Here is a 57,671-nt window from a genome sequence, read left to right as displayed (position 1 = left end):
AACGACCACGGTGATCATCCACAGTCCTGACTCCACCAGGGTGATCTCGTAGGGATCGTAGTTGGACTCCTCTGACCGAGCATAAGGGTCCTCCAATGCCGTGACCTGCAGCGATTTCCAGCGCGCCGGGGAGTACATCAGCATGAACGGGCCTTCGTCCCGCTCGTCGAGTGAATAGCCGGCCTCGTCCCAAAAGGTCAGCATCTCCTCGTCCCGAGCGACGAGTATCTCGTCTCCGGGTTCGCTCCATGCCACCGTTGCGGGGGTCCACGGCGAAAACGCTCGAGCGCCCTCCTCGGAAGCGACCAACAGCTGCGGCCATCTCTCTGACCATCGGGCGAGAAAACGCTCGATTGCCGCCGGGACGGGGCCGGGCGCCACCAGCACAATGTCGTTTCCGGTGATCATGGTTCCCGTCCACATGGTGGGACCGACTCGCCCGGTCCTCGGTCCGGGCACAGTAACCCACCCAGGTGGCAAGTCGTCCCGGCAGCGTCCGGAGAATCCGGCCCGCAGCGGCGGTTCCGAAGGGCGCGGCCGTGAAGGCGGTGACTCCGACGTCACGGAACCGGGTGAGTGCCTGTGCAACTTCGATGTCGGTGCCGACGACGGCGACATCCTGTGGCCCGGCCACTCCTTCCCGGTCGAAGGTGGCGCGGTATTCGGTACCCGCCCGCCACTGCGGCGCCCTGTTCCTCCGCCGCCACGACCACCGATGGGGCGGTTCCCGACAGCCGGCCCGAACCCGGGCGTGATCCCGCGACTCGGGCCGTGACCGCCCGATATCCGGATCCTCCGACGGGTCAGGTCCGGGCACCGTGGACCGCCCGGGCAGAATATGCCCGGTGAGCGCAACATTGCAGGCCAACGGCCTCTCGGCCGGGCACGCCGAACGCACCCTGTTCGCCGACCTCGATCTCACCCTCGCCCCCAGCGATGTGATCGGTCTGGTGGGCGTCAACGGCGCGGGCAAGTCGACCCTGTTGCGCATGCTCGCCGGTGGCATCCCGGACGAGGGCACGATCACGCTGAGCCCGCCCGACGCCACCGTCGGCTACCTCGCCCAGGAACCCGAACGCGCCGACGGCGAGACCGTGCTCGGATTCCTCGCCCGCCGCACCGGCGTCGCGCACGCTCAGCAGGTCATGGACACGGCGGCCGAACGCCTCGGCGACGGCGGTGCCGACGACTACTCCCCCGCGCTCGAGCACTGGCTCGCCCTCGGTGGCGCCGATCTCGATCAGCGTGCCGAGGAGGTCGCCGCCGACCTCGGCCTCACCGATAACCTCGCCGGTGGCCTGGACACCCCGATGACCGGACTGTCGGGTGGGCAGGCCGCCCGCGCAGGTCTCGCGTCGGTGCTGCTGTCGCGCTTCGACATCCTGCTGCTCGACGAACCCACCAACGACCTCGACCTCGACGGACTCGAACGGCTCGAACGCTTCGTCACCGGCGTCCGGACGCCGCTGATGATCATCAGCCACGACCGGGAGTTCCTCACTCGCACCGTGAACGGCGTACTCGAACTGGACCTCGCCCAGCAGCAAGTAGGTTTCTACGACGGCGGCTACGACTCGTATCTCGCCGAACGCGAGATCGCGCGCCGGCACGCCCGCGAGGCCTACGACGAATACGCCGATACCAGAACCGGTTTGGAGACCCGGGCGCAGATGCAACGCAACTGGCTCGAGCACGGCGTCCGCAACGCGCGCCGCAAGAGCAAGAACGACTCCGACAAGGCCGGCCGTAAGATGCGCGCCGAGTCCACCGAAAAACAAGCCGCGAAGGCCCGTCAGACCCAGCGGCGTATAGAACGGCTGGACGTGGTCGAGGAACCGCGCAAGGAGTGGGAACTGCGGATGGCGATCGCGACGGCACCGCGCAGCGGTTCGGTGGTCGCGACCGCGGGCGACGCCACACTCACGCGCGGCGATTTCACTCTCGGCCCGGTAACCACCCAGATCGATTGGGCCGACCGCATCATCCTGGCCGGCCCGAACGGCTCCGGTAAATCCACCCTGCTCGCCCTGCTGCTCGGCAAGCTCACCCCCGATACCGGCACTGCCGCACTCGGTTCGGGCGTGCGGATCGGCGAAGTAGACCAGGCACGTGGGCTGTTCCGCGGTGAGGCGTCCCTCGCCGACACCTTCGGTGCGGCGCTGCCCGACTGGCCCGATGCCGAGGCCCGCACCCTGCTCGCCAAATTCGGTCTGCGCGGCCAGCACGTCAACCGTTCCTGCGACACCCTGTCCCCCGGCGAGCGCACTCGCGCCGCTCTGGCCCTGCTACAAGCCCGCGGCGTGAACCTGCTCGTCCTCGACGAGCCGACCAACCACCTCGACCTGCCCGCCATCGAGCAGTTGGAGCAGGCCGTCGACTCCTTCACCGGCACCCTGCTGCTGGTGACCCACGATCGTCGCATGCTGGATTCCGTGCGCGCGACCCGCCGCTGGCATATGGCCGGGGGCCGGCTCACCGAGGAATAACCGGCCCGGCTTTGCCGCTTCACCTTCGCGGTCCCGGGCGGGGTCCAGTTTCGCCTGGGACAGCAGGTCGTGTTGCAGTGACCCATAATGGGCCCACCGGCCAGGGTGGGTGGCGGGGTCGCGGACGGCGTCGCGCAGGGGCGTCGGCGAACCATCGATTTCGACGGCAAGTTCTATCAGCTGACGCGCAGCGGGACAGCGGAGCGTTCGGCGCGCCCTCACCCCCGGCCGAGGAGGGTGTCGCGCTGCTCCTCGAGCACGGACCGGATCGCGGCGACCACCGCGGCGACTTCCGGGCGGCGGACAGTCTCGGCGTGGGCCACCAGCCAGTAGCCGAGCCGGACGGCCACCGAATCCGCCAGGACACGAACCAGATCGGGGTGGCGGTCGGCCATGAAACACGGCAGCAGGCCGAGCCCGGCGGATGCGCGAGTCGCCTCGACGTGCACGAAAACATTTGTCGAGGTGACGGATTCGCGCATTCCGGGAACGAATCCGGAGGCCAGGTCGAGGTCGTCGACTCGGAGCATGGAATCGATAAAGTACACCAACGGGTACCGGGCCAGATCCTCGACGGTCGCGGGGGTGTCGTGTTCGCGCAGATATTCGCGTGACCCGTAGAGGCCGAGCCGGTAATCCGCCAGATGCGTGGCCGTGGCGCGGCGCACCTGCGGTTCGCCGACGACGATCTCCAGATCGAGCCCGGAGCGATGTTGCGAGGCCCGCCTGGTGATCGCCACGATCTCGACCGCGATATCGGGATGATCCCGCCGCACTCGCGCCGCCGCGGGCGCGGCGATATAGGCACTGAAGCCGTCGGTGGCCGAGATCCGGACCACGCCCTCCAGCAGCCGGTTCCCGGCCGCGTCCGCCGCGAGCGATGTCACCGCCGACTCCACCGCCTCGGCCGCGGCCAGCGCTTCCCGGCCGAGATCGGTCAGTTCCCAGCCGCCGGTCACTCGCGTGAGGACCCGGCCGCCGAGGGTTTGTTCCAGCCCGGCGATCCGCCGGGAGATGGTGGTGTGGTTCATGCCGAGTTCCTCGGCCGCGGTCACGAATCTGCCGGACCGGCCGACAGCCAGGAGCACCAGAAGGTCGTCCGCGCTGGGACGCCCCGGATTGACCGCGCTCATATCTGCATATTTGCACATGCATGCTGCAGAAGTGGCCATTGCGGCCCATATCTTCTGCACCAATACTCTAGGCAGCCGATTACTGTGGGCGCCGTCACATCGAGTCCGAAGTGCGGCCCCCGGCACGAAGGAGAAGTGCGATGAGGGAGCACAGCGCCGGATCCGGCCCGGCCGGGCCGAACGAGGCCGACCCCGGCGGGACCACCAGGGGCCTGCGGCGCGTGGTCACCGCATCGATGGCGGGCACGGTCGTGGAGTGGTATGAGTTCTTCCTCTACGGCACCGCCGCCACATTGGTGTTCAGCAAGGTCTTCTTCGCCGAGGGGACCAGCGATCTCGACGCCATCCTCGCCGCGTTCGTCACCTACGCGGTCGGTTTCGCGGCGCGCCCGCTGGGCGGCGTCGTCTTCGGCCACTACGGCGACAAGTACGGCCGCAAGAAGCTACTGCAATTGAGTCTCGTGCTGGTCGGCAGCGCCACGTTCCTGATGGGCTGCCTACCGACCTTCGGACAGATCGGCTACTGGGCCCCGGCCCTGCTGGTGGCCCTGCGCTTCATCCAAGGTTTCGCCGTGGGCGGCGAATGGGGCGGCGCCGTACTGCTCGTCGCCGAACACAGCCCGAGCCGCAGCCGCGGTTTCTGGGCGAGCTGGCCGCAGGCGGGCGTACCGGCGGGCAATCTGCTCGCCACCGTGGTGCTGCTGGTATTGACCTCGACATTGTCCGACGAGGCATTCCTCGGCTGGGGCTGGCGGGTCGCGTTCTGGCTGTCGGCGGTGGTGGTACTGGTCGGGTACTACATCCGCACCAAGATCACCGACGCACCCATCTTCGTCGCGGCACAGCAGGAAGCCGAGGAGATGAAGTCCACCTCGCTCAGCGTCGTGGAGGTGCTGCGCCGCTACCCGCGCGGCGTCCTCACCGCGATGGGGCTGCGGTTCGGCGAGAACATCATGTACTACCTGGTGGTCACCTTCACCATCACCTATCTGAAGGTGGAAGTGCACGCCGACACCACCGAGATCCTGTGGTGGCTGCTCGCCGCCCACGCGGTGCACTTCGTGGTGATCCCGCTGGTGGGCAACCTGTCCGACCGCTTCGGCCGGCGACCGATCTATCTGGTCGGCGCGCTGACCGCGGGCACCTGGGGCTTCTTCGCCTTCCCGATGATGGACAGCGGTAACAACCTGATCATTCTGTCCGCCATCGTCATCGGCCTGGTCTTCCACGCCTTCATGTATGCCGGGCAGCCCGCGATCATGGCCGAGATGTTCCCGACCCGGATGCGCTATTCCGGTGTGTCCCTGGGCTATCAGGTGACCTCGATCGTGGCCGGATCGCTCGCGCCCATCATCGCCGTCAAGCTGCTCGACACCTACGGGTCCGCGGTCCCGATCGCCTGGTACCTGGCCGGCCCGGCGGCGGTCAGCGCGGTCGCGGTACTCGCCGCCCGCGAAACGAAGGGGCTGGCGCTGGAGAGTATCGACCGCGCCGACGCCGAGAGCCTGGGTGCGCGGCCCGCCGAAGTGCTCGCACGATGAGCGATCTGATGGGGCGCAACGCCCTTGTCACCGGTGGCGCCGGCGGTATCGGTGCGGCCGGCGCCCGGGCGCTGGCGGCCCGGGGGGCCACGGTCACGGTGGCCGATGTGGACGGGACCGGCGCCGACGCGGTGGCCCGGGAGATCGGCGGCGACGCGTGGGCGGTGGACCTGCTCGACATCGCGGCGCTCGAGGATCTGGAACTCGGCACCGACATCCTGGTGAACAACGCCGGGGTGCAGCACATCGGCCCGATCGAGCAGTTCGCACCGCAGCGGTTCCGCGATCTGCAGACGCTGATGGTGGAGGCGCCGTTCCTGCTGGTGCGCGCGGCCCTGCCGCATATGTACCGGCAGGGCTGGGGACGGATCGTCAACATCTCCTCGGTGCACGGTCTGCGCGCCTCCGCGTACAAGGTGGCCTATGTGACGGCCAAGCACGGACTGGAGGGACTGTCGAAGGTGACCGCGCTCGAAGGGGGCCCGCACGGGGTGACGAGCAACTGCGTCAATCCCGGCTATGTACGCACCCCGCTGGTGGACGAGCAGATCGCGGATCAGGCGGCGGCGCACGGGGTGCCCGAGCAGGAGGTGCTGGAGCAGATCCTGCTCACCGAGAGCGCGATCAAACGCCTCGTCGAACCGGCTGAGGTCGCTTCCCTGGTGAGCTGGCTCGCGTCGCCCGAGGCCGCGATGGTGACCGGCGCGTCCTACACGATGGACGGCGGGTGGAGCGCGCGATGAGGGCGCGCTCCACTTCCGGGATGGCGGCGCACTACCCGCGACCGGCTCAGCATCCGGCCGATCTGCGATATCGACATCCCCGCACGGCTCGCCCTGATCTGGCGGCACACATCTGATCCGGCGGTACGCGAATTCCTCGCCCACAGTCGGCGCGCCTTCGGCGGGCCCGCCTCGACGCGACCGCCCACTCCCTCGGAACGTGTCAACGGATCGTGCCCGCCCCGGCGATCAGCGGCAGATCGAGCGCTGTCACCCAGCCGGGCGGCAGCTCATTGACGGCCGGGACAGCGTTGAGGGCGCGCATCCCGGTCGCCAGGCATCCAGCGATCGCCGGGGTGCGGCCGGAGTCGTCGGTGAAACGGAACGAGGTCTCCTGTGTGATCGACGGTGTTCCGAGAATCTCCACCCGGTAGACATCGTCGCGAGTGCCCGACGGCCAGTCCGGCGCCGCGTCGAGACCGATCCGGTTGACATGTTCGAGGGTGATCACTTCGCGGTCGCGGTGGATACCGTTGATGGTGAACCGGATCGCCGCGACGGTGCCTGCCCGGACGGTTCCCTTCGCGGACGGACGGTCCACCGGCGTGACCCACTTGTCCCAGGTGGTGGTGATGCGATCCAGGCCGATGCCGGCTGCCTCGGCGATCATGGGCACCGTCGGCCCCCACGCCATGACCAGCAGATCGGGATGTTCGAGAAGGGCGGTGTACTCCGGCGGCTTCCCGATTCCCATCTCGAGTTCGTAGTCGCCCTCGTAGTCGGTGTAGTCCAGCAGTTCCGAAGCGCGCACCGACCGAACTTCGCCGCACAGGCCCATCAGGGTCATCGGAAAGAGGTCGTTGGCGAAACCCGGGTCGATGCCCGTGGTGAAACAGGATGCTCCGCCGGCGCCGCACGCTTCGGTGATCGGGTCGCGCCAGACGCTGGGGATCTTGTCCATCGTCGGCCACACCCAAGGGGTCATGGCGGTGGAGCACACGTCGATCCCGGCGCGCAGAAACGCTTCGATGACCCGGATGTTCTCGTCGGCGAACTGAGCGGTGGGCCCGTAGTGCACCACCGCGTCGGGCCGCAGGGCGATCAGGTCGGTGACCGAATCGGTCGCCGATATACCGGTTTTCGGGGCGCCACAGAGGTCACCGGCGTCGGTTCCGACCTTCTCCGGATTACTCACCCCCACTCCGACCAGCTCGAACAGCGGATGACGCAGGATCTCGGCCAGCACCATCGATCCCACGGTGCCGGTGCCCCACAGCACGATTCGCTTCTTCAGGTCCGTCACGGTTGCTCCTTGCACGGTCAGCGGTGGAATTCGCCGCAGTCGACGGTCAGCATCTGCCCGGTGATCGCGGTGGCCAGATCGCTGGCGAGGAAGAGCGTCGCGCGGGCGACTTCTTCCGGTCCGGCGAGCCGTTGCAGATCCGTGGGTGCGGCCTTCTCCCGATAGATGTCGTCGTGGGTGACCCCGGACTGCGCGGCCAGCCAATCGAAGTACGCCTTGTTGATGCCCTCGTACACATACGAGGGTGCGACGCTGTTCACCCGGATACCACGCGGACCCAGTTCCGTTGCCAGGGACGAAGCCAGATGCGCCAGTGCCCCTTTCGACAGTTTGTAGCCGGAGTACTCGGGTTGCGAACTGTAGGAAACACACGAGTTGAGCATGATGATCGAGCCCTGCGACGCGGCGAGCGCATCGGCGAACAACGCCGAAAGGCGCAAGGGCGCGAAGACGTTCGTCTCGTTGGCCGCGCGCAACGCTGCGAGTTCGATTCCGGTGATCGGGTCCATGGGCGGTATGGCGAAGGCATTGTTGATCAGGCAGTCGACCCGGCCGTATTCGGCCAGCGCCCGCTCGACCAGTCCGGCGCGCTGCTCTTCGTCGGTGATATCGGCCGGTACCGGCAAGACCGTCCGGCCGGCGACGCGGATCTTCTCGGCCAGCCGCTCCAGCTTGCGTTCGGTACGACTCACCAGCACCAGGTCGGCGCCCATCCCGGCGGCCTCCACCGCGAGCGCCGTGCCCAGGCCGGGGCCTACCCCGGAGATCACGACGACCTTGTCCTGGAGCAGGGGCACCGGTCGATAGGTCCGATCGGATATGGCGACTGCGGGGTCAGCGGGCACGACTCCTCCTCCGAGCACCAGCAGTTACACGGTGTAACGGCTTTGTTGTGACAGACTGTAACGACTTCTGCTCATCCGGACAAGGACGGATTCGGTGACCGCACGCCATCGCCTGGGCCCGCACCGCGACCCCGCGGTTGACCGGGCGGTACTCGATGCCGCCCGTGACCTGCTGGTCGAACGGGGCTACGCCGCGACATCGATCGACGCGATCGCCACGCGCGCGGGCGTCAGCCGTCCCGCGATCTATCGGCGCTGGCCGTCCAAAGCACACCTGATCGCCAAGGCCGTATTCCCGGATGTGCGCACCGACGAGGTCGCACCCGATCTGGTCGCCGAGGTGCGCACGGTGATCCGCGGGACGATCCAACTCTTCGGTTCGGCCGAGGCCCGGGCGGCCATGCCCGGCCTGATGGCGGATATGCGCGCGGATTCGAGTCTCTACCAGAAGCTTTCCGCCCGGTTGGACTCGCCGACCCGCAAGGAACTGTCGGAGTACCTTTCCTCTGGTCGCACGTCCGCGGAGCCCGCGCTCGACTCGAACACGCTGCTGGACACCATCGCGGGCGCGGCGCTGTTCGCCATGTGCATCCGCGATATCGACGATCCGGACGGGTTCGCCGAATCACTCGAGGATCTGCTGCTGCACGGTATCGCCGGGAGAAACGGCGGTCCCGGCCGGCTCGGGAACGGCGACCCCGACGACGACCAGCCGACGGATTCATAGCCACTCGCCGTAAGGCACCTCATCCGGCGGACCGGCCGTCGCTGCCGCTACCGCCCGGCCGGGACACGGCGCTGACCCCGGCGACACCGGACGTATCGGCCATCGTCGAGGACGACTTCCCCATGGGGGCCATGACCGATCCGCACGCGTTCTACGGTAGCCGCGACGATGATCGGGAACTCGACCGGCGAGTCACCGAGTTGATGGTCAGTGTCGCCCGCTTCGGCGCGGGCACCGGCTTGGACCTGGTCGTGCTGGAGGTGATCTTGCTCGCCGGTCTCGCGAAAAGACTCGGCCGGCCGGCTCAGCGGCCGATGGAATCCGGCCGTTCCGGGTGGTCGAACGGGTAGCGTGACCGGAACTCGTCGGCGGCCTCGGTCATCGTGACGAACTCGACGCCGTCGAAAGCCGCCCAGCGGTCCAGCAGGCGTTCGAGCGCGAGCAGTACCTGCGGCCGTCCGGATACGTCCGGATGTAGGGTAACCGGCACCACCGCGTAGTCCAGTTCCCGGTACACCCAGTCGAATTGGTCGTTCCACATCTGCTCGATATCACGTGGATTGACGAATCCGTGCGAGTTGGGATGCGCCTTGATGAACATCATCGGCGGCAGATCGTCGACGTACCAGTTACCGCAGAACTCGACCAGATCGATCTCTCGTCCGTGCTCCAGCGGTTTCATCCACCGGGCGGCCGGCCCGGAGGTATCGATGGGTGTCCAGCTGTCGCCGACTCTGGCGTAGAAGGGGACGAAGTCGTTGTAGTTCTGCGAATGTCCGTAGGAGAACCCGTACTCGACGAGGATCGACGCGGTGTGCGCGCTCATCTCCCACCACGGTGCGACATAACCCCGGGGTGGTCGGCCGCACAACTCCTCGATGAGCGCCACACACTTCGACATGACATCGCGCTCCTGCTCAGGGGTGAGCGAGCGCGGGTTCTCGTGACTGTAGCCGTGCGCCCCGATCTCGTGTCCCGCCTCGACGCACATCCGCGCCTGCGCGGGAAAAGTTTCGAGGGAATGCCCCGGCCAGAACCAGCTGCTCCGGATGCCGCGCCGCTCGAGCAGCCGCAGCAACCGCGGCACGCCGACCTCACCGGCGAACACTCCGCGCTGCATATCGTTGGGCGAATCCTGGCCGCCGTAGGAGCCGAGCCACCCGGCACAGGAATCGACGTCGATCCCGAGTGCCACCTGGATCGTCTTGTTCGTCATGCACCACGTCCTCTTCTGGTCGGCGGTCGAGGAGAATAGAACGCAAGCCGGGTGTTCACACGGCAGACCCGGCCCGCGGCAGACCCGGCGGCCGTACGGCGATATCGCCACCGGTCCTTTCCGCGGTGAAGCATTCGAGCACTTACACGATAGGCGGCGTGCGGTGCACAGGCCGCGAACAGCACTCGATTCGCCGAATCCCGGAGAGTCGCGGGATCGGCGGGGAGAATCCGTGGCGAGGATCTGTCCGACCAGGGCTGTTCCCCTACCCCGTGTACCGCCCGATCAGGGTGGGCGGAGCGCGACCTCGCCGCTTCCGGCGCCCGGCGGTATCCGGTCGAGCAACCGGCGCAGCGCGGCCGGAGTGTGACCGAGGTGGTCGCGGACTGTACGGGTCAGATGTGCCTGATCGGCGAAACCGAGACGTACGGCGAGATCGGCGAGGCCGGTCTCACCGTCGGCGAGGCTGTCGACGGCCCGCCCCACGCGGACCCGGTTTCGGTAGCGGGTCAGTGACAGACCCATGTGCTGAGAGAACGACCGGCTCAACCGATACGGCGAAACCTCCAGCAGTGCGGCCAGCGAGCGCAACCCGGCCGCTTCGGGGGCATCGCTGATGATCGCTTCGCGGGCCGCCGCGACCAGCACCCCGTCGGCGGGCCGCGGCCGCGGACTCGGCCGTCCGGTGGCGAGGGCGACGAGCCGGAGCAGGTTCTCGGTCAGCGCGTAGTCGATATCGCCGGTACCGGCAGCGGCGAGCAGGCGGCGGTGGGCCAGTTGGATATGTGCGTCGACGTACAGTGCCCGCGGGTTCGCGGCACCTTCCAGGAGCTCGGGCGCGACGGTCACCGAGGTGCAGACATCGCCGCCCGCAGGGTGCGCGAACCGTTCCTCCTCGCCCGGTGCGCCCAGGTAGCCGACAGTCGAATCCAGGTCGGCACAGTTCGTGTCGGCTCGGCGCCGGAACCGGCCACGACGTACGAGCACCAGCCGGTGATCATCACGCGCCTCCGGCTCCGACCAGCGGGTGTGGTCGGAGCCGCAGGCCACCGTGATCACGGTGAACTCCGGCCGGGCGGCGAGGGTCGTGGTGGACAGCACCGGGGAACCGTACGCCTGGGGTACGACGGAAATCGCTCCGCAAGAATCTTCAAGACCCGCGGGCGGTCCGGAATGAATTCTGGGTCGGCACATCACCACAGCAGAAAGAGACAATCATGACCGTTCACGCGGACCTCGCCGCGATCACCATCGACTGCGCTTCGCCGCAGACCATGGCGGAGTTCTACCGCAATGTCACCGGATGGAAGATCACCCACCTCGACGACGATTCGGCCTACCTGGGCGAAGGCCCGATCCAGCTCGCTTTCCAGCGAGTAGAGGGGTACCGGGGGCCGGGCTGGCCGGATGCCGGTAAGCACGCCCATCTGGACTTCTCGGTCGCCGATCCGGCGGGCGCGATCGAACAACTGCTCGCGCTCGGTGCGACCGAACCCGAGTTCCAGCCGGGCGAAGGCCGGTGGACGGTTCTCGCCGATCCCGAAGGTCACCTGTTCTGCATCGCCGCGGCCTGATCCAGGAGAACTCCATGGCTTCCGTTCACAGAGAATTCGTCGTCGAGGCCGCACCCGAGGAGGTCTGGGATGTGTTGAGCGACTTCGGTGCCGTGCACGAACGCCTCGCACCAGGTTTCGTCGTGAGCACCCGGCTCGATGCCGATACCCGCACGGTCACCTTCGCCGACGGCACGATCGTCAGCGAGCGACTCGTCGCTCTCGATCCGGTGAGCAGACGGGTCGCCTACACCGTGGTCGGCGGGAGTCTGCACCCTTCCCATCATCACGCCACCATGCAGGCGTTACCGGAGGATGGCGGCCGGACACTGTTCGTCTGGCACACCGACGTCCTTCCCGACGTGCTCGCCGAAACGATGGCCGAGTTCGTCGAACTCGGATCGGCGGTCATCAGCCGGACCCTGAGAGCGAGCGGAACGCCGCTGCCGACCGGTTCGGGGCTCGACCAGGAGAACACATCCCGGCCGGGCGGACACCGGGAAGGCGACCGCCGAGCGGACGGCTGACCTTTCGCCGGGCGGCCCGCGTAGGCGGGCCGCCCGCTGGGCAGGCGGGTTCCCATACCAGCGCAAGCCGTCGCGGAGTCTCAGCGGCCCGCTCCGGCCCGTATCGGTCGGGCCGGCCGGCAGCGGCAAATCGCGCCGCTATTCGTCCACCGCTGTTCGATCCCCGTCCCCCGTCGGTGCAAACCTGTTCAGTACGAAGCGCCGAAACGCGCCGGACGCCGCGGTGATCCGCGGTTCGGTCGACCAGGTTTCAGTTGGTCTCGTTGCGGACCGAAGCCGACTTCTGGGTGGTGCAGTGGCTGCTGACCGGGACCTCGGCGACCGGGAAACCCGTCTGCGTCGACCTCGCGGATTTCGTCCTGGTCGAGAAGGGCGCGGTCGAGGAAAAGCATTCCTATGTCGACGGGGTGGCCATGCAGGCCGCGCTGGCCTGAACCCCGGTTCGAGCGGGGAGCTACGACCACCGATGAGCGGTCGGCGCGAAGACCAGGATTTCTTCGAAAGAACCGGCGAAACAGAGACCTGACCCGTGGGCTGCCGGTCCGTAGCATTGTGTCATGAGTACTTATGTGACGACGAACCCGACCACAGGTACTACTGAACACGAATTCCCGGGACTGACCGACGACCAGATCTCCGGGCTCGCCGGACGTGCCGCCGAAGGATTCGAGGCATGGCGGCTCACCACGGTGGCCGAACGCGCCGACGCGCTGGCCCGAACTGCGGATCTGTACGAGAAGCGAGCTGCGGAACTGGCCGCTGCCATCACCCGGGAAATGGGCAAACCCGCGAAAGAGGCGGCCGGGGAGGTGCAGCTCGCCGCGGATATCTATCGCTGGTACGCCGAGCACGGACCCGATCTGCTGAAGACCGAACGACTGGACCCTCAGGGCGCCGACGAATCGCTGGTCCAGAAATTACCGATAGGGCCCCTCCTCGGAGTGATGCCGTGGAATTATCCCTACTATCAGGTGGCTCGTTTCGCCGCGCCGAACCTATTGCTGGGCAATACGATAATTCTCAAGCACGCCTCGATCTGCGCGGCCTCGTCGAAACTCATGGCCGATGTGTTCCACGACGCGTCGGTCCCCGAGAACGCGTACATCAACATCTATGCGAGTTCCGGGCAGATCGCCGAACTCCTCGCACGTCCGGAGATTCGCGGTGTCTCACTGACCGGTAGCGAACGAGCGGGCGCCGCGGTCGCGGAGGAGGCCGCGAAGAATCTGAAGAAGTCGGTACTGGAACTCGGCGGTTCCGATCCGTTCATCCTGCTCGATACCGACGATATGGCGAAAACGGTTCAGGCCGCCGCGCGGGCGCGGCTGTCGAATGCGGGCCAGGCGTGTAATTCGCCGAAACGTTTCATCGTCCTCGACGATCTCTACGACGACTTCGTCCAGGGGCTGGTGGGCGAGTTCGATCGCGCTGTGGTCGGAGATCCGGCGGACCCCGGGACCGAGGTGGGGCCGCTGTCCTCGGTCGCCGCGCGCGATACCGTCGCAGAGCAGATCAGCACCGCCGTGGCGCAGGGAGCGACCCTGCACACGGGCGGCTCGCCGTTGGACGGCGGCGGGGCATTCCTCAGGCCCGCCGTCCTGACCGGCATCACCCCGGAGATGGACGCGTACTCCCAGGAGATCTTCGGGCCGGCCGCGATGGTCTACAAGGTCTCCTCGGCCGATGAAGCGGTGCGGCTCGCCAACGATGTCGACTTCGGCCTGAGCGGATCGGTGTGGAGCAGCGATACCGGGCGGGCCGCGGAGGTCGCCGATCGTCTCGACGTCGGAATGGCCTATGTCAACGAGCACGGGACCACGCTGCCCGGTCTGCCCTTCGGCGGGGTCAACCGGTCCGGCTACGGCCGTGAACTCGGGCGCTGGGGACTGGGCGAGTTCGTCAACAACAGGCTCCGGCGGACCTCGTCCCACTGATCGCCGCGCCGGGAGCCGGCCGATCGACCACCGGACAAACCCAGGAGGTAGCCATGACCCGGGCGGAGAAGGTCGATTTCGGTGCCGTGCGATGGGGTTCGGTGGAATGGACCAACCTCGTCACTCTGTATCTGCGCGCCTGCGACAGTCGCTCCCCGCAACCGATCCTGGGCGATAGCGCGGCAGCCGACGCGGTGGACCGGATCGACTACGACTGGGCCCGCGTGCACCGCTCGGTCCGGCCCGGACTGAACCAGTGGCTGGTCGCGCTGCGGGCCTCCCGCCTCGACGACTGGTCGGCGGACTTCCTGAGCCGTCACCCGGATGCCACCGTGCTCCACCTCGGGTGCGGAATGGATACCCGGGCGTTCCGGTTACGCCCGCCACCCGAGGTGCGGTGGTTCGACGTCGACCAGCCGGAAGTCATCGCCCTGCGGCGCAGGCTGTACGACAACAGCGACGGTTACCGGATGATCGGTTCCTCGGTAACCGATACCGCCTGGCTGACGGAGATCCCTGCCGATCGGCCCACAATGGTCATCGCCGAAGGCCTGCTCATGTATCTGCGCGAACCGCAGGTCCGTACCCTGCTCGAACGCCTCACGGTTCGATTCACCGGCGGGGAGCTCCTCTTCGACACCGTGTCACCGTTGGGCCCGCGCCTTTCGAAGATCTTCACCAAGGGCATCATCACCTGGGGAATCGCCGACGTACGGGAACTGGAGCGCTGGAATCCCCGGCTGCGCTTCCTCGAAGAAGCGTCCGCTCTGGCAGGTTCTGAACGGATTCCCACCGCCCCGCTGCGACTTCTGTACCGGCTGCTCTGCGCGACACCGGCCGGGAAGTACGACGTCTCGAACCGATTCGCGTTGGGAGCCGATGGGTCGTTGGGAGCCGATGGGTCGTTGGGAGCCGATGGGTCGTTGGGAGCCGATGGGTCGTTGGGAGCCGATGAGTAAGGACTGCCGAGCCCGGTAACCTACCGGTCCGGACCCGGTTCCGCGCCGCGAGCGGAGTCGCCGGTGAATGTTCCGTGTCGTCCGGCGCCTGCGGCGAACCGTCCGGCGCCGGGGACAGCGTCGTGTTCGAGCGCCCGGAGGCCGTGTCGCCATTCGTTGACGATCGCGTCGTCGAGCCCGTACGCGAACTGTTCATGGGCCGAGGCCCGGTCTTCGCGCAGGCATACCTGCGGGAACTCGGCCAGTGTGCGGGCGAGTTCCCGGGCTTCCATCAGGGCGCGGCCCGGCGCGCTCACTCGGTTGGCGAGACTGAGTCGCGCGGCTTCGGGCGCCTCGACCGGGCGGCCGGTGAGAATCATGTCCAAGGCCGCACTCAGCCCGATCAACCGCGGCAGCCGCACCGTGCCTCCGTCGATCAACGGCACACCCCACCGTCGGCAGAACACACCGAACACCGCGGCCGGATCGGCCACCCGCAGATCGCACCACAACGCCAGCTCCAGCCCCCCGGCCACGGCATATCCGTCGACGGCGGCGATGACCGGTTTGTTCAGCCGTAACCGCGTCGGGCCCATGCCGGGTGCGCCTTCGCCGGGCGGCAGTGCCCGCATAGTGCCCGCGGCCACCGCTTTCAGGTCCGCGCCCGCGCAGAAGTGTCCACCGGCGCCCCAGAGTACGGCCACCGCCGCGGTGGGGTCGGCGTCGAATTCCTCGAACGCTTCCAGCAGGGCCCGGGCATGCTCGGTGTCCACGGCGTTGCGGGCCTCCGGCCGGTCCAGGACGACCGTCCAGACGGCATCGTCCTTCTCGATTCGCACGCTCACAGTTGTTGACTCCTTTCGAAGCAGATCAGCGTCAGACCGGAGATCAGCGCCCACCACTGGTCGTCCACGCGTCGCTGGAGCAGAACCCTGCCCTGGCCGTCGAAGACGATGACGCTGACCCCGGGAAGCTGAAGCAGTTGATGACCGACAGTGTCCCGGATATGACGGATGAAGTCCGGAGTGGGCATGCGATCGACACCAACCGGCCCGGCCCCAGGCTCTGAGAATCAGATGCCGCCCGAATCGATCGGCCCCGAACCGGTTAACGTCGCGCAACATCACCATAGATTATGTTGCCGTGTTACATTCGACGCAGCGCACCGAAAGGTGACCGCCCGGTATGTGATGGAGGCGCGATGACGATCGACACCGCCACCTCGCTCGATGGCCAGCCCGTCGGTGCGGACACCGACCGGCCCAGCATTCCCCGCGTCTACGACTACAGCCTGGGCGGTAAGGACAACTACGAGGTAGATCGTTCCGCATTCGAACGGATCCGGCGAATTGCGCCGCGGCAGGGCGACGTTCACCATATGAACCGGCGCTGGCTGGCGCGGGTCGTGCGCTCGTTGGCCGAAGGCGCCGCAGTTCAGCAGTTCTTGGACCTCGGCGCCGGCCTACCCACCCGCGATCCCCTGCACGTGGTCGCGCAGGAGTGCGGGCGCAAGGACGTCGAAGTCGTGTACGTGGACAACGACCCGCTCTGCGTCGCCCACGGTCGAGTGATGCTGGAACGGAACGAGAACACTCACTACCTACCCGGCGATCTCACCGATGCCGCAGCGATACTGGACGACGCCGGCCGCTACCTGAACATGCGGGAACCGATCGCGGTCCTGCTGGGCGCGGTTCTCCATCATCTCGACGACGACCACGATCCGGCGGGGGTCGTATCCCGATACATCGAACTGCTCCCGGCCGGTTCGTACGTGGCGATCACCCACTACTGCGATCCCGGTCCCGGTGATGCCGAACTCCATGAACTGGCCGGGCAGCTCGAAAAGGCCCATACAGGCGAGGAATTCGGGTCGGGCCGGTACCGGAGCCCGCAGCACATCCGTGAACTCTTCGGCTCACTGGACCTGGTGGAACCCGGGCTGACGCCGCTGGACGAATGGTGGCCACAGGGCCCTCCCGTCCGGACAAAGGCACCCGAAGAACACCTCATCCTCGGCGGTCTCGGCCGAAAGCCGGGATACGGTCGCATCCGGGCCGTGGGGTCGGAGAATCTTTCCCGGTCCCGCACGTTCTCGCACCGGTGAGGCACCAACTCTCCGGCCCGGGCCGGTCCCTCGGACACTCGATCCGGCCGTACAGTCCTACACCGGCAATCGGCACCGTCCCACCCGTCGGAAAGCTGCTCCCACCCCAACTCTTCCCACGTCACGGTCATACCGAGACGCTATCGGCATCCCTCGCCTACAGCCAGGCCACATCCCGGAGCCGACCGGGATCCACAGCCTGTGACGGTGGATCCCGCGCCCGAGCGTGGTCGGTCGACTCCGGTTTCACACAGCGGTTCCGGCACGACCGCCGGTCGAACCGGGCAGTGCCGGCTCAGCGCCGGGCGCGCCGCCAGTTCCAGGAGCGCCCACCGGAACTCGCGCGCGCAGTGCCGAATCCGGCGAGATGCAGGGCGATCAACAACAGCCCGAGAATGATGAGAGTGCCGCCGTTGACCTCATCGCCGAGCGTGGCATCCGCCAGATCGAGAATGAGGCCGAGTGCGAACACGACGGCAGCGGCAATGGCAAACATGAGAACCTCCTGATGTTCCACCGGAACGATGACACCTGAGCAGTTCATCGAGTTCCTGTGTTGCACATACCCGCAATCCGCGGCTACACACGGCGGCGAGCGAATCGACCGGCATCGTGAGCGAGCCCGGGAAATCGCACAAACCGGCCCCGGCTCTGCCATCTGGCGTGAGAGGTGGCGACGCTGACTGTATCGGCCGATCCACGAACCCGGGCTACTAGAGGGGCGGGCGTTGACCGGAGTGACATGAACGGGCGATAGAGCACCGGACCCCGAACATGAGAAAGCTCCGCACCTCAACGGTGCGGAGCCCGAAACTCACGCGGAATCAGATCGCGCGGACGTCCTGAGCCTGCGGGCCCTTCTGGCCCTGGCCGATCTCGAACTCCACACGCTGTCCCTCTTCGAGGGACTTGAAACCCGAACCGCTGATCGCGGAGTAATGCACGAAGACGTCAGGTCCGCCTCCGTCTTGAGCGATGAAGCCGAAGCCCTTTTCGCCGTTGAACCACTTCACACTGCCTTGCGCCATGCTTAAATACTTCATTTCTGTAGGTGAGCCGTGCAGATCACTTCGATTAGCCCGGTCTCGGGACACCAGTGTGCCACACTCAAGGAAACTTGTGCGCCCGGGGTGGGCTGTCGACGCGCGCGGAGTCGTTTCCCGACCCGTTCCGGCAGTCCGGAACGGGGAAGATCAATGATGGCCGGGCGACCGATGACGGCGTCGGCCACCCGGCACTACCCGGCCCCGCTGCCCGATTACCGGTGATTCCCACCGACCGATTACCGGTGATTCCCACCGACTGCTCGGGCGCGGAACCGGTGGTCGCACCGGCGGAGTGGGTTCACCTCCGGCGCACCGGCATTGGGAACAGCGACCGCTGCCGTCGATGGCGGCTCCGGTAGTGTCCCCCCTTCCTGCCGTTGGCCGAACCGCGTTCCGAACTGTGAGGTTGCTCCTTCAAATGACCGACATCGACGATGACCGGGAACGACGAGATTTCGCATTGCAGGTGTTCGGGCATATGCGTACGGCAGGCGTGACCGATGTCTCCTACGATGCCGGGGAGTTCGCAGCCCGATACGACGGTAACGACGCCGTTCTCCACCTCGCCAACCTCTTCGCGGAGACGCGCGACCGATCGCCGGAGGAGACACAGGAGTGGCTGGCGCGGATCGTGCCCGCACTGGTGACTCCCCAGGCACCACCCGACAGCTGGGAGGATGTGCGGCCGCTGTTGCGGCCCGTCCTGCGGCCGTCGACCTACGCGTTGGACGACGAGGGGTCACGGGTCCGGCGGTCACTCTTCCCGTTCATCGACGAACTGCTGGTCATCGACTACCCGGATGTCATCAATTTTCCCGACGAGTCGAAACTCGCCGACTGGGGCGTGACCGCGGCAGAGGCGTTGACGGTCGCGCGGGAGAATCTGGCCGCGGTGGTGCCGGTAGCGGAATTGCCGAACGACGGAATCGTGAGAATAACGGTCGACGAGACCGACTATCTGTCGTCGTGGATTCTGGTCTCGGACTGGCTGCTCGTCTCGACCGCGACCTTCGAACATCCGCCGGTCGCGTTCATACCGGACCAGCAGACCCTGATAGTCGTTCCCGGTGACCCGGAGATGTTGTCCGAAGCATTCGACATGGTGGAACAGGAGTACCGGGAGGCAGCTCGACCGCTCTCGCCCCAGGGCTACACCGTCGACGAATCCGGCCTGGTGATCCCCCTCGACCTGGTGGCCACCGACAACGACGTCGAGGTGGCCCGGGCCCGCGCCCTCCTGGCCAGTGTCGAATACAACACCCAACAGCAATGGCTGGAGGAGAACTATCGGGCCGATCTCGAGGCGCTCTACGTGAGCAGCCTGATGATGTCCGAGCGCGAAGACGGTATCCGTACCGTCGCGGTCTGGGGCGAGGGAGTCGACGCGGCCCTGCCGTTAGCCGATTTCATCGCTTTCGCCACCGAGGACGACGACCGGTCCATCCAGGTACCGTTCGATACCGCTGTCGACCTCACCGGAATCGCCCCGATACCCGGCGTGCACCCGCCTCGCTTCCGCACCGGTGCATGGCCCGCGCCGGCGGTGTTCGAGCGACTCACGGAGGTTGCGGTGGCATTTTGACGAACATCCGGGCGGGCGTCCTGTCGGTGGCCGACGCCGGGCTTCCGAGCGAATCCCACTCACCGATTCGCGTCGGCGCGGGAACTAACACTCGCCACTATGTGTAGCTGGGCACTCCCCGCGTTTCTGGGTCTGGCTCGCGGCCGCGTGCGGGTTCCGGGCATTTCTGCCTTTGGCGATCGCGCTGCCGCTTCTGATCCCGATCGCGCTGGGTGTGCTGCTGTTCATCGCGTGGTTACCGGCCAGGGAACTTTCACTCGGGTTCGCTGATGCCGGTGGTCATGAACAGAGTGCGGCGACCGACTTCGACCGTGTGATCGGCGAAACGCTCGTAGTAGCGTCCCAGCAGCGCCAGATCGACCGCGGTGGTGGTACCGCCGGTGTATTCGGAACCGAGAAGGTAGTTCAGCAGATCGCGGTGCAGTTGATCCATCACATCGTCGTGGCCTTCGAGTGCCGCGGCCGCTTCGGCATCGCCGGTCGCCAGGACCCGCGCGGCCGAACCGGCCATCGATACCGCGGACGCGCCCATCCGGGCAACGGTGTCCCGCAACGGATCCGGCATTACGGGGTCAGGATGCCGACGGCGCACCAACCCGGCGATATGAGCGCACAATCCGCCCATCCGCGCGAGGTTGGCCGACAGTTGGAGCGCGGTCACTACCCGCCGCAGTTCGGAGGCCACCGGGGCCTGCAGAGCCAGCAGCATCACCGCGGACTCCTCGGCGTCCCGGCCCATCGCCTCGACGTGGGCGCACAGGTCGATCGCTTGTTCGGCCTCCTCGATATCGGAGTGGAGCAGAGCCCGGGTGGCGGCGGCGATCGCGGTCTCGTCGCGTAGGCACATCTGCTCGAGCATCCCGGTCAGCTGTTCGAGTTCCTCGTGGAAGCGAGTCCGCATAGCCCATCGAAGCACAGCGATCACCGAAGATCTCGGGCCGGGCGCCGCTCCCGGCCTCCCTGCGCCGATCACTGCCATCGGTACGGTTTCGGTCTACCCGGCCGACACGGTGGATCCGGCTCGCCGGTTCTCAGAAATCGAAGCCACCGCCGTCGAAACCACCGCCGTCACCGCCCCAATCGTTCTGGCCTCCGGTGTCGCCCCCGGGACCGCCGTAATCCTGATCTCCGGCGGACAGCCCGTCCGTATACCCTTCGCCGTAGCCGGATTCGAAGCCTTCCGCGCCGTAGCCCACACCGGACATACCGGAGAACATCGAGGTGAACAGCAGCGCCGAGCCGATTCCCCAGGCGCCCGCGACCAGGGCGGGCTTCCACCAGGGTTCGGAGTACCAGCCGGCCGGTACCGGCCGGCCGGCGACGCGCCCGCCCGGATAGTAGTTCGGCGTCTCGGACGAGGGATGGGGGGACGCGGCGATACGGCGGTTCTCGAAGTCGATCACGCGGTCTTCGCTGACTTCGCCCGCGGTGGCCCGCCCCTCGAGCTCGGGCACAGCCGGACCGGGGTCCATATCCATGGCGGTCCGGGCGGCGCGGATGTAGTACAGCCCCTCGACCGCGGTCTGTTTCGCCAGCCGCGCCTGGACCGGGCTGCTGGCCTGATCGACCTGTGAACCCGCCGCGATATAACGCTCCGACGCGTCGGCGAGCGCAAGCTGTGCGGCGGCGTTGCTGCCGTTCAGATTGTAGATCTGGCCGCCGAGCCGCTCGTTGACCCGGCGTGCCTCGGCCAGTGCATCGGCCAGTTCGGTCGCCGCGCGTTCCCTCGACTGCCGGGACCGCCACACCAGGGCGGCCGCCACCAGCACCACCACCACAACGATCAGTAGCCATTCCATGGTCACGCACTCCTTCTATCAGCGGAGCACCGTGTGCCCAGCCTACCTGCCGCGGTTGTGCCCGCGGCGCGGTGAGAAGCGACGACCGTGGTGAGTCTCGAGAGGTCCGGACCGCGCGCCGATATCACGGATCAGGAGGGTCCTCGGTGGAATCCGCGGTGGGGATGTATCGGTTCAATTGCTCGGGATCGGATTCCGCGCCGTCGGCGAGCAGATGAAGTACCCACTGCGATTTGCCGTTGTTCTTGGCGCGGTACAGGCCCGTGTCGGCAGCATCGATCAGGGTTTCGGCCTGCCCGCTCTGCACCGTTGTCAGCACGGCCCCGATGCTGGCCGAGACCTGAACCCGGTGGTTGGTGGTCGTCACCGGGTCGGTCAGCGCACCCAGCAGGCTGTCCGCCACGCGGCCCATCTTCCGGACGTCTACCGGCGGCGGTACCAACGCGACGAATTCGTCGCCACCTATCCGGGCCACCAGGCAGTCCAGGTCCTGCACACTCGCATGCAGGCGATCGGCGACGGCGGCCAGGACCCGGTCGCCGGTGCCGTGGCCGTATCGGTCATTGATGTGTTTGAAGCGATCCAGGTCCACGAAGCACAATCCGATCTGCTCGTGGCCCCCGGCCTCGCTCATCACGGTATCGAGTCGCTCCAGCAACTGACGCCGATTGGCCAGGCCCGTGAGCGGATCGTGCCGGGCCTGGCGGTGCAGTTCCTGGCGCATCCGGTGCTGTTCGGTGACATCCTCACCCACCGCCAAGAGGTAGTTCGGGTGGCCCGCTCCTCCTTCGACGAAAGTGATGGAGAAAGATGCCCATCCGTAACTGCCGTCGACCCGGCCGAGCTGCTGCTCCAGCTTCACAGTCCCTTGACGGTTGGGAACGAGTTTCTGGTAGACGAGATTACGGATCCGTTCCCGATCCTCGGGGTGCGCGAATTCGTAGACCGAGATTCCGCGCAGTTTGTCGATGGGGACGCCGATCATATCGGCGAGCTTTTGATTGGCATCGAGTAGGACACCGTTGGTGTCGCCGACGGCGATGGCCACCGCCGCGTTCTCGAACACCACCCGGTAACGCTCGTCCGATTGCCGGCTGGACCGAACACCGTCTTCGTCGGCGGCGGCGAACCGCCGCTGCCGATGCGTGCCGAAACCCTCACCCAGTTTGGTCAGCAATATCGACATCCGTGTCACGGTGCCGGGGTCGGCTCCCGGCCCGACGAGATTCCACAGGATCGGCACGGATGCCGCCGGCACGTCGTCGATACTCGCATCCACGGTGGCCAGCGCCGCGCCGATCCTGGCGCCTGCGGCGGGTTCGAACGGTGTTGTGGTGAGAGCTTCGGCAAAATCGGCTACCAGCCAGTGCAGGAGCTGATCGATATCCGAGTCGGGCGGCGCGGGTTCGCCGGTCGCCCGAAGTGCCCGAGACCATGAGCGGACCAGTTCATCGTGCTCCGACCCGTCCATCACGCCCCTTCATCTGCTGCTTCGACTCCGCCGCAGCTCCGCGTCACCCCGGTCGAGCGTCACCGCCCCGATGAATGATCATCCTTCCTCATCGGACCGAGCCTTTTCCAGTCGGCCGGGATTGTTCTCGGCGAAAATTCCACCGCCCTTGTACCGGGTCGTCATCAGTTGCCATACCCAGGTGGCCTGGACACAGCCCTCGAGATCGTCGAGATGGGTCCGGACCGGCGCCGCCTGGCCGCTGCCCACGATGTCCGGATCGGCACAGCGCGCGGCGAGCGCCGCGTGTAGTCGGCGGAACTCGGTAATTCTGTCACGGACCAGGCCGGCGGCGGTGTGCACGGCGTCGGCCAGTGTCGCTCCCGGGCTGTTCAGCAGACATACCGGTATCAGGTTGAAATCCGAGCGGTCGACAATGCACTCCTTCTCGAAGGAGAACATATCGTTCATCAGTGCACCGATCTCAGCGGTGAGCCTCCGTAATCGGCGCAGATCGTCCAGGAGCCCTACGGCGTCCAGTCGCTCCCGGTCCAGATAGCTGTCCCGTCCGAATTCGCACAGGGCGATAGCCGGGTACATACCGGATACCTGAGCACGGAGATCGATGTACTCGGTCGCCGTCAGCAGGTCGCGGCGGGACCGGGCGTTCTGGTCCCGGATGGCGGTACGTAGATGCTCGACCGTCGATTCCAGGAACCCGTCGAGCCACTGTCGTTCCGCATGCTGCGCGGTGAGCCGGGCGAGGACGTCGGCCGTAGCGATTTCGATCGGCGAGGGTTCCTCGGGCACAGTGCGCGATTCGAGCAGGCGGCACAGCCTGTCGAGCTCGTTGCGCGCCCGGCCCTGTTCGGCACCGGACAGATGACCGAACTTCTCGCGGCCCACGGTGTCGTTGAGCCAGAACAGGATCGCATTGAACAGGCCGATGGTGGCCAGCCGTTCCGCACTGACCGGGCCCGGGTGTAGATAGGGGGTCATACTGTTGTAGTGCGCGCCCCCGGGCTCCAGCCAGATCCCCTGAGCGCGGCAATACTTCTCCACGTCCCTGCATACCTGTTCGCCGAACTCGCTCGGCCTGAACTCTCTGCTGTAGTCTGCGATATCGCAGTCGGTTGTACTGAAGAGTTCCCGCAACGACCAGGGCCGGTCCGCGCGAACCCAGGTCTCGTGTTGAGCGCGCATATCCGCGATATTCCGCTCGAGCGCCGATGTATACCGAGAAGTCACGACGACTCTCCTCCCGCGTGATCCAAACCCTTCAAGTTTGGTCGACGCGGGCGACTGTGTCATCCCGGCAGCACTCACCGGCCGCGGCATCGCGAAACACCGAGGTCGGAGGTCGGGCCTCTCCGGGTGGGCGCAGCGCGGACGGCCGTCGAAGTTCGACGGCTCGGTCAGTCCGAGGCCACGGGCCGTGTCAACGCTGCGAGCAATTTCGCGCGGTCTCCGGGCGAACCGTTCCATTTCCCGTCGTCCTCGACGATATCGGCCAAGGCGCGGAAGACCACGTCCAGCAGCCCCGGGAACCGGGCCTGTAGGTCGTCGTAGCGCAGGCTCATCACCCGGGTGCGGCCGACGACCGTCGTCCGGGTGATACCCGCTTCACGCAGCACGCGGTAGTGATGCGAGAGCGTGGACTTGTGCAGTTCGATGGTCCGGCTGAGGTCGCCGCAGTTCTCGCCCTCGTCGCAGGCCAGGCAGGCCACCAATTGCAGTCGGATCGGATCGGACAGCGCGTGCATGACCGCCGCGATCTCGAGGTCGGCGGTCTCCGGGTGTGACAACTCGGTGGGCATGCGCACACCTCCCCAGGTCTTGACAGTTTGACGATCATACAACAATATCTGTTTGAGATTCTTCAAACAATCAGGAGGCGCAGATGTCCAGTGGAATACGCACGCCCGTCACGGTCCTTGGACTCGGACTCATGGGTTCGGCGATCGCGAAGACATTTTTGGCGGCCGGGCATCCGACGACCGTGTGGAATCGGACGGCGGCAAAGGCCGACGCCCTGGTCGAGATCGGCGCGAAGGACGCGGCGTCGGTGACCGAAGCGGTCGGCGCCGCGCCCCTGATCGTCGTCTCGTTACTCGACGACGACGCGGTGGCGAAGGTGTTGAGCGCCGCGGGCCCGGCACTGCGCGGAAAGGTGCTCGTGAACCTCACGTCCTCGACCCCGGAGCAGTCGAGAGCGCGCGCCGAATGGGCCGACGTCCACGGCGTCTCCTACGTGGACGGTGCCGTTATGGCGGTGCCGCAGGGCCTCGGCACACCGGATGCGCTTCTGCTGTACTCGGGATCCGAAAGTGGCTACCGCACAGCCGAACCGGCTTTGAAGGCTCTGTCCGAAAAGGGAACCTATCTGGGCGCGGACCACGGACGCGCCGCCGCGTTCGACGCCGCACTGGTGTCGGTGTTCTGGCTCTCGCTGTTCGGCGTGTCAATGGGCATCGCGCTCGCTGAGGCCGAGGGGATCAGGGGCAGCGAGCTCGTCCCGTTCACACCCGCCCTGATCGGGCTGATGCCCGGGCTGATGGCGCAAACCGCCGCGCAGGTCGAAGCCGACCACTACCCCGCCGACGACACCACCATCTCGTCGGCCTACGAAGCCTTCACCACGCTCCGCACGATATTCGCACACCACGGAATCGACACCGGTGTACTCGACGCATCGGGTGACGTGTTCCGGCGCGCCTTGGATTCCGGTTACGGCGCCGATGGGCTCGGTCGTCTGGTTCCCGTACTCGGCGGAGGCCGGTGACCTCAGTCGTGGAATTGAGGCTTGGGTTCTGTGGCTGGTCGGGCCTGGATCGCGTGGAGGGTGTCGAGGGCTTCTCGGCACCAGTCGACCCAGAACTGTTCCATCGCGATGCCGGCTTTGAGGACGAGGTGTCGCAGCGCGTCGGCGTCGGTACCGATCGAAGCGAAGTCGCGGTTCTGGACCTCGGTGTGTTCGCCGAGGTTGCCGTTGTGTACTGCGAGGTGGTGTTCGATGACCGCCCGGAGCCCGTCGAGATCCCCGCCCGAGGCCGCCGCGCGGGTTTTCACCATGAGCGATTCCCTGGAGTGGGTGGGTTCGTCGATTTCGCCGGTCCACTCGTGTAGAGCGGTCGTACCGGATTCGGTGATGGTGAAGCGTTTGGGTTGGCCACGTTCCGAGCGTCCGGGTAGTGGTACCTCGGTGATCCAACCGGTGGTGCGGAGCCTCTCGAGTTCGCGGTAGATTTGCTGGTGGGAAGCCGACCAGAAGAATCCGTAGAGCCGATCGAAGCGCCTGGCCAGCTCGAAGCCGCTGCATTCGCGTTCGGTCAGGGCGGTAAGAATCGCGAACTTCAGTGCCATTCCCCGTATGGTAGACAACCGGCCGGGCGGAGTGTTCCTCGATTGCCGGTGAACGCGGGGGGCGGACTCGCTGAGAAACGCTGCCACTGCGGTCTCGTGGTCGCGGGTGCGGCGGGTGCGGATCATCTGGTCGGCTTCGAATTCCCGAGCGGAGTCGAGGGTCGTTCCGCTGGTGTTGTTCGCTGCGGCTTTGATCGCTGCCAGCGCCGCGGTGGGCCCGGCGGCCAGTGAACGCCCCGTTGTGTCGAAGGCGTTGTCGGCCACGAGTCGGTGGACGAGACCCGGGCAGAGCGCTTCGGCGGAGCCGATGACACGGGGCGCGGCAACAGGACGAAGACCAGGCCCGCGGCCGGCCTAGATCGTTCACGAACGTGGGCTGGAGTCAGTGCACCGGCAGCTCGGTTGCCTCGCTGAGAACGACGGCGAGATCGTGGCGAGCCCGGTCGTACTGTTCGGTCAGGGTGGCGACGAGTTCGGCGGTACTACGGCGTTCGGTGACTGCGCCGATGCCCTGGCCCGCGCCCCAGACGTCTTTCCATGCCTTGGCTTCTGTGATCCCACCGGATCCGAAGTCCATCTTCGAGGGGTCGGACTGTGGCAGTTCGTCCGGATCGAGGCCCGCGGCAACGATGCTGCCGCGCAGGTAGTTTCCGTGCACGCCGGTGAACAGATTGCTGTAGACGATATCGGCGGCGCCGGAGTCCACGATCATCTGTTTGTAGTCGGCTACGACATTGGCTTCGGTGGTGGACAAGAACGCTGAGCCGATATAGGCGAGATCGGCGCCGGCGGCTTGCGCGGCCAGGATCGAGCGGCCGTGGGCGATCGCTCCCGACAGCAACAGCGGCCCGTCGAACCAGGTACGGATCTCCTGGACCAGCGCGAACGGCGACTGGGTACCAGCGTGCCCGCCGGCGCCCGCGGCGACGGCGATGAGACCGTCGGCGCCCTTCTCGATCGCCTTGTGCGCGAATCTGTCGTCGATGACGTCGTGGAAGACCACACCGCCGTACGAGTGGACCGCGTCGTTGATCTCCTGACGCGCACCCAACGAGGTGATAACGATCGGCACCTCGTGCTCGACGATAACGGTCATATCGGCCTCGAGACGGTCGTTGGAGCGGTGCACGATCTGGTTCACCGCGAACGGCGCCACGACGGCGTTCGGGTCAGCCGCTCGGTAGGCCGCGTTCTCCTCGGTGATGCGGGCCAGCCAGTCGGTCAGCATCGACGCCGGACGCGCGTTCAGCGCGGGGAACGACCCGATCACTCCGGCGCGGCACTGGGCGATCACGAGTTCGGGACCTGAGGCGATGAACATCGGCGAACCGACGACCGGCAGGGTCAGGCGGCTGGACAGCCACAGCGGAAGAGCCATGGGAAACCTCCGAGAGGGACGAGCGGCGCGACGCGCCGCGAGTAGCAGTGGGTTCACGGTATTTCCCGAACCGCTTTTGTGCAACTCGTTGCATAATAGGTTTCGGCAATCACTGTCGTGCGCCGCGTCCGTTGTTCATGGCCCTTCACCGGCCCGACCAATCGGCTCGTGGGCGCGTCGTCCGATCATCGACCTCGCTATCGCCGGAACGGCTCGATGCTGCGCTGAGGCCGACACCACAATCGCGCGACGGGTCCTGACCGGTTGCCGGCTCGTCTTGGCGACCTCCTGCAGTCGTCACCCCTCGTCCGGGGTCACCTTCCGCACGAACCCTGCGAGACCCACAGCCTCGGGTGTGATCTCGATGGCCCTCGCGGTCGCAGCCGCAGTGGTGACCCCGATCCTCGAAGCAGTGTTGTGCTTCCGGTGATGCGCGCCGGAACACCCCTGGACGCAGCCGATCCGGCTCGGTGACCCGCCGCCTGCCGTCGACAGGATGGACGACATCACGGGGCGTCTTCCGGGGAAGCGGATGCGCGCACGAGCTGGCCGGACATGGCTTTGGTGACGAAATCGGGGATAGCGGGCGCGAAGATCCGGAGGTAGGCGTCGATCCATTCGTGGCGGGACTCGAGGAACGGGTAATCGGTGGGGGCCATATGGCGGATGGCCAGTATCGGCAGGGGCGCGTCGAGCGCCGGGAAGGCCGGATTGTGCAGTCCGGAATAAGTACATCCCGGATAGAACTGGCCGAGCATCAGACCTTTGGTGACGAATCCGGTTTTCAGGTCACGTTGAACGGTGTCGAGCGCTGCATGATCGATGAGTTCCGGAAACACCGCGAGGACCGCCCTGAACTGCGAATCGGGTGGATCCCGCGGTGGCAGGAGCGGGAACAGGTCGTACAGATCATCGACGATGTCCACGATGCGTCGCACCTCGATATCGCGACCTCCGACGAAAACGGCCCAGAGGAACCGGTGTGCGATGGCATGGCTCATATAGGGGCAGACGGGACCCGGTCGACCGAGATCCGGGTGGGCTCGGCACAGGTGCTCACGAGCCCACTGCCGTAGCTCGGCCGCCGACGGGTACTCCGCGGCCCCAGCTTCCGATTCGGCAGCGAAAAGGTTGACCGGAACTACGCCGGAACGTCTTCCGAGCATGCGGTTCGTTTCCATGAGCAGCCTGTCCTTGCTGAGGTGGTGCTCCGCTGCGGGAAGTGGAGACTCAGCGGAGATACCCGTTCAATACGAGGGCGATCGCGCGGAGCACCTCGGGGTCGGTCATCTGTTCGTGCCGGGCGGAAATGCTGTGTTCGGTGATGGTGCCGGTGACGTATTCCTTCCATGCGAAGGCCGGAGAGGAACCGGCGTCCGCATGGTCGAGGGCGGCACGGAAGTAGAGCAGATCACCGTCGAAAACTGCGGGGAGGTGATCTCGGGTGAGCTCGATGAGCTGGGTGCAGCCGTCATACAGGATCTCCAGATGGCCGGGGCTCAGGGCGGTGAGGAGCCCACCCTGCGCGTGCAGCAGGTCGGTGGCGGCCTCCACGGTGAGGTCTGCGGGGATACGGGAAGAGGCGACGCCGAACTCGGCGAGTATGTCCGCGAGGGCGGGAACGCGGACACTGCGAGCATCGACGAGGCGGGTGTCCATCATGGCGAGGGTGGCGACGATGTCGCCCTCGCGGCGAAGTTGCACGGCGATCTCGTGCGCGATGGTGCCGCCCAGCGAGTAGCCGAGCAAGTGATAGGGGCCGTGGGGCTGAGCGGTCCGGATCTCCGCGACATATCGGGCGGCGACTCGACCCAGCGTCGCGAACCGGCCGGCCGGCTCGGTCAGCGCCGGGAATTGCAGCCCGTGGACGGGACGTTCCGGCCCGAGATGCTGCACGAGACCGCTGAAACCCCAGGCGGTTCCGATGGTCGGATGGACGCAGAACAGTGCCGGCTCGGTACCTGCGGCGCGCAGCGGGAGCAGAACCGCGAGCGCGTCGTCGGGTTCCCGCTCCTCGACGCCACGGCGCCGCGTCTCGATGCGCTGGGCCAGCGATTGCGGTGTGGGGTCGGTGAAGACCCACTGAATCGGCACATTCACTCCCGTCGACTCCTCCAGCCGTGCCACCAGCCGGACGGCGGTCAGGGAGTTGCCCCCTGCGGCGAAAAAGGCATCGTCGAGACCGGCCCGGTCCATGTGGAGGACCGCGGTGAAGGCTTCGCACACAGCGGTTTCCAGCGGTGTGGACGGCGGCCGGAAGCGGGGAGACGGCCGGTCCGGTGGGGGTAGTGCACGGTAGTCGATTTTGCCGGCAGCGGTGAGCGGAATCCGGTCCAGGACGAGAACGGTGGTGGGGATCATCTGGGTGGGCAACCGGGTCGCGAGGAAGGCGGGCATCGCGGCGGTATCGGGTGTGGTGAGCGGGGCGGGAACGATATAGCCGACCAGTCGGTCCGTACCGTCGGGGCCGGTGTGCACGGTGGCCGCGGCCTGGCTGACGTCGGGGTGATCGCACAACGCGGCTTCGACCTCGCCGGGTTCGACACGGTTGCCCTGGACTTCGAGTTGCCCGTCGCCGCGGCCGCTGAATTGCAGGGCCCGGTCCGCGGTCCAGGAGACCAGGTCACCGGTGCGATACATCCGTGTCCCGGGCGGTCCGTGGGGAGCGGCGACGAATCGGATTGCCGTCGTCGCCGGACGTCGATGATATCCGCGCGCGAGCCCCGGCCCGGACAAGTACAGCTCACCGATCACGCCGGCCGGAACCGGACGCAGCAAGCGATCGAGCACGACGGCGGAGAACCCGCGGGCGGGGCCACCCATGGGAATCGGGCCACCGTCGACAGTGGCCAACGGACCGCCGACGCAGCTGATGACAGTGGTTTCGGTGGTGCCGTAGCAGTTGATCACGGTACGGCCAGGAGCCCATCGGGCCGCCAGCTCCGCTGAAAGCGACTCGCCGCCGAGGAACACGGTCTCGAGTCCGTCGGGGTCGGCCGCGGCCAGCACCGAGGGAGTGGTGGCGGCATGGGTGATGTGTTCCGCGTGAACCAACCGGGCGAGCCCGGTCACCGCGCCCACCGAGGCAGGGGCGAGAATCAGCGTAGCTCCGGCGACGGCGGCACTGAGCCATTCGAAAATCGAGACGTCGAAGGTCGGTGCGGCCGCCGCCAGTATCCGCGAGGTGGGGGTGGCGCCGAAACGTTCCAGCGCCAAGGAGGCAAGGTTCGCTGTCCCGGCATGGGTGATCGTCACACCTTTGGGTTTCCCGGTGGAGCCCGAGGTGTAGATCAGATAGGCCGGGTGCTCCGGGCGTAGCGGGGCTGTCCGCTCGGCGTCGGTGATCGCGGCCGGAGATACCGTCACGGCGAACGACGGGTTGTCGAGGGCGAACCAGTCGACCGTATCCGGCAACCGGCCACGATACGTCTCGAACGTCAGTCCCACAGCGGCACCGGAGTCGGTCAGTACGGTCATATTACGGACAGCTGGATGAGCGGGGTCGATCTGAACGAACGCGCCGCCTGCCTTGGCAACCGCCCACACCGCGATCACAGTCTCGACGGATCGCGGCAGCGCCACGGCGACCAGCGACTCCGGCCCTGTGCCCGCATCGATCAGGACCCGCGCCCACCGATTCGACGTCTCGTCGAGTTCACGGTAGGACATCCGAATCCCGTTACCTACCAACGCTTCCGCATCGGGGCGCATCGTCGCTGTCAACAATTCCGGCAGCACCCTCGGCACCGCGCCGGGGCGACCGCTGACGGGTACCAGCGTGGCTCGTTCGGCCGGCGAGAGCAGATCGAGCCGGGACAGCGGGAGGCAGATATGTTCTGCGAGGGTTTCGAGCACCTGCACCACCCGATCGGCGAGGCCATCGATCTGGTGCCGTGTGAACAGTTCGGGCAGATATTTGAAGTTCAGATGCAATCGGAAGTCGTGGTGGACGATCAGTCCGAGCGGGTAGTGCGCGGCGTCGTGGCCGTGTACACCGAGGATCCGCATCCCGGCGATATCGGTGAGATCGGACAGAGCGCCCCCGTCGACCGGATACGACTCGAATGCCGTCACCGTGTCGAACATCGCCCCGGTACCGGCAACCTGCTGTATCCGGGCGAGCCCGAGATGGTGGTGATCGAGCAGTGCGGCTTGTTCGCTCTGGATTCGCTGTACCAGCCGGGCGAGGGTTTCGCGATGATCCAGCCGGACCCGAACCGGCACCGTATTGATGAAAAGCCCGATCATCGATTCGATTCCGGAGAGCTGTGCCGGCCGCCCGGAGACGGTGGCACCGAACGTCACATCCTCGCGACCCGTTGCGTTGGCGAGGACGATCCCCCAGGCTGCTTGGACGAGGGTATTGAGGGTGACCGCCTGTTCGTGGGCCGCCGTGACGAGCGCCGCGGTGCGGGCTTCGCTCAGCCGCCTTCGCACTTCGGCGCCGGTGGTGTACGGGCGCCCGCGGTCCGCAGGAGCCAGGAGAGTCGGTTCGGTGACGCCGTCGAAGGCCCGGGTCCACGCGCTCTCCGCCGCGTCCTCGTCCTGGGAGTGCAGCCACGACAGGTAGTCACGGTAGGGCCGGCCCGAAACCGGCACTGCCGGATCGCTGTCGGCGGCGTAGAGGGTCAGCAGTTCCCGGATCAGCAGCGGGGTGGACCAGCCGTCGATCAGGATGTGATGCATGCTCAGCAACAACCGATGTTGCCGGTGGGCAGTACTGATCAAGGTCATCCGGAGTAGCGGCGACACGGTCATATCGAAGCGGGCCTGCCGGTCGGCGTCCACGAGCTCGTCGAGCGCGGACACGACGTCATCATGTCCGGTCAGGTCGATGTGGGTGAACGGCACATCGACGTAGCGGTGCACCACCTGAACGGCCTCCCCCGCGCCGTCGCGCACGAACGCGGTCCGCAGATTCGGGTACCGGCCGACGAGCGCCTGCGCGGCGCGCAGCAGCCTTTCCGGTTCGACGGGTCCGCCGAGTTCCATACAGAGTTGCACGGTGTAGGCATCGGGGCCGTCGGCGAGCTGGGCGTGGAACAGCAATCCCGACTGCAACGGCGTGAGCGACCAGATGTCCTCCAGCGCCGGGAACCGGCCCTCCAGCCGATCGATCGAAGCTTGGTCGAGATCGACGAGATCCAGGTCGGAGGGGGTCGATCCGCCCGCACCGGGCCGGGACGCGTGAGTCGCCAGGGCGGTCACCGCGTCACACCACAGATGCGCGAGATCGGTCACCTCGGCAGCAGTGAGCAGGCCGGACGCGTAGTCCCACGAGGCGGCGAGAGCCGGACCGTCCGGTGTGTCCGTGACGAACGCGTCGATGCTCAGCGCTGCTGCCGCGACTGCCTCGGAGTCCTGGACGCCACCGCCCGCGACGGGCATCCATGCCTCGTCGCCCGACGAAGCAGGAGCGGTATCGAATCTACCCAGGTAGTCGAAGCTCACCTGCGGGCCGGGCAACTCCCGCAGATCGCGTGCGGTGTCCGCGTCCAGATACCGCAACAGCCCGAAGCCGATCCCGTGATCGGGGACCTGCCGGAGCTGTTCCTTGACCGATTTCACAACGGCTCCGGCTGCGGGACCAGCGGCGAACGCGTCGTCGACATCCCTGCCGGACAAGTCGATTCGCACCGGGTAGGTGGTGGTGAACCAGCCGACGGTGCGGGCGAGGTCGGCGCCGGGAAGTACCGTATCGCGACGGCCGTGGCTTTCGAGGGTCAGCAGAGCCGCGGATACCGAGGCGCCGCGCCGGCGCCACCATCGAGTCAGCGCCATGGCGAGCCCGGCGATCAAGGTGTCGTCCACATTGCCGTGGAACGCAGCGGGCACAGTGGTGAGCACGGCGCGGGTCACAGCGGCGGGCAACGATACTTCGACTGTCGCAACGGTTTTCTGGAGATCCGCGGCCGGGTCGATCCGGCGGGCGCCGAGGGGTGGATCGGCGGTCGCGAGCGTGGACCGCCACCAGTCCAGTTCGTCGGATCGCGCGGCTGCCGCCTGTAGTGCGTATGCCCAGCGGCGCATCGACGTACCGGCGGAAGTCAGCCGCGGCCGCCGACCGGCGCGCACCTGCGCCCACGCCATGGCGAGATCGGGGACGAGGATCCGCCACGATACGCCGTCGACCACCAGATGATGTGCGACGATCAGCAACCGCCCCGGCTGCTCCGAGTGATCCAGCCAGACCAGTTGCAGTACAACTCCCGCAGTGGGGTCGAGGCGTTCGGCCGCAGCGGTCGCCTCGGCGGCGGCGATCGCGTCGAAAGCGTCGCTGCCCGGTGCGGTATCCACCGGAACACGCCGGATCGGTCCGGCAGTCCCTCCCCCGGGCGGCTGCACGCGCAGCGCCCAGCCGGACGGATGCGCGGGCTCCGGATCCAGCCGGGCGCGCAGCATATCGTGCTGATCGCGTACAGCTCCCACCGTGGCATCGATTCCGGTGCTGTCGATACCGGCCGGCAGGGTGAGCATCACCCACTGGCCGAAACGGTGGAATCCGCCGCGCTCGAACATCCAGCACATGATCGGGGTCAGCGGTATGTCCCCCACTCCCCCGCCGGGAAGCTCCGCCGGACAGGGGATCGTGGCGCTGTCGCGGACGGCGATCTCGGCCAGCCCCGCGACTGTTCCGCGGTCGAACATATCGCGTACGGACAGCACCACGCCCGCCACTCTGGCCTGATTGACCAGATGGATCGCCATGATGCTGTCTCCGCCCAGAGCGAAGAACGAATCGTGTGCACCCACCTCGTCGAGCCCGAGCACCTCCGCGAACAGCTTCGCCAGCATCGCCTCGATTTCGGTGGCGGGCGGCCGGGATCCGGTGCGCGGGGTGAAATCCGGTCCGGGCAGAGCGGCACGATCCAGTTTGCCGTTCACCGTCATCGGGAGCGCGTCGAGCACCAGCACAGCCGCGGGCAGCATATGCGGGGCCAACCGCTGCCCGAGGCAGTCCAGGATCGCCGAGGTGTCCGGCTCTGCGCCGGGCCGGGGTACCACGTACCCGATCAACCGGTCACCGGTGGCCGCACCCCGATGCACGGCGGCCGCCGCAGCCGCCACCTCCGCACAGTCCAGTAGCGCCGATTCGACCTCGCCGAGCTCGATCCGGAAACCACGCACCTTCACTTGAGAGTCCGCCCGCCCCACGAAGTCGAGGGCCGGTCCGCCCTCCGGCAGCCGCCGCCAGCGCACCAGGTCACCGGTCCGATACATCCGTCGGCCGGGCCCCGCGAACGGGTCGGCGACGAACCGAGTCGCCGTCGAGCCTGTCCGGTTACGGTAGCCGCGAGCCAAACCCGGCCCCGTCACGTACAACTCGCCCACGACACCGAGCGGCACCGGCCGCAGCAGCGGGTCGAGGACGACCTCTCCGACCCCTCGGATGGGGCCGCCGATCGTCACGGCCGCATCCGGCACCGCCGGGGCACTGGCGTTGGTCTGGATCGTGGCTTCGGCGGGACCGTAGGTGTTGCAGAATCTCCGGCCGGTCGCCCATCGCGATATCAGTGCGGGTGAAGGCTTCTCACCCCCCACCACAACGGTGGCGAGATCCGACAGCCCGGCCGGATCGACCGTCGCCAGCGCTGTGGGAGTCAAGGCAGCGTGAGTTACCCTCTCCCGCAACAGGATCTCTGCCAGCTCGGCTCCGCCGTAGACGGAGGGCGGGGCGATCACCAGCTGCGCACCCGTCGCGAACGCCCAGAGGTACTCGAGCACCGCCGCGTCGAAACTCGGAGACGCGGCATGCAGTACCCGCGCACCCGGTCCGATACCGAATCGCACCGATTGGTCGGCCACGAGATTCGCCAGCCCCCGTTGCGAGATCACCACTCCCTTCGGCACTCCCGTCGAACCGGAGGTATAGATGACATAGCCGATATCGTCGACGCGTGACGGCCGCACCCGGTCGATATCGGCGACGGCGCGGCTGTCGGCCTCGCGGAGATCGTCGAGTGTCAGCCAATCGACCGTTCCGGGCAGCTGCGCCCGTGTGGCGGCTGTGGTGAGGCCCAGGGCTGCGTTCGAGTCGGTGGTGATGTGGGTGATGCGCCGAGCAGGGTAGGCCGGGTCGACCGGCAGGAACGCGGCGCCCGACTTGGCGACGGCCCAGATGGCGAGTACCGCGTCGGGTGAACGTGGTATACCCACCGCGACAACGTCTTCGGGGCCGATACCGCGCCGGATGAGAGAACGGGCCAGCCGGTTGGAGCGCTCGTCCAGTTCTCGGTAACGGGTGCGATCACCATCGAACACCATCGCCGTGGCCTCGGGATCACGGGCCGCGGCCGCCGCCAACAGGTCAGCGAGAGTGGCGGGCGTCGCGGCCGATGGGCCGGAAGGAGCGAGCAGATCGAATCCCTCGGCCGGGTCGCCGGTTTCGATCGCCGTGATCAGGAGCGTGGGGTCGGCGGCCACAGATCCGAGGATGCGAGTCCACCGGTGGGCGAAAGCGTCGATGGTCCCGGCGTCGAACAGGTCGGTGCCGTAGGTGAATGCCGCTGTCATCCCACCGTCGGCGCTGTCCGATAATTCGAGTCGCAGCTCGAAGCAGGACACTTCGCTGGACGGACCGGCATCCGGCACGTCCAGACCGGTCGGCGCGGGGCGAACCTGTTCGAGGTTCCCGAACGCCAGCATGACCTGAGACAGGACAGAGCGGGGCGGCGAGCGCTGCGGCGCGAACTGGTCGGCCAACTGTTCGAAAGCAACTCCGGTGCGCTCGAATGCCTGCTGCTCGATCTGCCCGATACGGGTGAGCAGGTCGGTGAACCGCTCATCGAAATCGATACCCGTGCGCAGGACCAGGGTGTCGACGAACACGCCGGCTCTGCCGTCCGGGATGCCCGCGGCACGATCGGCGCTCGGTGTGCAGATCGGGATGTCCCTGCTGCCGGTCAGTCGAGCCAGCAGAACCGCTACCGACGCGTGCACCACCGAGAAGAGCGGCGAACCGTGCCGGCGCGCTGTTTCTCGCAGCGATCCGGCCGTATCGGCGTCCACGGTGGCGGCGAGCGTGGCGGCGCGATGAGACGCCGACATGGCCCGCGGCCGGTCCACCGGCAGAATCGGTTCGACCGGAAGATCCGCGAGTGTCGCCTCCCAGAACGCGAGATCGGCACGGCGCCTGCGGTTCCGGGCGGCGCTGCGCACACTTTCCGGGTCGACCCGTCCGACGTCGGCACTCGGCGCCGCGGCGGCGAAATCCTCCAGGAAATCCACGAATTCGGTTTTGTGCGCGGACAGTTCCGAGCCGGTGTAGAGATCCGGATTGGCCAGTAGATGCAGGATCGTGCGCGGCGGGTCGCCGGTCTGGTAGAGGTCTATGAGCAGATCCTCGACCGGGCCCGAGCTGAGGATGTGGAATTCCCCGGTCAGCGAGCCGAATCGGATCTGCTGAGGAAAGAGCATGACGTTTACCATCGGCCCCGCGAACCGCCGTTGCCCAGTGTCTCCCATGGCGGTGCGAATATCGGTGAGCCCGCAGCGCTGGTGTCGCAACGCGCCCACGAGATCGGACTGCACCCGCCGAATCAGCGTCCGTACGGTGGCTCCGGGACCGATCTCGATCGGCAGCGGCACGACATTGACGAACACCCCGCCGGACCGGCGCAGCACCGCTGTCGTGCGACCCGATACGGGAATATCGACGAGAACTTCTGCCCGGCCGGTCATCCGGGCCAGATAGCTTCCGAATGCCGCGATCACCACCGCGGCCGTGCTCGCGTCCGACGCCTGTGCGGAACAAGCGATCCGATCCACCGTCGCCGTCGAAAGCTCGGCGATCGCCTCCACACTCGCCGCGCACGGTGGCGCCGATCGGTCGGCCAGGCCGGTCGCCTCGTCGCCGATTTCGGCGAGCCTGTCGACCCAATATGCTTTGTCGTCGACGAACCGCTTCGAGCCCCGATAGGTGTGGTCGGCCTCGTAGAGTGTCCGCAGGTCCGCCGCCCGGCTCGGCTCCGGTATCCGGCCCTGCACGGCCGCCGAATACAGGGCCGCGACGCGATTTGCCATTGTCATCGCCGCGTAACCGTCCAGCGCGACATGATGAATTCTGCTGTACATCAGGTGATGTCGGTCGCCCACCTGCAGCAGCCCCGAAGCGATCAACCGGTGCCGGACCATATCCAACGGTGTTGTGCATTCTCGGCGCATCCACTGCAGGGCCGCCGCCATCGGATCCGGTCCGGACCGCATATCGAGCACCGGCCCCGTCGACTCCAGCGACGGATCGAACAGCTGAAACGGCTCACCGTCGACGTCTGTCAGGCGGAGGAACCCCGACTGGAACTCCAGGGCCGCGCGAATCAACGACCTGCGCAACAGATCCACATCCAGATCCCCGCGGATCTCGATGTACTGTGCCTCGCATATCGGTACGTCCGGGCTCAGTTGCTGCGCCAACCACAAGCCCCGTTGTCCGATGGACAACGGTACGAGCTGTGTCGCCGATGCGTTCCGTGCGGCTATCGACCCCGACCCGGGATCGGATTGCGGTCGCGGCACGGTCATGACCTTGCCTCCAGACCTCCACAAATATTATTGCCAGAACCTATGACGGCAGTCTATGCCGACCGGTTCGTTTGCGTGAACCCCCTACAACGCCTCCGAACAGCGACGGGGCGGTCCATCGCCGCCTGGATCGGCCGGTCGGCCCCGCATCGCGCGGCGGTACGGCGCCTGGATCGAACAGTCGCATCGCCCAGGATCCGCCGATTCATCGACACGGTAGATTCAGACACAACGGACAAAGTCGGCACGGCGCCGCAGCTCTGCACACACCGCGCATCATCAGGTGCGGGTGATCTCGACCATATAGAAATCGGCTTTGGCCGCCCCGCAATCCGGGCACGACCAGTCGTCCGGGATATCGTCCCAGCGCGTGCCGGGCGGGATGCCGTCCTCGGGCCAGCCCAGTTCTTCGTCGTATTCGAAGCCGCATTGCACACACTGGAACAGCTTGTAGTCGATGGCCATATCAATACCCCTTTCCTCGTGACTCTTTCCTCGTGGTGGCCGATTCGAAGTCGACCTTTTCCCGTACCCCACAGTCGGGGCAGCACCAGTCGTCGGGAACCGCCGACCACGCGGTCCCGGCGGGAAACCCTTCCCGGGGCGCGCCGACGATCTCGTCGTAGCGGTAGTCGCAGACCGGGCAGCGGTAGGCGGCCATCACCGAGCCTCCGCATATCGAGCCAGAACTCGGTCCCGCTTCCCGGGCTGAATGTTCACGCGGGTGATATCACCGCGGTAATGGGCCAGGACTCGATGGTCCATCACCCTGCGCCACAGCGGCGGGAAGTACGCCAAGGTGATCATGCTGGCGTAGCCGCCGGGCAGTTCGGGCGCGCCGTCCATACTGCGCAGCGTCTGATAGCGCCGGGTCGGGTTGGCGTGATGGTCACTGTGCCGCTGCAGGTGGTAGAGGAAGATGTTGGTGACGATATGGTCGGAGTTCCAACTGTGCTCCGGCGTGCAACGCTCGTACCGCCCGGACTCCGTACGCCGTCGCAACAGACCGTAGTGCTCCAGGTAGTTCACCGTCTCCAGCAACGAGAATCCGTAGACGGCCTGCAGCAGCAGGAACGGCAGCACCCCCGCGCCGAATATCGCCGCCAGCGCGCCCCACAGCACCACGGTCATCACCCACGCGTTGAGTACGTCGTTGCGCGGTGTCCACGGACCGGAGTCCATGCGCCGCAACCGAGTTCGTTCCAACGACCAGGCCGAACGCAGGCTGCCGTAGACACTGCGCGGCAGAAAACTCCAGAAGGACTCGCCGAAGCGCGCACTGGCGGGGTCCTCCGGCGTGGCGACCCGCACGTGATGGCCGCGGTTGTGTTCGATGTAGAAGTGCCCGTACCCGGTCTGAGCCAGGGTGATCTTCGACAGCCAGCGTTCGAGATCGTCCTTCTTGTGACCGAGCTCGTGCGCGGTGTTGATGCCGACGCCACCCATGACGCCCACGCTCAACGCCACCCCGATCTTCGACCACAGCCCGAGCCCACCATCGATCCCCAGCCAGGACAGATCCGTCGCGGTCCACAAGTAGGCGGCGAACACCAGGCTGATCAGCTGGAACGGAATGAAGGCGTACACGCAGTAGCGGTAGTACCGGTCGTGCTCGAGCTGCCGCATCGCCTCCTCCGGCGGATTCTGCCCATCGGGTCCGAAGAGTCGGTCCAGGGTCGGTAGCAGAACGTAGACCAGCAGCGGACCGATCCACCACCACACCGGTGCCACGTGTTGCCAGCCGAGCCGGTGGCAGATCCACACCAGCGCCGCCGCCAAGCCGAGCGCGGTCGGAGCCACCAGCCCGAACAACCAGAGATACCGCTTGCGGTCGCGCCACTGCGGTGCCACTTCATCGCGCGAACCCATCTCGGACGTCGTCATCGTCGCCCTCCTCGTCTTCCCTGACGGTCTTCCCTGACACAACCTCGGCATCGCGGCCGTCGCATCGGCCTACACCGGTAACACCGACCATCGCTGTTTACACTATTGAGGCTTGTGTATTCATTACATACAGTCGAGCAATAGTTGTCAACGATGGAACACCGAAGCGGGTGATGTAGGCTGGTCTTCGTGGCCGACATGCCGAACTTCCAGAACGACATGCGCCGACTACTGCGCGAGCGGGTGATCGATACCGCGCGCCGATTGGTCTGCACCGAGGGCTGGGGCGCGGTGAACATGTCCCGGGTGGCGAAAGAAGTCGGCGTGAGCCGCCCGGTGCTCTACAAGGAGATCGGCACCAAACAGGATCTGGCCGAGGTCGTCATCGCGAACGAACTCGAGACATTCCTCGCCGGCGTGACCGAAACCGTTGCCGCCCAGCCCGGCGACCTACTCGCCGGAGTCACCGCCGCGGCCGAGTACACCCTCCGCACTGCGGCCGACAACACCCTGCTCAAGGTCGTCCTGGCCGGCCGTTCCGGCGCCGACACCACGCTGCTGCCCACCCTGATGACCGAACCAGAACCGGTCCTGGGCCGCGCGACAGCCGCCTTCACTGCCATTCTGAACGCTCGGTACCGTCTCGAATCGTTCAGCGAGGCCGAACTCGGCACTAGGGTCGAAGCGGTGGTTCGCCTCGTCCTCAGCCACCTCTTCCAGCCCGCCGGGACCATCGACCGTGCGGTTGCTCAGATCGTCCTCGTCGCCGAGCCGCTGTTCGCCCGCGAACCATAGCCTGCTCCCGGCCCTGCACCTCGGTCACGATCGACACCGGACTCGACCTCGACATCCCCGACCTCGACGAAACCGAATCCTGTTCTCATCCAACGTCTTTCAGCCGCCGAACACTAACTCTGCCTCATGTCGAACAGCGCTGCCGCCGCCCGCTCGGCGAGGTCGGCCGCATGGTCGGGGATCTGCCGGCCGGCGCTCAGGTATCGCTTGACCATCGCGTGAGGTAGGTCGACCACCGCAAGGAGCACTCGGTCGGCAGCGTCGGGAGCCGGATCGTCGACGTTCTCGATCAGGGTGGTCAGTGCGGCGTACAACGCGGCGTCGGCTCGCGCCATGTCCACACGAGCCTGCTCATTCCATTTGTTCTCATCCAGTTCTTTTGCCCCCGTGAGTAATACGCATGCTTCGCGAGGATTGCGACGCGCCCACTCCAGACTCGTTCGGGCACCGAGGCGGATCGCTTCCTGCGGTTCTTCGAGACTCAATACAGGGAGCAGATCGTCGTGGAATCCCCGTAGCGCGCGTGCCCACAGCGCGGCCAGTAGTGCGGTTCGATCCGGGAAGCGATGATAGACCGACCCACTGGGCGCGCCGACGGCTTTGGCCACTCCCGACGGCACCGATCTGATTCACCTACTTTCCATGAGAACTCGCGGCTGGGCACGACTGACCTGGCCCCTCGCCTACCGGTGGATGCACGACGCCTTGCTGGAAGACTGCCTGGATCGCGCAGAACACGCCCTCACCGGCCCCGTTTCCCACCCCGCCCGGTGGGCCGGCCATATCCGACTTCTGCGCTGGGTCGCCGAACGCAGCGCCGGGCGCACGTCCAACGCAGCGCCGGGCGCACGTTCTACGCAGTGCCGGGCGCACGTCCTCTGCGATGACCGTAGGCGCCGACAAGCTGAGCCACCGATTTCCCGGTCCTGTTCCACTGGATCCTCGCCGACTTCGAGTACGGTCGAAACAAAGGGGCCGCTCGGGTCCCCCGGCAGAAGGACGCGCTGATGTCCGATAAGTCTCCGCGCAGTTCCACATCGAAGAAGTCCGGAAAATCCCTGAAGGAAAAACGAGCCGACAAGAAGGCCAAAGCCGGTAAGAAAAGCGAGATCGAACCCACTCTCGAACCCAAGCGCTGACGCATCTCAACCGGTTCGGGCAGCGGTTCGCTGCCCGAACCCGCCCACGCGCACCACGATTACCGGCGAGAAACCCCCCGCGCCCCGGGACGAGGTCGCGCGGAGCCGAGGTAACCTGAGCACCGGCAAGACGGCAGTTCCCCGGAGCAGGACCGACCGTGATCCGATATTCACAGGGGAGCCGCATGTCGGCCGATCGGAGATAGCCCGGCGTCGGCTCCGGTTCACGAGGCGGAGCGCGCCACAGATACAACCAGTGCGTTCCGCCGTCGAGATATGAACTGGGAAGGGCTACATGGTGCGGGATCTGACACAAATGGAATTGCTCCTGGAGCTGGAGCCGGTGGTCGCCGAGAATCTGGATCGCCATCTGGCGACCGCCCAAGCCTGGAATCCGCACGATTATGTGCCGTGGGACGAAGGCCGAAACTACGCCGCGATGGGCGGAACCGACTGGGAGCCGGAGCATTCACGGTTGTCGGAGGTCGCCAAGGTCGCGATGGTGACCAATCTGCTCACCGAGGATAATCTGCCGTCGTACCACCGGACCATCAGTGAGCACTTCTCGGCGGACGGCGCATGGGGCACCTGGGTGAACCGGTGGACCGCCGAGGAGAACCGGCATGCCATCGCCATGCGCGACTATCTGGTGGTCACGCGAGGAGTCGACCCGGTGGCCCTCGAAAACGACCGCATGGTGCACATGACCCGCGGTGTGCACGCACCGGACGATTTCCACGGCGTACTCGACCAGGTCGCCTATGTCACCTTTCAGGAACTGGCCACCAGGATCAGTCACCGATGCACCGGCAGAGTATGCGACGACCCCGTAGCCGACCGGATGCTCAAGCGGATCGCCGCCGACGAGAACCTCCACATGCTGTTCTACCGCAACGTGGCCGGTGCGGCGTTCGATATCGCACCCGACCAGGCCATGGAATCGGTCACCAAGATCGTGACGGACTTCGGGATGCCCGGCCGCGGAATGCCCAACTGGCGCCGCAACGGAGTACTGATGGTGAAGCACGGTATCTACGATCTGCGCCAGCACCTCGACGAGGTGCTGCAGCCGGTGTTGCGGGTCTGGAACATCTTCGACCGTGACGATTTCGGTGCACGCGGCGAGCGCAGCCGCGAAGAGCTCGGCGAGTATCTCGAGAAGCTGGGCAACGACGTCCAACGGTTCGAGGAGCAGCGCGCTCGCCTCCTCGCCCGAGAAGCCGCGCGAGCGGAAAAGGCGGATACCGCAGTAGGCTGACCGCTCTCATATCGGGTGACGATCACACTCGGGCGCGCCCGGGTCGAGCTCGGCCCGCGGTGCTGCTCAGTCGGGCTCGGCCCGCAGTGCTGCTCAGTCGGGCTCGGCCCGCAGTGCTGCTCAGTCGGGCTCGACCCGCAGCGCGGCCGATGTGAGCCGTGCGTAACGGCGCCAGACGGCCGGGTCCCGGATGTCGAGCTCTATCAGGGTGCGTGCCGCGCCGGAGACCAGGACCTGGATATCCATTCCGGTGGCGTCCGCGCGCAGGCTGCCCTGCGCCCGACCGAGGGCCAGAATCCGTTCGAGTTGCTGTTCGAGGTATTCGTCGCCGAGTCCTTCGACACCGCTGAGGACTTCGATCATCAGCCGATCCTCGGCCAGGCGAGCGGTGACCCGTTCCAGCAGCGCCTCGAGCGCGCGATAGGCGTCGGCCTGCGCGGCCTCGACGGCGGCGGTGACGAGCTGATGGAACCAGTCGATATGCATGCGGGCCAGTGCCTGCACCAGATCGGCCTTGGTCGGGTAGCTGCGGTAGACGGTCGCCTTGCCGACGCCCGCGCGCGCCGCGACCTGCGGGATGGTCGCTCCGATTCCGTGCTCGGTGAACACCTCGATCGCCGCGGCCAGGACCCTCTCGTGGTTCTGCCGGGCATCGGCCCGCCGCCCCGCCCAGGTCTCCGGGTCGGTGCGGGTCGCATCCGGCTGCGATGCCGCCATGCCGGTCATGGTGCCGTATTCGCGATATCGGTGCAGGACCGGCCGGTCTGCGACCCACGTCTCATTCGATGCGCCACGTGAGTTGCTCCACATCTACCTTCCTGAAGTGGACCCTTCAGTCCGCTTACTCCTATCCTCGAGCATAACCGGACCCCGGGGTCCACTAGTTGCTTGGAGGGCAATCACATGGCGTGGCAGTTGTTCCGGCTCGGCCGATGGTCGTTCGCCCACCGCAAGGCGGTGGCGGCGATCTGGGTGGTGCTGCTGGCCCTGCTGGCGGTCGGGGCGGCCACGCTTTCGGGGAAGACGAGCGATAAGTTCGAGTTGTCCGGCATCGAATCCACCCAGGCGTTCGACCTGATCGAGGAGCGCAGTCCGCAGGCCGCTCCCGACGGCGCGACGGCACGGATGGTGTTCGAAGCGCCCGCGGGTCGCTCGCTGACCGAACCCGCCTACAACTCGGCGGTCGCCGCGGCCCTGCGGGAACTGGCGACCGAAAATGTGCAAACGGTGAGCGACCCCTTCACCGGGGGCACCGTCTCCGACGACGGCCGGGTCGGCTACGCCTCGGTGAGCTACAGCAAGACCTCCACCGAACTGGCCGAATCGGACCGCTCCGCGCTCGAGGACGCCGCACACACCGCCGAAGCAGCCGGGTTGCAGGTCGCCGTCGGCGGCGACGCGATGAGCGAGGTGGAGATGCCCCTCGCCGAGGTGATCGGTATCGCCGTCGCGCTGGTGGTCCTGGCGATCACGTTCGGGTCGCTGGTGGCCGCGGGAATGCCGCTACTGACCGCGCTCGTCGGCGTCGGGATCGGGATGCTCGCCATCACCACACTCACCGGATTCGTCGAACTCGGCTCGACGACGCCCGCGCTGGGCACCATGCTCGGCCTGGCGGTCGGTATCGACTACGCCCTGTTCATCATGTCGCGGTACCAGAGCGAGGTGCGCGCGGGCCGCTCGCTGGAGGAAGCCGCCGGTCGCGCGGTCGGCACCGCCGGTTCCGCGGTGGTCTTCGCCGGTCTGACCGTCATCATCGCGCTGGTCGGCCTCGCGGTGTGCAATATCGGATTCCTCACCCAGATGGGTCTCGCCGGCGCCTTCACCGTCGCCATCGCGGTACTCATCTCGCTCACCCTGCTCCCGGCGATCCTCGGCTTCGCCGGCGACAAGGTGATGAAAGGTAAGCCGCGCTACCTGGCAAAACAGCGGACCATCGGCGACGAATACCGCACCCACGGCCGCCGCTGGGTGGAAGGTATCTCCCGGCGTAAGTGGAGCGCACTGGTGGGCGGTATCGCCATCGCCGCCATCGCCGCCCTCCCGATGGCCTCCATGCAGCTCGCGCTGCCCGACGATTCCAGCAAATCCGTCGGCAGCGACGCCCGCACCGCCTACGACCTCATCTCCGAGAACTTCGGCCCCGGCGCCAACGGCCCGCTCGTGGTCGTCGTGGATACCGCGAACGCACCCGACCCGGCCGGTGCCGTGCGCACCGCCACCGGCCATCTCCAGGCTCTGGCCGCGCGGCCGGGCTCGGATATCGCCGCCGTCGTCCCGGCCGTCACCAGTGACACCCCGCAGGCCCGGCAGGCCTTCGCCCAGCAGCTCGACACGGTCCGGTTCGCCACCGTCACCGTGATACCCGGCTCCGGCCCGTCGGACCAGGCCACCAAGGACCTCGTCGCCGAGATCCGCGCCGCCGTCGCCGATCTGCCCGCCGAAACCGGCGCCCGCGCTCTGGTCACCGGCCAGACCGCCGTCGGGGTGGATATCGCCGACGAACTGTCCGAGGTGTTCCCGATCTATCTCGCCGTAGTGGTGGGCCTGGCGATCTTCCTGCTGATCGCGGTGTTCCGCTCCGTCTGGGTGCCGATCAAGGCGGCGCTGGGATTCCTGCTCTCGGTCGGTGTCTCACTCGGGGCGACCGTGGCCGTCTTCCAATGGGGCTGGCTGAACCAGCTCGTCGGGGTCGATACGACCGGGCCGGTGCTGTTCATCCTGCCGATCCTGTTGACCGGCATCCTGTTCGGCCTCGCCATGGACTATGAAGTCTTCCTCGTCAGCCGGATGCGTGAGGCCTACGTCCACGGCACCCCCGCCCGCCGGGCGGTGATCGACGGGTTCACCCACAGCGCCCGCGTGGTGGTCGCCGCCGCGATCATCATGATCGGCGTCTTCGCTGGATTCGCCCTCACCGATGACGTCATCCTCAAAACCATCGGATTCGCACTCGCGGTCGGCGTGCTGGCCGACGCCTTCCTGGTCCGCATGCTCATCGTCCCCGCGTTCATGTTGATCGTGGGCGAGCGGATCTGGTGGATGCCCACATGGCTGGCTCCGCTGGTCCCTGCCCTCGATATCGAAGGCGAACGCCTCACCGAGCGACTGGATCGCCCGGCCGACCACACCGACGAGGACCGCGTCCTGGCTCCCCGATGACAGAAGGGCTCGAGTGGCGCCGAGCAGGCCGGGGGCGAGCGCGCGGGCAGCTGTCTCGGCAGGGAGTCCGCGCGGCGTCGCCGCACCCGGTGTCGGTGGGTCTCGGTAACGTCTGGTGCTGTGGAAGCTGGGGAACACATTCAGGAACTCGCGGACCGCATCGTGACGTTGCGCGACGCCTACTATCGGGGCTCGCCGCTGGTCGCCGATGCCGAGTACGACGTGATCGAGGACGAACTACGTGGTCTGATCGCGGCACACCCCGATCTCACACCCGACCCGAATCCGCTGGATCAGGTGGGTGCGCCCGCGGTACTGCACGCTCCGATCCGGCATTCGCGGCCGATGTTGTCGCTCGAGAAGGCGACCACACCCGAGCAGGTCGCGGCCTTCTTCGATCGTTTCCCCGGGCAGCCGGTGGTGGTGATGCCGAAACTCGACGGCATGTCGCTGGCGCTGGTTTTCGAGGACGGGCAGTTGACGCGGGCCGTGACCCGTGGTGACGGCACCACCGGTGACGATGTCACCGTGCTGGTCCGCGCGTTGGTCGACGGCGTCCCCGCGCGGATCGACCTCCCGGGGCGGGTGGAGGTACGTGGCGAGGCGGTGATGCTGCGATCGACCTTCCTGGCCTACAACACCGCGCACCCGGACAAACCGCTGATCAATCCGCGCAACGCCGCGGCGGGCACGTTGCGGGCGAAGGATCCCGCCACGGTCGCGCAGCGGCGCCTGCAGTTCTTCGGCTTCGATCTGGACGCCTCCGATGGAGGTGTCGCGGTCGATCTCGAGGAGGGACTCCGGGCGCTGGGGATCGCGGGCGCGCAGATGCGGCTCTGCGCCGGCGCCGAGCAGGCGCAGGCCGCGATCACCGCAATCGAACAAGGTCGCAACGACCTGGACTACGACATCGACGGCGCGGTGCTGCGGCTGGCCGACCGGGATGCCTACGCCGCCGCCGGGACCCGGTCGAACTCCCCGCGTGGCGCGCTGGCGTTCAAGTTCGCCGCCGAGGAGAAGACCACGTTGCTCAACGATGTGGTCTGGGACGTCGGCAAGACAGGCAAGATCGTTCCGGTCGCCTGGCTGGAGCCGGTTTTCGTGGGCGGCACGACGGTTACGAAGGCGACACTGGCCAACCAGCAGGTGATACGCGCCCGCGATATCAAGATCGGCGACACCGTGTTGGTTCGCCGCGCGGGCGACGTGATCCCGTTCGTGGCAGGCGTCCTCGACGCGTCCGAACGCACGGGCGCCGAACGCGAGATCGTGCCGCCCACCACCTGCCCGTCCTGCGACCGGCCGGTGACCGAGCAGGGCAACAGCCGGGAACTGTTCTGCACCAACGTCTCCTGCCCCGCGCAGACGGTGCGCAGGCTGATCCACTGGGCGTCGCGCGCGGGGGCCGATATCGACGCCGTCGGACAAGTATGGATCGAACGCCTGGCGGAGGCCGGCATCCTCGAAAGCCCCTCGGACTTCTACACACTCACGCAGCAGCGCCTGCTCGAATTCGACCGGATGGGCGAGGTCTCGGCCACCCGAATGATCGACTCGATCGACGCCAGCCGCCGGGTCGGCCTGCGCCGCGCGCTGATCGGCCTGGCGATCCCGATGGCCTCCGACGGCACCGCGGCTCGGTTGGCCCGGGCGGGATTCCGCTCGCTGGAGGAGGTCGCCGACGCGGGCATCGAACGTCTCGTGGCCGTGGAGGACATCGGACCGAAGGTCGCCGCGTCCCTGGTCGAGCACCTCACTCGACTGCGCCCGGAACTGCAACGGCTCCGTGAAGCGGGCGTCTGCCTGGATGTGCGCGAGGAGGACCTCGCCCCGGTCGTCGCGTCCGGCGCGCCCCTGGAAGGCAAAACGGTGGTGATCACCGGCGCCATCAGCGACCCGCGCTCCGGTGAGAAAGTCGCCCGCCCGACATTTCAACGCCTGTGCGAGAAAGCGGGCGCGACGGCGGCGTCGTCGGTCTCGGCGAACACCGACCTACTGATCACCGGTGCGGGAGTCGGCGACAGCAAACTGGCCAAGGCGGAGAAACTCGGCGTCGAGGTCGTCGATCAGGGCGAGATCTGGACCCTGCTGATCGCCGCGAAGGTCGTCTAGAATTCGGCAGATGCGGTCGGTACGCCCCCAGCTGTAGACGGCGGTTCCCAGATTTCGTCAACGACCGGGACATACAGCGGCGGCCAATCAACGCAGGGAACGCTCGGTAATGCGAGTCGCGTGCACGCTGCGCGTCGGCAACGCACTTCCAGCGTCGAGCCGTCCGCGTCCCTGGTTCCCCCACTGTCCCAAGGGCTGCATGCGATTCCGGTTGCGATGGCAGTCGGCGCCTGTCTATATTGCCCCCATGATCGAAAGAATCGAGTTCTCCACCACACGGTGAGTGCGTCTCCCGGGTCGACTCGACCCGACCCGCAGACCACCTTCTACGACCATGCCGTGGCCTTGGCCCGCAGATATCCTGACATCCCGTTGCCCCGGGAAGGCGAACCGTATCCAGATGAGGACCGCCGAGCCGTTCGCCGGTTCGATGGCCCGAGCGACGACCGGGACGGCGCCCGAACGGCACAGCTCATCGACGATTTCTTCCGTACACCGATAGCACAACGCGACATCGCACGGCTCTGCCGGATGACCATCGAGTACCAGGTTCCGATCCACCGCGCACCCGCCGTTGTTGCGGCCATCGGTCGTGCGGACCGACAACAGGTTCTCGATCTCGGCCGCCATCTCACCCGTACCAGCACCGACACTGATCCGACGGTGCTCGGCATGGCCATCCTCGCCGAGGTCGGCACCGACGAGGACATTCCGCTGATCCGAACGATCGGCCTCCTGTCCGACACGTTCGGTCCGCTTGCCGCCGAGGCGCTGGCACGGCTTCCGAAGCCGACTGCCAACCTCATCCGGCTCACCGACCGTGTCTCGGGCTGGGGCCGGGTATACCTGGTCGAGGCCGTCTGCGGGCTGGACGATCCTCTCGCCCATCCGTGGCTGCTCCGCAAGCCGTGCGACGGTGACTTCCTCAACGGCTACTTCGCGGAAAAGATCACCCGAGCCGCACCGGTCCATGAAGCGATCGCGGCGCCCGATGCCGACGAGGACGTCGTCGACCACACCGGACGCCTGCTGAGCGCCCTTGTCTGGAGCCAGGGCACGGGCGGCACGATCATCGACTATCGCCACGCCGAACAGGTGCTCACCGACTACCTCACCCACACCGCCCGGCTGACACCGAACCTGTCCCGATATCGCACGATATGGAGCCTCGCTCGCTTCTCGAGCGGTCACTGTGACTTCCCGCCACCGGACTGGCCTTCCCTGGACTCGCTCCGGACCTCGTACTGGTCGCTCGTCACCACACCGTCGTGGCTTTCCCTGCTGGATGCCGCAGCGAACAGCGAGCGAGAACGGGACCAGCAATGGGCCTCCGACGTTCTCCAGGAACTGGATCGACACCTCGCCGATGGCGGCGATGAAATTGCTACGGGCCGGGTCAGCTTGCCGACAGAGAGCTGAGTATCGGGATGAAACCCCAGTTCAAGACGCGTTGGGCGTCGGCTGTCGCGGCGGCCAGATCGTCGGGTGAGCTGTTCAGGACCACACCGATCAACCGCTGTCCGCCCCGGGAGGCCTCGAACAGCAGGCAGGTCCCGGCGGCATTCGTGGATCCGGTCTTGATTCCGGTGGTGCCCGCGTACTCACGGAGCAGACCATTGGTGGTCTCCCAGACGTGGTCCCGGTTCGCGGGACCAGCGGGCTGGTGATAGATCGGTGATCCGGCGATCTCCCGGAAGATCGGGTGAGCCATCGCGTGGCGACCGAGCCGCACCAGTTCCGCGGGTGTGGAGTACGTCGAGAAATCGTCGGGCGCGGGGAGGCCGCTGGGGTCGCTGAAATGGGTGTTCGGCATCCCGAGCCGCTGCGCGGTGGCGTTCATCTTCGCCAGGAAGGCGTCCTGGCCGGGCCCGTAGGCCTCAGCGAGAGCGTAGGCGGCATCGCAGCCGGACGGGAGCATCATCGCGTACAGCAGTTGACGTGCGGTGAGTACCTCACCGGGCGCCAGGCCGGCGGTACTTCCGCCGTAGGCGGCGGCATAGTCGACGGCGCTCCGCGGCACGGTGATCGGGCGCTCGAGATCACCCGATTCGAGCACCACCACCGCGGTCGTGACCTTGGTGATACTGGCGATCGGGAGGCGGATGTCGGGCTGGCGCGACCACACGATCATCCCGGTATTGGCCTCTGCCAGCGCCGCCGCCGGCGCCCGTACTCCGTCCGGTTGCAGACTCAGTGGAAACGGGAGTTGAGTGTGCGAGGAGCCCGGAGCCGGGGCCGCCGCGGCAGTGGGCGCGAATACGACCAGTATTCCGGCGGCGACCGCCAGCAGTACACGAGCATAGGATCGCATCGCCATATTGTGTCGGCCGACCTCGGCAAACAGTGGGATTTCCGACGGTGGAGTCGAACAGTACCGAGGCGACCGGAAGACGCGAGACCGAACCGTACCGGCAGGCCGCAGCACCTCGCGGCGGTGGTTCCGCAGTCTCGACGGGGTGTTGCGCATACCATCCGACAGCATGTAGTTCCTGCTCGAGAGACGAAGCCACCACACACAGGGAGCACCCATGGCCACTCTCCACTTCACCGCAACGACGAGCGCGACACCCGAACAGTTCATCGCGGCACTCACCGACTTCGGGCCCGACCGCGAGCAACTGTTCGGAAACAGCACGGACGAATACCTCGAAGTGCACAGCCGCGGCCCCAGCGAAGCCGACGTCACGGAGGGGTCGCGCGGAATCTGGGAGCGCCTGCACTACGACTGGTCGGATCCCCACCGGGTCGTCATGACGACCACCGATTCCAATCTGTGGGGTGGCCACTCGGGCCACACCTACCGGTTCACGCCCCGCCCCGACGGACGGACCGACGTAGATGTCGTCGTGGTCCGCGAGGGCAAGAACTTGAAGGGCCGGGCATTGGGAGCGGTGGTCGGGACCGTCGGCGGTGGCATCCTGAGAAACGCGTTCCGGAAGACGGTCGAGGCTGTCGAAGCCCGCGACAGCGGAACGAGTCGGGGCTGAAACTGTCCCGGGGTCTGCGTATGCGCGGCCCAGGTCGCAGACTGGTCGTCGATGAAACTGCCTGAACTTCCTGATCTACCGGTCCGTGCCGCGCTCGACCGGCTCGTCGTGACGTTGGCCGAACACAGAACCGCCGTGCTGGTCGCTCCGCCGGGGACCGGTAAGACGACCCTGGTGCCGCTAGCGCTGGCGGCGTCTGTTCCGGGGCGGATACTCGTGGCCGAGCCTCGGCGGTTGGCGGCTCGGGCCGCAGCCGGGCGGATGGCCGCGCTGCTGGGCGAGCGGGTGGGCGGAACCGTCGGCTACTCGGTCCGGGGGGATCGGCGAGTCGGCCGGGAGACCCGGATCGAGGTCGTTACGTCAGGTTTGCTCGTGCGGCGACTACAGGACGATCCCGAGCTGGCCGGGGCCGATGTGGTGATGCTCGACGAATGCCATGAGCGGCACCTCGACGCGGATCTGCTGTTGGCTCTGCTACTGGACGCCCGGGCCGGATTACGACCGGATCTGCGGGTGCTCGCCACGTCGGCGACTGTGGCAGCCGAACGCCTTTCAGCCCTCCTGGGCGGCGATCACGCGGCGCCGGTGGTGCAGGTCCAGGGTCGGACCTATCCGGTGGACACGAGGTATATCCCGTCGTTGCCACGGGAACGGATCGAAGCGCAGGTGGCGCGCGCCACCCGGGCCGCACTCGCCGCAACCGACGGCGACATACTGGTATTCCTGCCGGGGGCCGCCGAAATCCGGCGGACGACAGTGCTGCTGGCCGACTCGGACGGTGTGGATCTCGTTCCGTTGCACGGCAGACTCTCCGCGGCCGAACAGGACACCGCGTTACAGCCCGGACCTCGACGACGCGTGGTGTTGTCCACGGCGGTGGCGGAGTCCAGTCTGACGGTGCCGGGAGTGCGGGCGGTGGTGGATTCCGGACTCGCCCGAGTTCCCCGTATCGATCGGTCGCGGGGGCTTTCCGGTCTCGCCACCGTGCGAGTCTCGGCGGCGGTGGCCGAGCAGCGGGCCGGGCGGGCCGGGCGTGAGGCCCCGGGGCGGGTGTGGCGGTGTTGGCCCGAATACGAGCACGCCACGCTGCCCGCCTATCCGGAGCCTGAGATTCGGACAGCGGACCTGACCCGGTTGGCTCTGGAACTGGCGTGCTGGGGTACGGCCGATGGGCAGGGTCTCACCTGGTGGGATGCACCGCCGTCCGGCGGGCTTGCCGCCGGGCGGGAGGTGTTGCGGGCATTGGGAGCCATACACGGAAACGGTGAGGTGGCCGACCGGGGGCTGCGCATGGCCCGGATCGGACTTCATCCGCGGCTGGCACGCGCGCTACTCGATGGAGCGGCTGTGGTCGGTGCGCGGGCAGCCGCGGAAGTGGTCACTGTCCTCGACGACGACACCTTTACGTCCGATGTCGACCTCACGGCCGGTCTACGTGTATTGAGGCGCGAACGGCCGGCACGCTGGCGGCGGGAGGTGGAGCGGCTGTCGCGGCTGGTCGAGGGGCCGGACGGGGTCGACGATCCGGCTTTCGTTGTCGCGCTGGCCCATCCGGAGCGGCTGGCGCGCCGTCGCGGTCCGGGTTCGGCGAGCTATCTCATGGCCGGCGGCACCGCCGTGACGTTACCGCCCGGCGCCGGAACAGGTGATGCGGAATGGCTGGCGGTCGGCGTAGCGACGCGGGATCCGGGTCGTTCGGAGGGATATATCCGGTTGGCCGCGGTTGCCGACGAACGGCTGGCCCGCCGTGCCGCTGCGAGCCTGCTGGCCACCGTCGACGAGATAGATTGGATCGCCGGCGAGGTGGTTGCCCGGCGGATCGAACGACTCGGCGCGATCACATTGTCGGAGAAGCCGATTCCCGACCCCGATCGCCGATCGCTCGGCGCGGCGGTGCGGCGCGGCCTCGATTCGACCGGTCTAAGCGTGCTGCGTTGGACCGCCGAGGCGATCGCGCTCCGCCAACGCCTCGACTTCTTGCACCGTACCCTCGGCGCTCCCTGGCCGCCGGTCGACGACGAGGCGCTGCTCGCCGCCGCCGACACCTGGCTCGGCCCCGAACTCGCCGGCGCCCGTCGTCGCGCCGACCTCGAACGCATCGATACCGGACAGGCACTGCGGCGCCTACTGCCCTGGCCGGATGCCGCCCGCTTGGACGAACTGGCACCCGAACGCGCAGAGGTCCCCTCCGGAAGCCGACCTCGCCTCGACTACTCGGCCGACCCGCCGGTGCTCGCGGTGACAGTGCAGGAGGTCTTCGGTTGGACGGAATCGCCACGCCTGGCAGACGGCCGTATACCGATCGTGCTGCACCTGCTCTCCCCCGCTCGACGTCCGGTCGCGGTCACCGCGGACCTCCCCTCTTTCTGGCAAACCGGCTGGCCTCGAGTCCGCGCCGATCTCCGCGGCCGCTACCCCAAACATGCCTGGCCGGAAGACCCCACCACCGTGCCCGCCCACCGCGGCACTGCCCGCAATGCGGGCCGTGACCAGCCGGGACCATCACGCTGACTCCGCCGTGTCCCGCTGCCGGAACGGCGCGCGAGCCCTGCGGTCCCGCTCGGCCTCCGCGGCCACCCGGGAGCCGACCGGCCGAAGGCATCGGGATGATTGCGCTGTGGTTGCCAGTGCGCGCAGACTCGATGCGGCACGGTCCGGCTCAGCTCGCACCGGGAGGTCAGAGGTGACGATATACCGCACGTTCACGCTCGTCGCAGCCGCGTTGCTCGCCGTAGTGGGTTGCGGTGACGATACCGGGAACGGTGATCCTCGATCGACGGTGACTCCCGGCCCACCGCCGGAATTCTGGTCGGCGCCCGCCGCCACCCCGCAGCAACATGCGGCCGTCGCACAGGCGACCCGTGAGATCGACGTCTGCGCGCTCCTCCCGCGCGATACCCTCGACGATCTCGGCGATATCCACAGCGTGACGATCGGTCTGGACTCGTGCCGGGCCGCCCTCGGCGAGAGCGCCGCGGGCGAAGCCGGCACTCTCACCTGGCATACGACCCTGCTGCCCACACTCACACCGAGCCGCGGCATCAGCAAACAGCTGGACGATGTGAGTGTCCTGCTGGTCCCCGGCCGCGACGACGATCCGCGGGCCTGCGGCGCCACCGCCCGTTTCCCGTCGGGCGCCGCGTTCTATCTCGGCCTCTCCGTTCCGGATCGTGATTCGTGTGCGGTCGCCGACAGTTTGCTACCCGGCATGGTCGAGCGCTGGCGGCAGTCGCCGGCTCAGGGCACCTCACCCGATACCGTCATCACGGTGCTGGTCGGTGCCGATCCGTGCGCGGTACGCGCGAAACTGGCCGGCACCGCTGATACCGATGAGATCCGACTGACCCAATGCCTGTTCGAGTACCGGAACGAAACGGTGACGGTGTCCTACGAGTATCGCGTCCCCGATCAGGTAGCGGACCGCAGCACCGAGGAGAAGATCGATGATCGCAGCGTGTTCCGCTCGACGTCACTCTACGATGCCAGTATCCCGATCTACTCCGCCGTCGTCGGTCCCGAATTACCACCCGAAAGCACCGCTTTCGCTCCACGCGTACCGGTCGTCGCCGTTACCTCGGCCACCGACGACGTCGCCCGGCAGGTGATGTCGTCGGTTCTGACTCTCTTCCCGCGGTAGGAGTCCCGGCGGCCCGTCCACTACTGCTGTCGACGGTATGGACCGCCGTCGCCGGGTGGGTCGTCCGACCCGGGCCGGCCGCCGATGAGCGGACGGACTCACTACGCCGATCCTCTTCCCGCGATGCCCCGGACGATCGACCTCGGGTACCCGGAAACGGACCGACCCGACGGACGTGAATCTCGCCTACGCGCCACAAACCGGGGCATCGCTATCGGCCCCGAGATCACCTCACGATGGGCGAGGCCGATACCGCGTTCGGGCCGATGGCCGGAGCGGGCCGAACCACCGTGCCCGCGTTCACGGCCTCAAGCGCCCTGTCTGATTTCCGCGTAGCTCGCCCAGTGCACTTCGGCGATATCGTCCGGCCGGTCGTTGAAGGTCTTATCGATCCACTCGATGACCCCGTCCTCCGCGCTCCGCAATACCGACTCCGGCACATCCACCGGGCAGATCATCTCGAGCGAGAAGTAAGTGCGCTCACCCGGAACAAGCCCTGGATGTTCTTCCGCCCAATCCAGATGTAACCGATGGTCCCCCTGGGCTTTCGGCGCCAGCTCCGTCCTCGACCCCGCGAACTCGGGAAATCTCGCCAGCTCGCCGATCGCGCCCGTCCGAACCGAATCGGCCTGCGCAGGCGTGCAATACAGCTGAACCACCAGATAGCTACTCACGCTACCGGCCACATCCTCTCGGTTGGTCCCACAGCAGTGCCGCGCGTGACGACCCTGCGACATCTGCCGCCCGTTACGAAGATCCGAGCCGCGGCCACCGCAGCATATCCCGGTACCCGGCCGACCTCGACCGCGGCGCCGAGGCACTCTTCGATCGCGCCGACCCCCACGACAGCCCGCCCCCTCTCATCGGAACAATGATCAGATCTACTACACGCCAACCGCTTCCGAGCCGACGGGCCGGTGCCGATCCCTGCGATCCCGAGGCACCCTCAGGCGGCAGCCATCGCCGATTCCGCGCGACTCCCGGCGCCACGGACCAACCAGAAATAGACCGGCGGCAGCACCAGCTCGAGGACGGTCAGCACGATGACGAACCCGTGCGGCCATCCGTGCACGGCCACCGAGATGAAGCGAGAGAGGCCACCGACGAACATGATTGCGGCCAGCCAGCGGATCGCATCACCGCGTATCGGCGACTGCCGCACCGCCCAGACCCAGGCGAGTCCATACCCTGCGAAAATCGCGCCGAAGAAGCGGTTCTGGTTGTCGTCGGTAGCGGTGAGAGCGCCGGTGTCGGGGACGGCCGCCGGTCCGAGGACGATATGTGCGATTCCGATCAGAACACAGACAATGCCCATCACCCAGCACAGCCACCGCAGCGTTTTCTCCATGCCAGCACTCCCTATCCGGCGAATCCCCGTGCGCTGCACCGATTCGCGCCGCTCAGAGTTAGTAGACGTGCGTCTACAAAGACCATACGGCGCCTGGTAGACACACGTCAACTAAGCTGGGCGCAATGAGCACCCGTCGTCGACTCGCCCCGGAAGAACGCCGCCTACTGCTGATAGACGCGGGTGAGCGCCTGTTCGCCGAACGGGCCTACGATGACGTTCTGATGGAGGACGTGGCCGCCGCCGCCGGAGTCTCCCGAGCACTGTTGTACCGCCATTTTCCCAACAAGCGAGAGCTTTTCGCCGGGATCTACCGGCGAGCGACCGAACAACTGCTCGGGAACACCGTCCTGGACCCGGAACGACCGCTCATGGATCAGATCATTGCCGCGCTGGACACTCATTTCGACTATTTCGAGGCCAATGCACATTCGGTGATCGCCGCCAACCGGCAGCTCGCGGGCGATCCCACCGTGCAGGCGATCATCTGGGGCGAACTCGGCGAACTCCGTCACCGCATGCTCGATGCCATCGGCCTCACCGGCCGCCGCCGAGAAGTCGCGTCCTCGGTGATCATCGGCTGGCTGACCTTCGTCCGGGTGCTCACCGTGGACTGGCTGGAACAGCGCTCCTGCACCCGCGAGCAACTCCGGGACATCTGTATCGCCGCCCTGGTCGGGGCATTGGAACCGATCACCGCCCAGGACGAGTCCTGAGTGTTTCGCGCACCCTCCGCCGCCCGCCTCCGACTCTGCGGAGCGACGCGACGGCGCCGTCGGCAGCCGTGGCGCGTGCGGGATGGAGATTTGCCCGGCCGGTAGCTTGCTGGACAATAGCTTCAGCGTGAGATCACAAGACGCTCGGCGTTTTCTTCGCACCGCTGCGCACCTGGAGTGCGCCTACGACCTCCACGATGCCCATGAAGATCAACCACCAACCGGCCACCAGGGTCAGCACGGCGACAGAGTTGAACGGCCAGACGATCAACATTCCACCGCCGATCAGCAGCGCGATGCCGAAGAAGATGTTCCAGCCGCGCCCAGGGCTGCCCGCGGGCGCGTCCACACCGGCGACCAGCACCGCTACCCCCCGGAACATCCAGCCGATACCGATCCACAGAGCCATCAACAGAACAGCGTCGCCGAGGTGGCGCAGGGCGAAGAAGGCCAGGATGAACG

Annotated in this window: 51 protein-coding genes (2 of these 51 cut by a window edge); 23 read left to right on the top strand and 28 right to left on the bottom strand. The window is 66.9% G+C overall.

The window, feature by feature from the left end; genetic code table 11:
* Positions 1 to 255, bottom strand: partial view of a hypothetical protein gene (locus tag OG405_RS09105; protein ID WP_327151183.1) — the 5' portion only. It extends 87 nt beyond the left edge of the window; only the first 255 of its 342 coding nucleotides appear in the window; the start codon lies at positions 253 to 255; its stop codon lies beyond the left edge, outside the window.
* Positions 256 to 899: 644 nt separating this feature from the next.
* Between OG405_RS09105 and OG405_RS09100 the strand changes: the two genes are divergently transcribed.
* The gene (locus OG405_RS09100) at positions 900 to 2,486 is read left to right on the top strand and encodes an ABC-F family ATP-binding cassette domain-containing protein (protein ID WP_442790740.1); all 1,587 of its coding nucleotides are present in this window, start codon (positions 900 to 902) and stop codon (positions 2,484 to 2,486) included.
* Positions 2,487 to 2,704: 218 nt separating this feature from the next.
* On the opposite strand, the gene OG405_RS09095 is transcribed toward OG405_RS09100, so the two are convergent.
* Positions 2,705 to 3,619 (bottom strand): LysR family transcriptional regulator, encoded by a 915-nt coding sequence (locus OG405_RS09095; protein ID WP_327151181.1) that lies wholly within the window; start codon positions 3,617 to 3,619, stop codon positions 2,705 to 2,707.
* 140 nt (positions 3,620 to 3,759) lie between these two features.
* Here OG405_RS09095 and OG405_RS09090 point away from each other — a divergent pair, with 140 nt between their 5' ends.
* Both OG405_RS09090 and OG405_RS09085 read left to right on the top strand, forming a co-directional pair.
* Positions 3,760 to 5,160: an MFS transporter gene (locus OG405_RS09090; RefSeq protein ID WP_327151180.1), complete on the top strand. Its 1,401-nt coding sequence runs from the start codon at positions 3,760 to 3,762 to the stop codon at positions 5,158 to 5,160.
* Positions 5,157 to 5,903 carry a 3-hydroxybutyrate dehydrogenase gene (locus tag OG405_RS09085; protein ID WP_327151179.1) on the top strand — a complete coding sequence of 249 codons (747 nt, stop codon included), beginning with the start codon at positions 5,157 to 5,159 and terminating at the stop codon, positions 5,901 to 5,903. The genes OG405_RS09090 and OG405_RS09085 overlap by 4 nt, the downstream gene beginning before the upstream one ends.
* 202 nt (positions 5,904 to 6,105) lie before the next feature.
* On the opposite strand, the gene OG405_RS09080 is transcribed toward OG405_RS09085, so the two are convergent.
* Positions 6,106 to 7,131 (bottom strand): NAD(P)H-dependent amine dehydrogenase family protein, encoded by a 1,026-nt coding sequence (locus OG405_RS09080; protein ID WP_327152278.1) that lies wholly within the window; start codon positions 7,129 to 7,131, stop codon positions 6,106 to 6,108.
* A gap of 71 nt (positions 7,132 to 7,202) precedes the next feature.
* A complete protein-coding gene (locus OG405_RS09075; protein ID WP_327151178.1) occupies positions 7,203 to 8,030 on the bottom strand; it encodes an SDR family oxidoreductase in 828 nt (275 codons plus the stop codon).
* A gap of 94 nt (positions 8,031 to 8,124) precedes the next feature.
* On the opposite strand from OG405_RS09075, the gene OG405_RS09070 reads away from it, so the two are divergent.
* Complete coding sequence (locus OG405_RS09070) at positions 8,125 to 8,757, top strand: TetR/AcrR family transcriptional regulator (RefSeq protein ID WP_327151177.1); 633 nt, start codon at positions 8,125 to 8,127, stop codon at positions 8,755 to 8,757.
* A 131-nt stretch (positions 8,758 to 8,888) separates the two neighbouring features.
* Positions 8,889 to 9,107, top strand: a complete 219-nt coding sequence (locus tag OG405_RS09065; RefSeq protein ID WP_327151176.1) for a hypothetical protein — start codon at positions 8,889 to 8,891, stop codon at positions 9,105 to 9,107.
* Here OG405_RS09065 and OG405_RS09060 read toward each other — a convergent pair.
* Both OG405_RS09060 and OG405_RS09055 read right to left on the bottom strand, forming a co-directional pair.
* Complete coding sequence (locus tag OG405_RS09060) at positions 9,062 to 9,973, bottom strand: polysaccharide deacetylase family protein (RefSeq protein WP_327151175.1); 912 nt, start codon at positions 9,971 to 9,973, stop codon at positions 9,062 to 9,064. The genes OG405_RS09065 and OG405_RS09060 overlap by 46 nt on opposite strands.
* A 285-nt stretch (positions 9,974 to 10,258) precedes the next feature.
* Positions 10,259 to 11,074 carry a helix-turn-helix transcriptional regulator gene (locus OG405_RS09055; protein ID WP_327151174.1) on the bottom strand — a complete coding sequence of 272 codons (816 nt, stop codon included), beginning with the start codon at positions 11,072 to 11,074 and terminating at the stop codon, positions 10,259 to 10,261.
* A 116-nt stretch (positions 11,075 to 11,190) separates the two neighbouring features.
* On the opposite strand from OG405_RS09055, the gene OG405_RS09050 reads away from it, so the two are divergent.
* The 5 genes from OG405_RS09050 (at position 11,191) to OG405_RS09030 (ending at position 14,946) form a co-directional block, all read left to right on the top strand.
* The gene (locus OG405_RS09050; RefSeq protein WP_327151173.1) at positions 11,191 to 11,547 is read left to right on the top strand and encodes a VOC family protein; all 357 of its coding nucleotides are present in this window, start codon (positions 11,191 to 11,193) and stop codon (positions 11,545 to 11,547) included.
* Positions 11,548 to 11,561: 14 nt separating this feature from the next.
* Positions 11,562 to 12,053, top strand: a complete 492-nt coding sequence (locus OG405_RS09045) for an SRPBCC family protein (RefSeq protein ID WP_327151172.1) — start codon at positions 11,562 to 11,564, stop codon at positions 12,051 to 12,053.
* Positions 12,054 to 12,307: 254 nt separating this feature from the next.
* Entirely contained in the window at positions 12,308 to 12,487 is a 180-nt protein-coding gene (locus OG405_RS09040; protein WP_327151171.1) for a hypothetical protein, read from the top strand.
* A 123-nt stretch (positions 12,488 to 12,610) separates the two neighbouring features.
* The gene (locus OG405_RS09035) at positions 12,611 to 13,987 is read left to right on the top strand and encodes an NAD-dependent succinate-semialdehyde dehydrogenase (protein WP_327151170.1); all 1,377 of its coding nucleotides are present in this window, start codon (positions 12,611 to 12,613) and stop codon (positions 13,985 to 13,987) included.
* 53 nt (positions 13,988 to 14,040) lie between these two features.
* The gene (locus OG405_RS09030) at positions 14,041 to 14,946 is read left to right on the top strand and encodes a class I SAM-dependent methyltransferase (RefSeq protein ID WP_327151169.1); all 906 of its coding nucleotides are present in this window, start codon (positions 14,041 to 14,043) and stop codon (positions 14,944 to 14,946) included.
* A gap of 20 nt (positions 14,947 to 14,966) precedes the next feature.
* Here the strand turns inward: OG405_RS09030 and OG405_RS09025 are convergent, their stop codons facing one another.
* Both OG405_RS09025 and OG405_RS09020 read right to left on the bottom strand, forming a co-directional pair.
* A complete protein-coding gene (locus OG405_RS09025; RefSeq protein WP_327151168.1) occupies positions 14,967 to 15,770 on the bottom strand; it encodes a crotonase/enoyl-CoA hydratase family protein in 804 nt (267 codons plus the stop codon).
* Positions 15,767 to 15,958, bottom strand: coding sequence for a hypothetical protein (locus OG405_RS09020; RefSeq protein WP_327151167.1), 192 nt, complete (start codon positions 15,956 to 15,958; stop codon positions 15,767 to 15,769). The genes OG405_RS09025 and OG405_RS09020 overlap by 4 nt, the downstream gene beginning before the upstream one ends.
* A gap of 168 nt (positions 15,959 to 16,126) precedes the next feature.
* On the opposite strand from OG405_RS09020, the gene OG405_RS09015 reads away from it, so the two are divergent.
* Positions 16,127 to 17,032: an SAM-dependent methyltransferase gene (locus OG405_RS09015; RefSeq protein WP_327151166.1), complete on the top strand. Its 906-nt coding sequence runs from the start codon at positions 16,127 to 16,129 to the stop codon at positions 17,030 to 17,032.
* Between the two features lie 295 nt (positions 17,033 to 17,327).
* Here OG405_RS09015 and OG405_RS09010 read toward each other — a convergent pair whose 3' ends face one another.
* Both OG405_RS09010 and OG405_RS09005 read right to left on the bottom strand, forming a co-directional pair.
* Positions 17,328 to 17,528 carry a hypothetical protein gene (locus tag OG405_RS09010; RefSeq protein WP_327151165.1) on the bottom strand — a complete coding sequence of 67 codons (201 nt, stop codon included), beginning with the start codon at positions 17,526 to 17,528 and terminating at the stop codon, positions 17,328 to 17,330.
* Between the two features lie 328 nt (positions 17,529 to 17,856).
* Positions 17,857 to 18,060 (bottom strand): cold-shock protein, encoded by a 204-nt coding sequence (locus OG405_RS09005; RefSeq protein ID WP_062996784.1) that lies wholly within the window; start codon positions 18,058 to 18,060, stop codon positions 17,857 to 17,859.
* Positions 18,061 to 18,496: 436 nt separating this feature from the next.
* Between OG405_RS09005 and OG405_RS09000 the strand changes: the two genes are divergently transcribed.
* On the top strand, positions 18,497 to 19,660 hold the full coding sequence (locus OG405_RS09000; protein WP_327151164.1) for a hypothetical protein: 1,164 nt from the start codon (positions 18,497 to 18,499) through the stop codon (positions 19,658 to 19,660).
* A 253-nt stretch (positions 19,661 to 19,913) separates the two neighbouring features.
* On the opposite strand, the gene phoU is transcribed toward OG405_RS09000, so the two are convergent.
* From phoU to OG405_RS08975, 5 genes are all read right to left on the bottom strand, one after another.
* Complete coding sequence (gene phoU, locus OG405_RS08995; protein WP_327151163.1) at positions 19,914 to 20,561, bottom strand: phosphate signaling complex protein PhoU; 648 nt, start codon at positions 20,559 to 20,561, stop codon at positions 19,914 to 19,916.
* A gap of 130 nt (positions 20,562 to 20,691) precedes the next feature.
* On the bottom strand, positions 20,692 to 21,459 hold the full coding sequence (locus OG405_RS08990) for a DUF1542 domain-containing protein (RefSeq protein ID WP_327152277.1): 768 nt from the start codon (positions 21,457 to 21,459) through the stop codon (positions 20,692 to 20,694).
* Between the two features lie 124 nt (positions 21,460 to 21,583).
* The gene (locus tag OG405_RS08985) at positions 21,584 to 22,930 is read right to left on the bottom strand and encodes a sensor domain-containing diguanylate cyclase (RefSeq protein ID WP_327151162.1); all 1,347 of its coding nucleotides are present in this window, start codon (positions 22,928 to 22,930) and stop codon (positions 21,584 to 21,586) included.
* A gap of 78 nt (positions 22,931 to 23,008) precedes the next feature.
* On the bottom strand, positions 23,009 to 24,157 hold the full coding sequence (locus tag OG405_RS08980) for a terpene synthase family protein (protein ID WP_327151161.1): 1,149 nt from the start codon (positions 24,155 to 24,157) through the stop codon (positions 23,009 to 23,011).
* Positions 24,158 to 24,324: 167 nt separating this feature from the next.
* Complete coding sequence (locus tag OG405_RS08975) at positions 24,325 to 24,726, bottom strand: ArsR/SmtB family transcription factor (protein WP_327151160.1); 402 nt, start codon at positions 24,724 to 24,726, stop codon at positions 24,325 to 24,327.
* Between the two features lie 83 nt (positions 24,727 to 24,809).
* Here OG405_RS08975 and OG405_RS08970 point away from each other — a divergent pair, with 83 nt between their 5' ends.
* On the top strand, positions 24,810 to 25,691 hold the full coding sequence (locus OG405_RS08970; protein WP_327151159.1) for an NAD(P)-dependent oxidoreductase: 882 nt from the start codon (positions 24,810 to 24,812) through the stop codon (positions 25,689 to 25,691).
* A gap of 2 nt (positions 25,692 to 25,693) precedes the next feature.
* On the opposite strand, the gene OG405_RS08965 is transcribed toward OG405_RS08970, so the two are convergent.
* The 7 genes from OG405_RS08965 to OG405_RS08935 all read right to left on the bottom strand — a co-directional run bounded on the left by OG405_RS08965 (position 25,694) and on the right by OG405_RS08935 (position 40,055).
* Positions 25,694 to 26,272 carry a PadR family transcriptional regulator gene (locus OG405_RS08965; RefSeq protein ID WP_327151158.1) on the bottom strand — a complete coding sequence of 193 codons (579 nt, stop codon included), beginning with the start codon at positions 26,270 to 26,272 and terminating at the stop codon, positions 25,694 to 25,696.
* 382 nt (positions 26,273 to 26,654) lie between these two features.
* On the bottom strand, positions 26,655 to 27,650 hold the full coding sequence (locus OG405_RS08960; protein WP_327151157.1) for an NAD(P)H-dependent flavin oxidoreductase: 996 nt from the start codon (positions 27,648 to 27,650) through the stop codon (positions 26,655 to 26,657).
* Positions 27,651 to 28,156: 506 nt separating this feature from the next.
* Positions 28,157 to 28,831, bottom strand: coding sequence for a DUF6875 domain-containing protein (locus OG405_RS08955; RefSeq protein WP_327151156.1), 675 nt, complete (start codon positions 28,829 to 28,831; stop codon positions 28,157 to 28,159).
* Between the two features lie 49 nt (positions 28,832 to 28,880).
* Positions 28,881 to 38,171, bottom strand: coding sequence for a non-ribosomal peptide synthetase (locus tag OG405_RS08950; RefSeq protein ID WP_327151155.1), 9,291 nt, complete (start codon positions 38,169 to 38,171; stop codon positions 28,881 to 28,883).
* Positions 38,172 to 38,450: 279 nt separating this feature from the next.
* Positions 38,451 to 38,636 carry a rubredoxin gene (locus tag OG405_RS08945; RefSeq protein ID WP_327151154.1) on the bottom strand — a complete coding sequence of 62 codons (186 nt, stop codon included), beginning with the start codon at positions 38,634 to 38,636 and terminating at the stop codon, positions 38,451 to 38,453.
* A 1-nt stretch (position 38,637) separates the two neighbouring features.
* Positions 38,638 to 38,832: a rubredoxin gene (locus OG405_RS08940; protein ID WP_327151153.1), complete on the bottom strand. Its 195-nt coding sequence runs from the start codon at positions 38,830 to 38,832 to the stop codon at positions 38,638 to 38,640.
* Positions 38,832 to 40,055 carry an alkane 1-monooxygenase gene (locus tag OG405_RS08935; RefSeq protein ID WP_327151152.1) on the bottom strand — a complete coding sequence of 408 codons (1,224 nt, stop codon included), beginning with the start codon at positions 40,053 to 40,055 and terminating at the stop codon, positions 38,832 to 38,834. The genes OG405_RS08940 and OG405_RS08935 overlap by 1 nt, the downstream gene beginning before the upstream one ends.
* Before the next feature lie 198 nt (positions 40,056 to 40,253).
* Here OG405_RS08935 and OG405_RS08930 point away from each other — a divergent pair, with 198 nt between their 5' ends.
* Positions 40,254 to 40,850: a TetR family transcriptional regulator gene (locus OG405_RS08930; RefSeq protein ID WP_327152276.1), complete on the top strand. Its 597-nt coding sequence runs from the start codon at positions 40,254 to 40,256 to the stop codon at positions 40,848 to 40,850.
* Positions 40,851 to 40,963: 113 nt separating this feature from the next.
* On the opposite strand, the gene OG405_RS08925 is transcribed toward OG405_RS08930, so the two are convergent.
* Positions 40,964 to 41,470, bottom strand: a complete 507-nt coding sequence (locus OG405_RS08925) for a TetR/AcrR family transcriptional regulator (protein WP_327151151.1) — start codon at positions 41,468 to 41,470, stop codon at positions 40,964 to 40,966.
* A 387-nt stretch (positions 41,471 to 41,857) separates the two neighbouring features.
* Here OG405_RS08925 and OG405_RS08920 point away from each other — a divergent pair, with 387 nt between their 5' ends.
* Together OG405_RS08920 and OG405_RS08915 are read left to right on the top strand one after the other, a co-directional pair.
* Entirely contained in the window at positions 41,858 to 41,989 is a 132-nt protein-coding gene (locus OG405_RS08920; RefSeq protein WP_327151150.1) for a hypothetical protein, read from the top strand.
* Positions 41,990 to 42,284: 295 nt separating this feature from the next.
* Positions 42,285 to 43,247: an acyl-ACP desaturase gene (locus OG405_RS08915; protein ID WP_327151149.1), complete on the top strand. Its 963-nt coding sequence runs from the start codon at positions 42,285 to 42,287 to the stop codon at positions 43,245 to 43,247.
* 120 nt (positions 43,248 to 43,367) lie between these two features.
* Here the strand turns inward: OG405_RS08915 and OG405_RS08910 are convergent, their stop codons facing one another.
* Complete coding sequence (locus OG405_RS08910; protein WP_327151148.1) at positions 43,368 to 43,964, bottom strand: TetR/AcrR family transcriptional regulator; 597 nt, start codon at positions 43,962 to 43,964, stop codon at positions 43,368 to 43,370.
* A 186-nt stretch (positions 43,965 to 44,150) separates the two neighbouring features.
* Here OG405_RS08910 and OG405_RS08905 point away from each other — a divergent pair, with 186 nt between their 5' ends.
* The 3 genes from OG405_RS08905 to OG405_RS08895 all read left to right on the top strand — a co-directional run bounded on the left by OG405_RS08905 (position 44,151) and on the right by OG405_RS08895 (position 49,940).
* Positions 44,151 to 46,409, top strand: coding sequence for an MMPL family transporter (locus OG405_RS08905; RefSeq protein ID WP_327151147.1), 2,259 nt, complete (start codon positions 44,151 to 44,153; stop codon positions 46,407 to 46,409).
* A gap of 120 nt (positions 46,410 to 46,529) precedes the next feature.
* On the top strand, positions 46,530 to 48,521 hold the full coding sequence (gene ligA, locus OG405_RS08900; RefSeq protein ID WP_327151146.1) for an NAD-dependent DNA ligase LigA: 1,992 nt from the start codon (positions 46,530 to 46,532) through the stop codon (positions 48,519 to 48,521).
* Between the two features lie 279 nt (positions 48,522 to 48,800).
* A complete protein-coding gene (locus OG405_RS08895) occupies positions 48,801 to 49,940 on the top strand; it encodes a hypothetical protein (protein ID WP_327151145.1) in 1,140 nt (379 codons plus the stop codon).
* On the opposite strand, the gene OG405_RS08890 is transcribed toward OG405_RS08895, so the two are convergent.
* A complete protein-coding gene (locus OG405_RS08890) occupies positions 49,918 to 50,832 on the bottom strand; it encodes a D-alanyl-D-alanine carboxypeptidase family protein (protein ID WP_327151144.1) in 915 nt (304 codons plus the stop codon). The two genes, OG405_RS08895 and OG405_RS08890, sit on opposite strands and share 23 nt — an antisense overlap.
* A gap of 217 nt (positions 50,833 to 51,049) precedes the next feature.
* Here OG405_RS08890 and OG405_RS08885 point away from each other — a divergent pair, with 217 nt between their 5' ends.
* The 3 genes from OG405_RS08885 (at position 51,050) to OG405_RS08875 (ending at position 55,145) form a co-directional block, all read left to right on the top strand.
* The gene (locus OG405_RS08885; protein ID WP_327151143.1) at positions 51,050 to 51,508 is read left to right on the top strand and encodes an SRPBCC family protein; all 459 of its coding nucleotides are present in this window, start codon (positions 51,050 to 51,052) and stop codon (positions 51,506 to 51,508) included.
* 51 nt (positions 51,509 to 51,559) lie between these two features.
* Positions 51,560 to 54,019, top strand: coding sequence for an ATP-dependent helicase HrpB (gene hrpB, locus OG405_RS08880; RefSeq protein WP_327151142.1), 2,460 nt, complete (start codon positions 51,560 to 51,562; stop codon positions 54,017 to 54,019).
* A 172-nt stretch (positions 54,020 to 54,191) separates the two neighbouring features.
* Positions 54,192 to 55,145, top strand: a complete 954-nt coding sequence (locus OG405_RS08875; RefSeq protein ID WP_327151141.1) for a peptidase — start codon at positions 54,192 to 54,194, stop codon at positions 55,143 to 55,145.
* Between the two features lie 308 nt (positions 55,146 to 55,453).
* Here OG405_RS08875 and OG405_RS08870 read toward each other — a convergent pair whose 3' ends face one another.
* On the bottom strand, positions 55,454 to 55,819 hold the full coding sequence (locus tag OG405_RS08870; protein WP_327151140.1) for a hypothetical protein: 366 nt from the start codon (positions 55,817 to 55,819) through the stop codon (positions 55,454 to 55,456).
* Between the two features lie 272 nt (positions 55,820 to 56,091).
* Positions 56,092 to 56,493: a DUF4345 domain-containing protein gene (locus OG405_RS08865; RefSeq protein ID WP_327151139.1), complete on the bottom strand. Its 402-nt coding sequence runs from the start codon at positions 56,491 to 56,493 to the stop codon at positions 56,092 to 56,094.
* 125 nt (positions 56,494 to 56,618) lie between these two features.
* Here OG405_RS08865 and OG405_RS08860 point away from each other — a divergent pair, with 125 nt between their 5' ends.
* Positions 56,619 to 57,209: a TetR/AcrR family transcriptional regulator gene (locus OG405_RS08860; protein ID WP_327151138.1), complete on the top strand. Its 591-nt coding sequence runs from the start codon at positions 56,619 to 56,621 to the stop codon at positions 57,207 to 57,209.
* Between the two features lie 133 nt (positions 57,210 to 57,342).
* On the opposite strand, the gene OG405_RS08855 is transcribed toward OG405_RS08860, so the two are convergent.
* Positions 57,343 to 57,671, bottom strand: the 3' portion of a protein-coding gene (locus tag OG405_RS08855; RefSeq protein ID WP_327151137.1) for an HdeD family acid-resistance protein. The gene runs 259 nt beyond the window's last position; only the last 329 of its 588 coding nucleotides appear in the window; its start codon lies off the right edge, out of view; the stop codon is at positions 57,343 to 57,345.

Origin of the sequence: Nocardia sp. NBC_01329 (genome assembly GCF_035956715.1) — a bacterium.
In the GTDB taxonomy this organism is placed as follows: domain Bacteria; phylum Actinomycetota; class Actinomycetes; order Mycobacteriales; family Mycobacteriaceae; genus Nocardia.
The sequence above is the reverse complement of the archived record's forward strand: the minus strand, read 5'-3'. Positions and strand labels throughout refer to the sequence as shown.

Coding starts and splice junctions, on each gene's coding strand:
- phoU (WP_327151163.1), bottom strand. CDS start 20,561: ATGCGGACTCGCTTCCACGAGGAACTCGAACAGCTGACCGGGATGCTC.
- OG405_RS08920 (WP_327151150.1), top strand. CDS start 41,858: ATGTCCGATAAGTCTCCGCGCAGTTCCACATCGAAGAAGTCCGGAAAA.
- OG405_RS09085 (WP_327151179.1), top strand. CDS start 5,157: ATGAGCGATCTGATGGGGCGCAACGCCCTTGTCACCGGTGGCGCCGGC.
- OG405_RS09080 (WP_327152278.1), bottom strand. CDS start 7,131: ATGGTGCTGGCCGAGATCCTGCGTCATCCGCTGTTCGAGCTGGTCGGA.
- OG405_RS08865 (WP_327151139.1), bottom strand. CDS start 56,493: ATGGAGAAAACGCTGCGGTGGCTGTGCTGGGTGATGGGCATTGTCTGT.
- OG405_RS08935 (WP_327151152.1), bottom strand. CDS start 40,055: ATGACGACGTCCGAGATGGGTTCGCGCGATGAAGTGGCACCGCAGTGG.
- OG405_RS08975 (WP_327151160.1), bottom strand. CDS start 24,726: ATGCCCACCGAGTTGTCACACCCGGAGACCGCCGACCTCGAGATCGCG.
- OG405_RS09090 (WP_327151180.1), top strand. CDS start 3,760: ATGAGGGAGCACAGCGCCGGATCCGGCCCGGCCGGGCCGAACGAGGCC.
- OG405_RS08990 (WP_327152277.1), bottom strand. CDS start 21,459: ATGGAATGGCTACTGATCGTTGTGGTGGTGGTGCTGGTGGCGGCCGCC.
- OG405_RS08960 (WP_327151157.1), bottom strand. CDS start 27,650: ATGGCTCTTCCGCTGTGGCTGTCCAGCCGCCTGACCCTGCCGGTCGTC.
- hrpB (WP_327151142.1), top strand. CDS start 51,560: ATGAAACTGCCTGAACTTCCTGATCTACCGGTCCGTGCCGCGCTCGAC.
- OG405_RS09045 (WP_327151172.1), top strand. CDS start 11,562: ATGGCTTCCGTTCACAGAGAATTCGTCGTCGAGGCCGCACCCGAGGAG.
- OG405_RS08970 (WP_327151159.1), top strand. CDS start 24,810: ATGTCCAGTGGAATACGCACGCCCGTCACGGTCCTTGGACTCGGACTC.
- OG405_RS08885 (WP_327151143.1), top strand. CDS start 51,050: ATGGCCACTCTCCACTTCACCGCAACGACGAGCGCGACACCCGAACAG.
- OG405_RS08905 (WP_327151147.1), top strand. CDS start 44,151: ATGGCGTGGCAGTTGTTCCGGCTCGGCCGATGGTCGTTCGCCCACCGC.
- OG405_RS08955 (WP_327151156.1), bottom strand. CDS start 28,831: ATGGAAACGAACCGCATGCTCGGAAGACGTTCCGGCGTAGTTCCGGTC.
- OG405_RS09035 (WP_327151170.1), top strand. CDS start 12,611: ATGAGTACTTATGTGACGACGAACCCGACCACAGGTACTACTGAACAC.
- OG405_RS08915 (WP_327151149.1), top strand. CDS start 42,285: ATGGTGCGGGATCTGACACAAATGGAATTGCTCCTGGAGCTGGAGCCG.
- OG405_RS08965 (WP_327151158.1), bottom strand. CDS start 26,272: ATGGCACTGAAGTTCGCGATTCTTACCGCCCTGACCGAACGCGAATGC.
- OG405_RS09065 (WP_327151176.1), top strand. CDS start 8,889: ATGACCGATCCGCACGCGTTCTACGGTAGCCGCGACGATGATCGGGAA.
- OG405_RS09050 (WP_327151173.1), top strand. CDS start 11,191: ATGACCGTTCACGCGGACCTCGCCGCGATCACCATCGACTGCGCTTCG.
- OG405_RS08940 (WP_327151153.1), bottom strand. CDS start 38,832: ATGGCCGCCTACCGCTGCCCGGTCTGCGACTACCGCTACGACGAGATC.
- OG405_RS08950 (WP_327151155.1), bottom strand. CDS start 38,171: ATGACCGTGCCGCGACCGCAATCCGATCCCGGGTCGGGGTCGATAGCC.
- OG405_RS09060 (WP_327151175.1), bottom strand. CDS start 9,973: ATGACGAACAAGACGATCCAGGTGGCACTCGGGATCGACGTCGATTCC.
- OG405_RS09095 (WP_327151181.1), bottom strand. CDS start 3,619: ATGAGCGCGGTCAATCCGGGGCGTCCCAGCGCGGACGACCTTCTGGTG.
- OG405_RS08860 (WP_327151138.1), top strand. CDS start 56,619: ATGAGCACCCGTCGTCGACTCGCCCCGGAAGAACGCCGCCTACTGCTG.
- OG405_RS09020 (WP_327151167.1), bottom strand. CDS start 15,958: ATGCCCACTCCGGACTTCATCCGTCATATCCGGGACACTGTCGGTCAT.
- OG405_RS09005 (WP_062996784.1), bottom strand. CDS start 18,060: ATGGCGCAAGGCAGTGTGAAGTGGTTCAACGGCGAAAAGGGCTTCGGC.
- OG405_RS09015 (WP_327151166.1), top strand. CDS start 16,127: ATGACGATCGACACCGCCACCTCGCTCGATGGCCAGCCCGTCGGTGCG.
- OG405_RS08890 (WP_327151144.1), bottom strand. CDS start 50,832: ATGCGATCCTATGCTCGTGTACTGCTGGCGGTCGCCGCCGGAATACTG.
- OG405_RS09000 (WP_327151164.1), top strand. CDS start 18,497: ATGACCGACATCGACGATGACCGGGAACGACGAGATTTCGCATTGCAG.
- OG405_RS08910 (WP_327151148.1), bottom strand. CDS start 43,964: ATGGCGGCATCGCAGCCGGATGCGACCCGCACCGACCCGGAGACCTGG.
- OG405_RS09030 (WP_327151169.1), top strand. CDS start 14,041: ATGACCCGGGCGGAGAAGGTCGATTTCGGTGCCGTGCGATGGGGTTCG.
- OG405_RS08930 (WP_327152276.1), top strand. CDS start 40,254: ATGCCGAACTTCCAGAACGACATGCGCCGACTACTGCGCGAGCGGGTG.
- OG405_RS08945 (WP_327151154.1), bottom strand. CDS start 38,636: ATGGCCATCGACTACAAGCTGTTCCAGTGTGTGCAATGCGGCTTCGAA.
- OG405_RS09010 (WP_327151165.1), bottom strand. CDS start 17,528: ATGTTTGCCATTGCCGCTGCCGTCGTGTTCGCACTCGGCCTCATTCTC.
- OG405_RS08985 (WP_327151162.1), bottom strand. CDS start 22,930: ATGGACGGGTCGGAGCACGATGAACTGGTCCGCTCATGGTCTCGGGCA.